The 56,573-nt window shown below is 53.2% G+C and carries 57 protein-coding genes, 6 tRNA genes, 1 rRNA gene and 2 pseudogenes (1 of these 66 running past the window's edge); 16 read left to right on the top strand and 50 right to left on the bottom strand.

The features are described from left to right. Both ACH0WD_RS20835 and ACH0WD_RS20830 read left to right on the top strand, forming a co-directional pair. On the top strand, positions 1-152 hold the end of the coding sequence (locus tag ACH0WD_RS20835) for a membrane protein (RefSeq protein ID WP_001738611.1). The gene continues 307 nt to the left of window position 1, outside the view; 152 of the gene's 459 nt are visible here — the last part of the coding sequence; its start codon lies off the left edge, out of view; the stop codon is at positions 150-152. A gap of 15 nt (positions 153-167) precedes the next feature. Then, positions 168-548 carry a DUF2628 domain-containing protein gene (locus tag ACH0WD_RS20830; protein ID WP_000356594.1) on the top strand — a complete coding sequence of 127 codons (381 nt, stop codon included), beginning with the start codon at positions 168-170 and terminating at the stop codon, positions 546-548. Positions 549-596: 48 nt separating this feature from the next. Here ACH0WD_RS20830 and corA read toward each other — a convergent pair whose 3' ends face one another. The 8 genes from corA to ACH0WD_RS20790 form a co-directional block, all read right to left on the bottom strand. After that, entirely contained in the window at positions 597-1,547 is a 951-nt protein-coding gene (corA, locus tag ACH0WD_RS20825; protein WP_000947139.1) for a magnesium/cobalt transporter CorA, read from the bottom strand. Between the two features lie 155 nt (positions 1,548-1,702). Continuing rightward, positions 1,703-1,759, bottom strand: coding sequence for a YsgD/CorL family protein (gene ysgD / locus ACH0WD_RS20820; RefSeq protein ID WP_212723238.1), 57 nt, complete (start codon positions 1,757-1,759; stop codon positions 1,703-1,705). 259 nt (positions 1,760-2,018) lie between these two features. Next, on the bottom strand, positions 2,019-4,181 hold the full coding sequence (gene uvrD / locus ACH0WD_RS20815) for a DNA helicase II (RefSeq protein WP_000383437.1): 2,163 nt from the start codon (positions 4,179-4,181) through the stop codon (positions 2,019-2,021). Positions 4,182-4,315: 134 nt separating this feature from the next. After that, on the bottom strand, positions 4,316-5,032 hold the full coding sequence (gene yigB, locus ACH0WD_RS20810; RefSeq protein WP_001213560.1) for a 5-amino-6-(5-phospho-D-ribitylamino)uracil phosphatase YigB: 717 nt from the start codon (positions 5,030-5,032) through the stop codon (positions 4,316-4,318). After that, positions 5,032-5,934 carry a tyrosine recombinase XerC gene (gene xerC / locus ACH0WD_RS20805; protein ID WP_000132874.1) on the bottom strand — a complete coding sequence of 301 codons (903 nt, stop codon included), beginning with the start codon at positions 5,932-5,934 and terminating at the stop codon, positions 5,032-5,034. Before xerC ends, yigB begins: the two co-directional genes overlap by 1 nt. Continuing rightward, a complete protein-coding gene (locus ACH0WD_RS20800) occupies positions 5,931-6,638 on the bottom strand; it encodes a DUF484 domain-containing protein (protein ID WP_000812760.1) in 708 nt (235 codons plus the stop codon). Before ACH0WD_RS20800 ends, xerC begins: the two co-directional genes overlap by 4 nt. Then, the gene (dapF, locus tag ACH0WD_RS20795; protein WP_001160671.1) at positions 6,635-7,459 is read right to left on the bottom strand and encodes a diaminopimelate epimerase; all 825 of its coding nucleotides are present in this window, start codon (positions 7,457-7,459) and stop codon (positions 6,635-6,637) included. Before dapF ends, ACH0WD_RS20800 begins: the two co-directional genes overlap by 4 nt. Before the next feature lie 36 nt (positions 7,460-7,495). Continuing rightward, positions 7,496-7,699, bottom strand: coding sequence for a lipoprotein (locus ACH0WD_RS20790; RefSeq protein ID WP_000799903.1), 204 nt, complete (start codon positions 7,697-7,699; stop codon positions 7,496-7,498). Between the two features lie 185 nt (positions 7,700-7,884). Between ACH0WD_RS20790 and ACH0WD_RS20785 the strand changes: the two are divergent. The 4 genes and pseudogenes from ACH0WD_RS20785 to cyaY all read left to right on the top strand — a co-directional run. Continuing rightward, positions 7,885-8,103: pseudogene (locus tag ACH0WD_RS20785) on the top strand (hypothetical protein); the annotation flags it as partial. A 2-nt stretch (positions 8,104-8,105) separates the two neighbouring features. Then, positions 8,106-8,408 (top strand): annotated as a pseudogene (locus ACH0WD_RS20780) (hypothetical protein); the annotation flags it as partial. Then, on the top strand, positions 8,396-8,785 hold the full coding sequence (locus ACH0WD_RS20775; protein ID WP_001125561.1) for a DUF3021 family protein: 390 nt from the start codon (positions 8,396-8,398) through the stop codon (positions 8,783-8,785). The pseudogene ACH0WD_RS20780 and the gene ACH0WD_RS20775, both read left to right, overlap by 13 nt. 69 nt (positions 8,786-8,854) lie before the next feature. Further along, positions 8,855-9,175 carry an iron donor protein CyaY gene (cyaY, locus tag ACH0WD_RS20770; RefSeq protein WP_000999959.1) on the top strand — a complete coding sequence of 107 codons (321 nt, stop codon included), beginning with the start codon at positions 8,855-8,857 and terminating at the stop codon, positions 9,173-9,175. A gap of 70 nt (positions 9,176-9,245) precedes the next feature. Here the strand turns inward: cyaY and ACH0WD_RS20765 are convergent, their stop codons facing one another. The 4 genes from ACH0WD_RS20765 to cyaA all read right to left on the bottom strand — a co-directional run bounded on the left by ACH0WD_RS20765 (position 9,246) and on the right by cyaA (position 13,358). Further along, positions 9,246-9,608, bottom strand: a complete 363-nt coding sequence (locus ACH0WD_RS20765; protein ID WP_010989084.1) for a hypothetical protein — start codon at positions 9,606-9,608, stop codon at positions 9,246-9,248. A gap of 11 nt (positions 9,609-9,619) precedes the next feature. After that, the gene (locus ACH0WD_RS20760) at positions 9,620-10,162 is read right to left on the bottom strand and encodes an STM3941 family protein (RefSeq protein ID WP_001747560.1); all 543 of its coding nucleotides are present in this window, start codon (positions 10,160-10,162) and stop codon (positions 9,620-9,622) included. A gap of 185 nt (positions 10,163-10,347) precedes the next feature. Continuing rightward, positions 10,348-10,704 carry a hypothetical protein gene (locus tag ACH0WD_RS20755; RefSeq protein ID WP_000752577.1) on the bottom strand — a complete coding sequence of 119 codons (357 nt, stop codon included), beginning with the start codon at positions 10,702-10,704 and terminating at the stop codon, positions 10,348-10,350. 107 nt (positions 10,705-10,811) lie between these two features. Continuing rightward, positions 10,812-13,358 carry a class I adenylate cyclase gene (cyaA, locus tag ACH0WD_RS20750; RefSeq protein WP_000281716.1) on the bottom strand — a complete coding sequence of 849 codons (2,547 nt, stop codon included), beginning with the start codon at positions 13,356-13,358 and terminating at the stop codon, positions 10,812-10,814. Between the two features lie 376 nt (positions 13,359-13,734). Here cyaA and hemC point away from each other — a divergent pair, with 376 nt between their 5' ends. Genes hemC through hemY form a run of 4 tightly spaced genes read left to right on the top strand, consistent with a single transcriptional unit; the run spans position 13,735 to position 17,803 of the window. After that, positions 13,735-14,676: a hydroxymethylbilane synthase gene (gene hemC / locus ACH0WD_RS20745; protein WP_001521319.1), complete on the top strand. Its 942-nt coding sequence runs from the start codon at positions 13,735-13,737 to the stop codon at positions 14,674-14,676. Further along, positions 14,673-15,413 (top strand): uroporphyrinogen-III synthase, encoded by a 741-nt coding sequence (gene hemD / locus ACH0WD_RS20740; protein ID WP_000025495.1) that lies wholly within the window; start codon positions 14,673-14,675, stop codon positions 15,411-15,413. The genes hemC and hemD overlap by 4 nt, the downstream gene beginning before the upstream one ends. Before the next feature lie 21 nt (positions 15,414-15,434). Then, positions 15,435-16,604: a uroporphyrinogen-III C-methyltransferase gene (gene hemX, locus ACH0WD_RS20735; protein ID WP_000138962.1), complete on the top strand. Its 1,170-nt coding sequence runs from the start codon at positions 15,435-15,437 to the stop codon at positions 16,602-16,604. A 2-nt stretch (positions 16,605-16,606) separates the two neighbouring features. Next, complete coding sequence (hemY, locus tag ACH0WD_RS20730) at positions 16,607-17,803, top strand: protoheme IX biogenesis protein HemY (RefSeq protein ID WP_031602463.1); 1,197 nt, start codon at positions 16,607-16,609, stop codon at positions 17,801-17,803. Positions 17,804-18,384: 581 nt separating this feature from the next. On the opposite strand, the gene ACH0WD_RS20725 is transcribed toward hemY, so the two are convergent. The 20 genes from ACH0WD_RS20725 to trxA form a co-directional block, all read right to left on the bottom strand. After that, positions 18,385-18,461, bottom strand: a tRNA-Pro gene (locus tag ACH0WD_RS20725). A gap of 42 nt (positions 18,462-18,503) precedes the next feature. Beyond that, positions 18,504-18,590 (bottom strand) — tRNA-Leu (locus ACH0WD_RS20720). A 20-nt stretch (positions 18,591-18,610) separates the two neighbouring features. Continuing rightward, positions 18,611-18,686 (bottom strand) — tRNA-His (locus ACH0WD_RS20715). Between the two features lie 54 nt (positions 18,687-18,740). Continuing rightward, a tRNA-Arg gene (locus ACH0WD_RS20710) sits at positions 18,741-18,817 on the bottom strand. A 102-nt stretch (positions 18,818-18,919) separates the two neighbouring features. Further along, the gene (locus tag ACH0WD_RS20705) at positions 18,920-20,305 is read right to left on the bottom strand and encodes an amino acid permease (RefSeq protein ID WP_000818378.1); all 1,386 of its coding nucleotides are present in this window, start codon (positions 20,303-20,305) and stop codon (positions 18,920-18,922) included. Between the two features lie 205 nt (positions 20,306-20,510). After that, positions 20,511-21,251 (bottom strand): lipopolysaccharide N-acetylmannosaminouronosyltransferase, encoded by a 741-nt coding sequence (gene wecG / locus ACH0WD_RS20700; RefSeq protein ID WP_000183620.1) that lies wholly within the window; start codon positions 21,249-21,251, stop codon positions 20,511-20,513. Continuing rightward, positions 21,248-22,606: an ECA oligosaccharide polymerase gene (gene wzyE, locus ACH0WD_RS20695; protein WP_000055611.1), complete on the bottom strand. Its 1,359-nt coding sequence runs from the start codon at positions 22,604-22,606 to the stop codon at positions 21,248-21,250. The genes wecG and wzyE overlap by 4 nt, the downstream gene beginning before the upstream one ends. Continuing rightward, entirely contained in the window at positions 22,603-23,682 is a 1,080-nt protein-coding gene (locus tag ACH0WD_RS20690; RefSeq protein WP_000217188.1) for a TDP-N-acetylfucosamine:lipid II N-acetylfucosaminyltransferase, read from the bottom strand. The genes wzyE and ACH0WD_RS20690 overlap by 4 nt, the downstream gene beginning before the upstream one ends. After that, positions 23,679-24,929: a lipid III flippase WzxE gene (gene wzxE, locus ACH0WD_RS20685; protein WP_000050290.1), complete on the bottom strand. Its 1,251-nt coding sequence runs from the start codon at positions 24,927-24,929 to the stop codon at positions 23,679-23,681. The genes ACH0WD_RS20690 and wzxE overlap by 4 nt, the downstream gene beginning before the upstream one ends. 1 nt (position 24,930) lies before the next feature. Continuing rightward, positions 24,931-26,061, bottom strand: a complete 1,131-nt coding sequence (gene rffA, locus ACH0WD_RS20680) for a dTDP-4-amino-4,6-dideoxygalactose transaminase (RefSeq protein ID WP_000612080.1) — start codon at positions 26,059-26,061, stop codon at positions 24,931-24,933. Positions 26,062-26,065: 4 nt separating this feature from the next. Then, a complete protein-coding gene (gene rffC, locus ACH0WD_RS20675) occupies positions 26,066-26,743 on the bottom strand; it encodes a dTDP-4-amino-4,6-dideoxy-D-galactose acyltransferase (RefSeq protein ID WP_001145154.1) in 678 nt (225 codons plus the stop codon). Continuing rightward, positions 26,721-27,035, bottom strand: a complete 315-nt coding sequence (locus ACH0WD_RS20670) for a sugar phosphate nucleotidyltransferase (RefSeq protein ID WP_223148968.1) — start codon at positions 27,033-27,035, stop codon at positions 26,721-26,723. Before ACH0WD_RS20670 ends, rffC begins: the two co-directional genes overlap by 23 nt. Then, positions 26,978-28,045: a dTDP-glucose 4,6-dehydratase gene (rffG, locus tag ACH0WD_RS20665; RefSeq protein ID WP_000822143.1), complete on the bottom strand. Its 1,068-nt coding sequence runs from the start codon at positions 28,043-28,045 to the stop codon at positions 26,978-26,980. The genes ACH0WD_RS20670 and rffG overlap by 58 nt, the downstream gene beginning before the upstream one ends. Further along, the gene (wecC, locus tag ACH0WD_RS20660; RefSeq protein ID WP_000011233.1) at positions 28,045-29,307 is read right to left on the bottom strand and encodes a UDP-N-acetyl-D-mannosamine dehydrogenase; all 1,263 of its coding nucleotides are present in this window, start codon (positions 29,305-29,307) and stop codon (positions 28,045-28,047) included. The genes rffG and wecC overlap by 1 nt, the downstream gene beginning before the upstream one ends. After that, entirely contained in the window at positions 29,304-30,434 is a 1,131-nt protein-coding gene (wecB, locus tag ACH0WD_RS20655; protein WP_000866676.1) for a non-hydrolyzing UDP-N-acetylglucosamine 2-epimerase, read from the bottom strand. The genes wecC and wecB overlap by 4 nt, the downstream gene beginning before the upstream one ends. A 55-nt stretch (positions 30,435-30,489) precedes the next feature. Continuing rightward, the gene (gene wzzE, locus ACH0WD_RS20650; protein ID WP_000193420.1) at positions 30,490-31,536 is read right to left on the bottom strand and encodes an ECA polysaccharide chain length modulation protein; all 1,047 of its coding nucleotides are present in this window, start codon (positions 31,534-31,536) and stop codon (positions 30,490-30,492) included. Between the two features lie 11 nt (positions 31,537-31,547). Further along, positions 31,548-32,651, bottom strand: coding sequence for a UDP-N-acetylglucosamine--undecaprenyl-phosphate N-acetylglucosaminephosphotransferase (wecA, locus tag ACH0WD_RS20645; protein ID WP_000771937.1), 1,104 nt, complete (start codon positions 32,649-32,651; stop codon positions 31,548-31,550). A gap of 229 nt (positions 32,652-32,880) precedes the next feature. Then, entirely contained in the window at positions 32,881-34,140 is a 1,260-nt protein-coding gene (rho, locus tag ACH0WD_RS20640; protein ID WP_001054532.1) for a transcription termination factor Rho, read from the bottom strand. An 87-nt stretch (positions 34,141-34,227) separates the two neighbouring features. Continuing rightward, positions 34,228-34,311, bottom strand: a complete 84-nt coding sequence (locus tag ACH0WD_RS20635; RefSeq protein ID WP_134820045.1) for a rho operon leader peptide — start codon at positions 34,309-34,311, stop codon at positions 34,228-34,230. A gap of 247 nt (positions 34,312-34,558) precedes the next feature. Then, a complete protein-coding gene (gene trxA, locus ACH0WD_RS20630) occupies positions 34,559-34,888 on the bottom strand; it encodes a thioredoxin TrxA (RefSeq protein ID WP_001280776.1) in 330 nt (109 codons plus the stop codon). 143 nt (positions 34,889-35,031) lie between these two features. Between trxA and rhlB the strand changes: the two genes are divergently transcribed. After that, entirely contained in the window at positions 35,032-36,297 is a 1,266-nt protein-coding gene (rhlB, locus tag ACH0WD_RS20625; protein WP_000047525.1) for an ATP-dependent RNA helicase RhlB, read from the top strand. Positions 36,298-36,415: 118 nt separating this feature from the next. After that, a complete protein-coding gene (gene gppA, locus ACH0WD_RS20620; RefSeq protein ID WP_001089447.1) occupies positions 36,416-37,897 on the top strand; it encodes a guanosine-5'-triphosphate,3'-diphosphate diphosphatase in 1,482 nt (493 codons plus the stop codon). A 39-nt stretch (positions 37,898-37,936) separates the two neighbouring features. On the opposite strand, the gene rep is transcribed toward gppA, so the two are convergent. From rep to ACH0WD_RS20600, 4 genes are all read right to left on the bottom strand, one after another. After that, positions 37,937-39,961, bottom strand: a complete 2,025-nt coding sequence (rep, locus tag ACH0WD_RS20615; protein WP_001238842.1) for a DNA helicase Rep — start codon at positions 39,959-39,961, stop codon at positions 37,937-37,939. A 99-nt stretch (positions 39,962-40,060) separates the two neighbouring features. Continuing rightward, on the bottom strand, positions 40,061-40,789 hold the full coding sequence (gene pnuC / locus ACH0WD_RS20610) for a nicotinamide riboside transporter PnuC (RefSeq protein ID WP_001747468.1): 729 nt from the start codon (positions 40,787-40,789) through the stop codon (positions 40,061-40,063). Then, positions 40,789-41,532 carry a nucleoside phosphorylase gene (locus ACH0WD_RS20605; protein ID WP_001182428.1) on the bottom strand — a complete coding sequence of 248 codons (744 nt, stop codon included), beginning with the start codon at positions 41,530-41,532 and terminating at the stop codon, positions 40,789-40,791. The genes pnuC and ACH0WD_RS20605 overlap by 1 nt, the downstream gene beginning before the upstream one ends. Positions 41,533-41,560: 28 nt before the next feature. Beyond that, on the bottom strand, positions 41,561-42,262 hold the full coding sequence (locus ACH0WD_RS20600) for a Crp/Fnr family transcriptional regulator (protein WP_001024340.1): 702 nt from the start codon (positions 42,260-42,262) through the stop codon (positions 41,561-41,563). A 193-nt stretch (positions 42,263-42,455) separates the two neighbouring features. Here ACH0WD_RS20600 and ppiC point away from each other — a divergent pair, with 193 nt between their 5' ends. Further along, a complete protein-coding gene (gene ppiC / locus ACH0WD_RS20595) occupies positions 42,456-42,737 on the top strand; it encodes a peptidylprolyl isomerase PpiC (RefSeq protein WP_001062243.1) in 282 nt (93 codons plus the stop codon). A gap of 91 nt (positions 42,738-42,828) precedes the next feature. On the opposite strand, the gene ilvC is transcribed toward ppiC, so the two are convergent. Then, positions 42,829-44,304 carry a ketol-acid reductoisomerase gene (ilvC, locus tag ACH0WD_RS20590; RefSeq protein WP_000024941.1) on the bottom strand — a complete coding sequence of 492 codons (1,476 nt, stop codon included), beginning with the start codon at positions 44,302-44,304 and terminating at the stop codon, positions 42,829-42,831. A gap of 164 nt (positions 44,305-44,468) precedes the next feature. On the opposite strand from ilvC, the gene ilvY reads away from it, so the two are divergent. Further along, positions 44,469-45,356, top strand: a complete 888-nt coding sequence (gene ilvY, locus ACH0WD_RS20585) for an HTH-type transcriptional activator IlvY (protein WP_000365798.1) — start codon at positions 44,469-44,471, stop codon at positions 45,354-45,356. Between the two features lie 2 nt (positions 45,357-45,358). On the opposite strand, the gene ACH0WD_RS20580 is transcribed toward ilvY, so the two are convergent. From ACH0WD_RS20580 to ilvL, 9 genes are all read right to left on the bottom strand, one after another. After that, positions 45,359-45,700: a helix-turn-helix domain-containing protein gene (locus ACH0WD_RS20580; protein ID WP_000560822.1), complete on the bottom strand. Its 342-nt coding sequence runs from the start codon at positions 45,698-45,700 to the stop codon at positions 45,359-45,361. Further along, positions 45,697-46,014, bottom strand: a complete 318-nt coding sequence (locus tag ACH0WD_RS20575) for a type II toxin-antitoxin system RelE/ParE family toxin (RefSeq protein ID WP_000535859.1) — start codon at positions 46,012-46,014, stop codon at positions 45,697-45,699. The genes ACH0WD_RS20580 and ACH0WD_RS20575 overlap by 4 nt, the downstream gene beginning before the upstream one ends. Before the next feature lie 282 nt (positions 46,015-46,296). Further along, positions 46,297-47,841 carry a threonine ammonia-lyase, biosynthetic gene (ilvA, locus tag ACH0WD_RS20570; protein WP_001747466.1) on the bottom strand — a complete coding sequence of 515 codons (1,545 nt, stop codon included), beginning with the start codon at positions 47,839-47,841 and terminating at the stop codon, positions 46,297-46,299. Between the two features lie 2 nt (positions 47,842-47,843). Then, the gene (ilvD, locus tag ACH0WD_RS20565) at positions 47,844-49,694 is read right to left on the bottom strand and encodes a dihydroxy-acid dehydratase (protein WP_001127434.1); all 1,851 of its coding nucleotides are present in this window, start codon (positions 49,692-49,694) and stop codon (positions 47,844-47,846) included. Positions 49,695-49,854: 160 nt separating this feature from the next. Beyond that, a complete protein-coding gene (ilvE, locus tag ACH0WD_RS20560; protein WP_000208532.1) occupies positions 49,855-50,784 on the bottom strand; it encodes a branched-chain-amino-acid transaminase in 930 nt (309 codons plus the stop codon). A gap of 17 nt (positions 50,785-50,801) precedes the next feature. After that, positions 50,802-51,065: an acetolactate synthase 2 small subunit gene (gene ilvM, locus ACH0WD_RS20555; protein WP_000983260.1), complete on the bottom strand. Its 264-nt coding sequence runs from the start codon at positions 51,063-51,065 to the stop codon at positions 50,802-50,804. Further along, positions 51,062-52,708 carry an acetolactate synthase 2 catalytic subunit gene (ilvG, locus tag ACH0WD_RS20550; RefSeq protein WP_001012554.1) on the bottom strand — a complete coding sequence of 549 codons (1,647 nt, stop codon included), beginning with the start codon at positions 52,706-52,708 and terminating at the stop codon, positions 51,062-51,064. Before ilvG ends, ilvM begins: the two co-directional genes overlap by 4 nt. Positions 52,709-52,710: 2 nt before the next feature. Beyond that, positions 52,711-52,761, bottom strand: coding sequence for a peptide IlvX (gene ilvX / locus ACH0WD_RS20545; protein ID WP_192930503.1), 51 nt, complete (start codon positions 52,759-52,761; stop codon positions 52,711-52,713). An 86-nt stretch (positions 52,762-52,847) separates the two neighbouring features. Then, positions 52,848-52,946 carry an ilv operon leader peptide gene (gene ilvL / locus ACH0WD_RS20540; protein ID WP_001311244.1) on the bottom strand — a complete coding sequence of 33 codons (99 nt, stop codon included), beginning with the start codon at positions 52,944-52,946 and terminating at the stop codon, positions 52,848-52,850. 351 nt (positions 52,947-53,297) lie between these two features. On the opposite strand from ilvL, the gene ACH0WD_RS20535 reads away from it, so the two are divergent. Beyond that, positions 53,298-54,818 (top strand): YifB family Mg chelatase-like AAA ATPase, encoded by a 1,521-nt coding sequence (locus ACH0WD_RS20535; protein ID WP_000050222.1) that lies wholly within the window; start codon positions 53,298-53,300, stop codon positions 54,816-54,818. Positions 54,819-54,842: 24 nt separating this feature from the next. Here ACH0WD_RS20535 and maoP read toward each other — a convergent pair whose 3' ends face one another. Then, entirely contained in the window at positions 54,843-55,181 is a 339-nt protein-coding gene (gene maoP, locus ACH0WD_RS20530; protein ID WP_000840996.1) for a macrodomain Ori organization protein MaoP, read from the bottom strand. A 106-nt stretch (positions 55,182-55,287) separates the two neighbouring features. Here maoP and hdfR point away from each other — a divergent pair, with 106 nt between their 5' ends. Further along, positions 55,288-56,136, top strand: a complete 849-nt coding sequence (gene hdfR, locus ACH0WD_RS20525) for an HTH-type transcriptional regulator HdfR (RefSeq protein WP_001541181.1) — start codon at positions 55,288-55,290, stop codon at positions 56,134-56,136. A 101-nt stretch (positions 56,137-56,237) separates the two neighbouring features. Here the strand turns inward: hdfR and ACH0WD_RS20520 are convergent. The 3 genes from ACH0WD_RS20520 to rrf form a co-directional block, all read right to left on the bottom strand. Then, a tRNA-Trp gene (locus ACH0WD_RS20520) sits at positions 56,238-56,313 on the bottom strand. 8 nt (positions 56,314-56,321) lie between these two features. Next, a tRNA-Asp gene (locus ACH0WD_RS20515) sits at positions 56,322-56,398 on the bottom strand. A gap of 54 nt (positions 56,399-56,452) precedes the next feature. After that, positions 56,453-56,568 (bottom strand): 5S ribosomal RNA (gene rrf / locus ACH0WD_RS20510). Between the last annotated feature and the right edge of the window lie 5 nt (positions 56,569-56,573).

Genomic DNA, 56,573 nt, shown 5'->3' with positions numbered 1-56,573 from the left:
CGCTTGTAATCTATATTGCCTCCTTCGTGATAATGGTTGCTGAAGATTTCGCTTGCGATGGCTTTGGTATGCCTCTTTTTCTAATCTGGTATTTTGCAACCTTTTCTCTGCTACTTCTGGCCCCCCCGGATTCGAATTCACTCAACAAGTAATTTAATGGAGTTTACATGGACAAGGATTATATTAATGATGGTTCGCTATCTGAAAAATGGAAATACCGTTTTTCATTTTACGATCAACATGGTTTCCCTGGATTTTGGAAAGTAAGCCCAGAATATAAACAGGCATTTAAAGCATTAAAGCCCCGACAACGGTTGACTATTCAAATAAACTTTATTGCCTTTTTCTTCTCATGGATTTATTTGTTTGTACTGGGTCTGTGGAAAAAAGCAATTATAGTTATTTTATTAGGGATCGTTGCAATATTTATTGGAGCATTAATCGGCGTTAACATACTTGGACTTGTTGTCGCAGCTTATGTCGGCGTCAATACAAATAAGTGGTTCTATGAAAAAGAGGTTAAAGGTATCAATACCTGGAGCCTGTAACTTTTCAGGGTGGTTCAGCCGCAGCTGAATCACCCTGGCCTTAATGTCTTACAGCCAGTTCTTGCGCTTAAAGTACAGATACGGCGCAAGCCCCGCCAGAATCATAAAGATAATCGCGCCTGGATAACCAAAGCTCCACTTCAGTTCCGGCATAAACTCAAAGTTCATCCCATAGCTGGAAGCGACCAGCGTCGGCGGCAGGAACACCACGGAAACCACCGAGAAGATTTTGATAATGCGGTTCTGCTCAATGTTGATGAAACCCATCGCCGCCTGCATCAGGAAGTTCACCTTCTGGAACAGCGATTCATTGTGCGGCAGCAGAGATTCGATATCGCGCAGGATCTCACGCGCCTGCTCCAGCTGTCCGCCCGGTAAGCGCGCCTTGCGCACCAGGAAGTTCAGCGCGCGTTGGGTATCCATCAGACACAGGCGTACCTTCCAGCCGATATCTTCCAGTTCCGCCAGCGTGGAGAGCGCTTCGTCGTATTCATCGCCCTGATGCCCTTCCATAATGACGCGGCTCAGTTTTTCCAGATCGCTGTAAATGTTTTCGATCTCATCCGCTAGCTGTTCAATTTTGGTTTCGAACAGATCGAGCAGTAGTTCGTAAGCATTACCATCGACCATCGCCTGGCTGCGGGCGCGCATACGATACAAACGGAAGGCGGGCAGTTCGCGTTCACGCAGCGTAAACAGACGGCCATCGCGAATAGTGAATGCCACCGTAGAGTTACCGGCATGATCTTCCGCATCTTCGAAGAAGAAGAAGGAGTGGATATGCAGTCCGTCTTCGTCTTCAAAGAAGCGCGCGGATGCTTCGATATCTTCCAGTTCAGGACGCGTCGCCAGACTCTGGCCCAGCTCAGATTGTACGCGCAATCGCTCGTCGTCGTCCGGTTCGACCAAATCGACCCATACGGCATCAATCAGGCTTTGTGACTCCTCGACTTCCAGCCGGGTCAGTCGGTTTTTTTCCAGTTGAAATGCGCTCAGCATGACCGGGACTCCCAATGCGTAAAAATATCGGACAGTTCAGATGGGCACACAGAAACAAATTGGGTTTCAGACCATTAAACAGCCTGACTCAACGCGACGGGAAAAAATGAAAGGTCGCTGACAACCGCTAAGGCTATCAGCAAAAAGGGATAGCCTTAGGAGTTGATCCTGGATGACAGGATAATGAGCCAGTATCTACTGGGTGTGTCCAAGGCGAATGTCCTCTTAGCGTAATCGTGGGCGCATGTTACGCCAGCAAAAATTTGCCGTCAACACGCAACGAAACGCGAAAAAGCAATAATTTCCCCTTATGCAGAAAGGTTAGCAGAGTGAGAGTATTTATCTATGATTTCAGAATATTAACATCAATATATCGCCGGATGGCGGCTTCACCTTATCCGGCCTACAAATCAAAATGTTAGCCAGCGCGTAGGCCGGATAAGAGGTGCCATCCGGCACTATGAGAGCCGGTCAAACCGTTTCCAGCTTCGCATACGCGGCAACCAGCCATTTGATCCCTTGCCCCTGAAAAGCCACCTGCAACCGGCTATGCTCGCCGCTGCCCTCCAGGTTGACAATAGTTCCCTCGCCGAACTTCGCATGGCGCACACGTTGGCCGAGTTTGTAGCCTGTATCGTTTTCCGTCAGCGGCGTTCCCATTCGTTGATGGCTCACCGGACGACTGACGGTGGCGCGCAGACGGACCTCTTCCACGCACTCCTCCGGCAACTCGCCGATGAAACGCGACGGGCGATGGTAGACCTCTTTACCATACAGACGGCGAGTTTCGGCATAGGTTAGCGTCAGTTTCTGCATGGCACGGGTAACGCCGACGTAGGCCAGACGACGCTCCTCTTCCAAACGCCCGCCCTCATCCAGCGACATCTGGCTGGGGAACATGCCCTCTTCCATGCCGACGATAAACACCTGCGGAAACTCCAGCCCTTTGGCCGAGTGCAGCGTCATCAGCTGTACCGCATCCTGCCAGGTATCCGCCTGCCCCTCGCCCGCTTCCAGCGCCGCGTGAGAGAGGAAGGCCTGCAACGGCATCAAATCTTCATCTTCGTCGTTGTAGCTGAACTGCCGCGTCGCCGTCACCAGTTCCTCTAAGTTTTCGATGCGCGTCTGGCCTTTCTCGCCTTTTTCTTGCTCATACATGGTGCGCAGGCCGGAATCTTTGATCACCCGATCAGTCTGCACATGCAGCGGCATGTCGGCGGTTTCCTGCGCCAGAGCGTCAATCAATTCCATAAAGCGTTGTAGCGCGCTGGCCGCACGCCCGGCCAGGGCTTTTTCCTGTAACAATTCACGGCACGCCTGCCACAATGTTAGCTGGCGATCGCGCGAGGTCTGGCGCACCACGTCCAGCGTGCGGTCGCCGATGCCGCGCGTTGGGGTATTCACCACGCGTTCAAAGGCGGCATCATCGTTGCGATTGGCAATCAAACGCAGATAAGAGAGCGCATCTTTGATCTCCTGGCGTTCGAAGAAGCGCATACCGCCGTAAATCCGGTACGGCATACTGGCCTGTAATAACGCTTCTTCCAGCACGCGCGACTGGGCGTTGCTGCGATAAAGGATGGCGCATTGCGCAAGCGCGCCGCCGTTGTCCTGCCAGGTTTTTATACGGTTAACCACAAAGCGCGCTTCATCCAGCTCGTTGAAAGCGCAGTACAGCGATATCGGTTCGCCGTCAACGCCGTCAGTCCACAGTTTTTTACCCAAACGCCCATTGTTGTTTTCAATCAGAGCGTTCGCCGCGCTAAGGATGTTGCTGGTCGAGCGGTAATTCTGCTCCAGACGAATGGTCTGCGCGCCGGGGAAATCATTGAGGAAGCGCTGGATGTTCTCTACCTGGGCCCCGCGCCAGCCGTAGATCGACTGGTCATCGTCGCCAACGATCATTACCTTGCCGGTGTCGCCCGCCAGCAGACGAACCCAGGCGTACTGAATATTGTTGGTATCCTGGAATTCGTCCACCAGAATGTTAGTAAACCGCTCGCGATAGTGTTGCAGGATGTGCGGCTTGTTCAGCCATAGTTCATGAGCGCGCAGCAGTAGCTCGGCAAAATCCACCAGACCAGCGCGATCGCACGCTTCCTGATAGGCCTGATACACCTTCTGCCAGGTCTGCTCCACCGGGTTGCCATAGCTTTGGATATGGTGCGGGCGTAGCCCTTCGTCTTTCTGGCTATTGATGTACCACATCGCCTGACGCGGCGGCCACTGCTTCTCATCAAGATTCATCGCCTTAATCAGGCGTTTAAGCAAACGCATCTGATCTTCGCTGTCGAGAATCTGGAAATCCTGGGGCAAATTAGCGTCCATATGATGCGCGCGCAGCAGGCGGTGCGCCAGACCGTGGAACGTCCCTACCCACATTCCGCCCTGGCTGGTCCCCATCAACTGGCCAATACGATGGCGCATTTCCGCCGCCGCTTTATTGGTAAAGGTCACCGCCATGATGGAATATGGTGAGTTGTTTTCTACGCTCAGTAACCAGGCGATACGGTGCACCAGCACGCGGGTTTTACCACTCCCCGCGCCTGCCAGAACCAGCATGTTGCTGCGTGGCGCGGCCACCGCTTCACGCTGTTTATCATTAAGGCTGTCGAGCAGGTAAGAAACGTCCATTGGCACCGCCGCGTAAAAACATGAAAACTAAAAACGCCCGGGGCGCTTCGCTTACCGGGGCTACTTATCGTAGGGCGGATAAGCATAGCGCCATCCGCCAGAATAACTGGGAATTTATACAGAACTACTGGTGATTATATCAGCGAGGTGAGAGATGCCAACCGCGAAATTTCGATATGCGGCAGTAAACGGCTGTCCTGCGTCCGCATCAGGTCGGCATTTTCAGGTTTAATCCAGCAGGCCTGCATCCCACAGCGAATAGCGCCAGCCACATCGGTAGTCAGATCGTCGCCGACATGCAGGATCTCGCCGATCGGCACATGCAGCTTTTCCGCCGCCAGGAAATACATGTCGCTAAACGGCTTGGAACGCCCATCCGGGCCGGCGCGCAGTACAAACTTAAAGTAATCGCCGAGGCCAAACAGTTCCGGCTGGGCGTTGCCGTTAGTGATCGCCACCAGCGGCCATTTTTTCGCAAGCTGCTGTAACGTCTCATGGGTAGCCTGCGGAACCTCAATCTGGCTGCGCCATTTGGCAAAATGCATCATCGCCGCATTCGCGCCGGCAATGGCCTCCTGCGCCGATAATCCCGCATCCCGCATGGCCTGCTCTATCGCACGATGGCGCCAGCGGGTAACGTCATGATAGATTTCCGGCTCCGCTTCACGCACCGCCTGCCGTATCCGCTGTAAATCGACGTTTTGAAACGAACGTAGCGACGGGTGATAATTTTGCATAAAAGCGAGCGCTTCCTGCTCAGTACGCAAAATCACCGGACGGTTATCATAAAGGGTATCATCCAGGTCAAAGGTGAGCGCGGCAATACGCCCCAAAGGCCGGTAAAAACGCATTATTTCCCCCGTTTAGCGCGCGGATGCGCCGCGTCGTACACTGAAGCAAGGTGTTGAAAATCAAGATGAGTATAAATTTGGGTGGTGGAAAGGTTGGCATGACCCAGCAGCTCTTGCACGCCGCGCAGATCGCCGCTCGATTCCAGCATATGGGTCGCGAACGAATGGCGCAGCTTATGTGGATGCACGTGGCTGTTTAGCCCCTGCTTTATGCCCCATTCGGCGAACCGTTTTTGGACATTGCGCGCGGAGATACGCTTGCCGAGCTTCGACAGGAATAACGCCTCTTCATCGCTGGCGAACAGGCCGCGCAGATCCAGCCAGTGCTCAATCCACGTCACCGCGTTACGGCCAATCGGCAGGCGTCGCTCTTTGCTGCCTTTACCCATTACCCACACTTCTCCGGTATCGAGATCGAGGTGCTTTATATCCAGGCCAACCAGTTCGGATAAACGCAGCCCCGCGCCGTACATGACCTCCAGCATCGCCCGATCACGTACGGCGAGCGGATCGTTAAGATCGATGTCCAGCAGGCGGTTAACGTCGTCGACATCAATATTTTTCGGCAGATGACGCGGCGCTTTCGGTGCGGAGACGCCCTTCGCCGGGTTAGCTTTCAATTCGCCCTGACTGACTAACCAGTCAAAAAAGCTTCGCAATGCCGAGAGACGTAGCGCCAGACTGGCAGGGCCAAGCCCTTTGCGCCGACTGCGCACCGCAAAACTGCGCACAATCGCAGCGTCACATTGTTGCCAGCTTTTCAGCCCGGTTTCTCCGGCTAAAGCGATAATGGCATCAAGCTGACGCTGGTAGTTCAGCAGGGTAATGGGGCTAAGCTGGCGCTCCACGCCTAAATAGCGCAGGAACCGCGAGACATCCTGAGAAAGCGCAACATCCGTCATACGCGTTTAATCCAGCGTTCCAGCAGTTCCGGCAGCATCAGCGCGATCTCCTGTAAAAGCTGCGTCCCCTGCCCCGGCTGATAGTGGTGCGGGTCACGGCTGCTGAAGAGAATCACCCCGAGGTCGCCATCGCTGCCCATCATCGACATGGCTACCGAGCCTACAGCCTTCGCCTCCGGCAAGACCACCAGCAGTTCCGGGCCGTTTAGCGGGCCAAGATAATGCTGCGACTGTCCCAGTCGTTGAATACGCAGCGGCTCGAAGGCCTGACGGTTTAAAGCCAGATGCGTATAGCGCGATGGCGCGCCAAGACGCCACCGATCCGGGAACAAACGCAGCGTCGCGCCGGCAAGCCCCAAATCGCGCGCCCAGCGGTGAAACCGCATCAGCATCTCATCCAGACTATCCGCGGCGACCAGACGGCTTTGCAGATGCAGCAAGCGATAAAACAGGCTTTCATTGGCATGAGCCTGTTCCATCAGCAGCGTCATATTTTCTTCAAGCACATTGATGTGATTACGCGCGCGGGCCATATGCCACTCAACGAGCGAAACCGTTCCCCGCACGGGATGTGGAACACGCATCGCTTCCACGGCATGGGCGTTACGGATAAAAAACTCAGGGTGGTGGCGCAGGTAATCGACGACCGCTCGATCGTCCAGTTCCGTGAGCGTTTCCTGTAGTTCTTCCTCTGGTTGCTTCATAAATGGATAAATCCGTCGTAGATATGTGCCGCCGGACCAGTCATGTATAACGGATGACCCGGACCTTTCCAGGCGATATCCAGCCGACCGCCCGGTAATTCCACGCGTACTTCTTCAGCCAGCAGCCCCTGCTGAATCCCCACGGCAACGGCAGCGCACGCGCCGCTGCCGCACGCGCGGGTCTCCCCTGCGCCGCGTTCATAGACTCGTAGCCGGATATGCTCACGTCTTACAACCTGCATAAAACCAATGTTGGCGCGTTCCGGAAAACGCTCATGGCTTTCCAGAACCGGCCCCAGTGTTTCAACGGCCGCCGTGTCGACGTTATCAACCTGAATGACACAGTGCGGATTGCCCATTGAAACCACGCCGCACAGTATGGTCTGTTCCGCCGCTCGCATAATATACGTCTTTTCCGCTTTGTTGGCGCGAAAAGGCACCTGCGCGGGTTCAAAGTTTGGTTCCCCCATATTCACCCGCACCAGTTCATCTTCCGTGACGCTCAGTACCATCCGGCCATTCGCGGTACTGACCCGAATGTCGCGTTTATTGGTTAGCCCTTTCAGGCGAACAAATCGCGCGAAACAGCGCGCGCCATTGCCGCACTGCGAGACTTCACTGCCGTCGGCGTTGAAGATGCGGTAATGAAAGTCCAACTCAGGATCATAGGGCGGCTCAACCACCAGCAGCTGATCGAACCCTACGCCCAGGTGTCTGTCGGATAGCCGACGAATCAGTTCCGGCGAAAAAAAGACATTCTGCGTTACCGCGTCGACGACCATAAAATCGTTGCCAAGGCCATGCATTTTAGAGAATTGCATCATTCACTCCGTTCACGCGGGGACAGAAAACTATCCTCAGTAATTGACCTGGGACGGGCCATCTCCCGTTGCGCGATCGTTCTTATCGGGCATCGTGGACTGCGTTTGCGAATCGACTTTTTTCGTCGGCGGCGGCGCATTTTTATCGGCTGGCGGGAAATAAAGCGGCCCTTTCAAACCGCAGCCCGTCAGGCTGAACAGAGTCAGAAGTACAGCGAGTGTCTTAAACACGTTTTTCATTATGGATTGCCTGTAAGTTCATGCTTTCTATTTTCTATCATCGCAGGAGAAGGCGTAAAAGCAAGCGTTTAGGGGCTCTTTATAAAATCTGAAAAGCGGCGCGTTGCCATGATTATTGCGCATTTACATCAGGGAACATGCTTTGCTAATCACTTTAGGTTTACGTACCACGTCCGGATGACCTTATGCAATATCGTAATTTGTTTTGCCTTTTTTCGCTTTCACTTCTGCTGCCTCCCGCCTGGGGATGCCGGCTGAGTGAATCTCCGCACAATGTTTATCAACGGCAAGGCAGCGGCGTGGTTTATCTCCAGCCAGAAGAGGAGAACAATCTTTCGTTGCCGGAGGTGAATTTCAAACGCCTGCGTCGGTTACCCAATTCATTGATTAACCCGGCAACTCAGGGCTGAAACTGGATAGCCCAGCCCCCTTCCTGAACCGGGAAATTAACGCCGGAAAAGAGCATGGCTATTTTATGCGTGATAGCCAGCAAGGTCAGGGTATTCATGTCTTTAGCATCAATGGGCCGCTAAAAGTCACCGAGCGTTTTGCGTATGACAACCGCTATGTTTATACGTGGATTGGCAGCCAGCTTTACCGAACAGCATCCCCCTGCCCGGATAAGACGCATACTCTGAATAGGAACGTCATGTACACCAACAATAAAGACATCATCATCATAACGCAGGCACCGGAATGCCAAAAATGACGCCGCTAAACCGTTTTGCGCGTTTGAATAAACATCTGAAAAACGCCCTTCGGGGCGTGGGGATCGGTTCATGCATTTACGTCATTATTGAAAGCATTATGCACGGCACGATAAACGGTGTTGAAGCTGCCGGAGTCCTGACGATAAGCGCGGTACTCGGTCTGCTTAGCGCTCTTTTGGATATCAAAGCAAAGCCGCGCGCCCCCTTAATCCTGTTGCATTTTCTCCTCTGCGGCGGCTGCGTCGCACTGATGGTGGCAATGCTGTCGGCTCTGAACCATTTCCCGGTTAACGCGTCCGTCATACTTATCACCGGTGCGCTATTTATCGTCATTTATCTACCGCTGAGTTTTATCCTTTACCGCTCACAACGGTAATTCGTATCGGTTCCAGAAGCTGACGCTTCCCCTTATACTGGCGCTATCACTCAATAGCGGGATAAAACAATGAACGACAGTGAATTTCATCGCCTTGCCGACACTCTGTGGTTAGCCATTGAAGAACGTCTGGACGACTGGGATGGCGACAGCGATATCGACTGTGAAATCAACGGCGGCGTGTTGACCATCAGCTTTGAAAACGGCAGTAAGATCATTATTAACCGTCAGGAGCCGTTGCACCAGGTGTGGCTGGCGACCAAACAGGGCGGCTATCATTTCGATCTGAAAGGCGACGAGTGGGTTTGCGATCGCAGCGGCGAAACCTTCTGGGATCTGCTGGAGCAGGCGGCAACGCAGCAGGCGGGTGAAAAGGTGAGTTTTCGCTAAGTTTTAATTCCGCAGGAGAGCCAGAAGAATAGCGCTTTCCTGCGTATATTTAACGAGATATGCGGTCGTATTACCAACCCCGAAATGTGAAATACAGCCAGGTTGCCAGAAACAGCGCGGGCCATACACTCAACCAACCAACCCAAAAACCGTAGCGTTGCCAAAAGGTTAGGTTAAATAGTGGCTTCTGCTCGGTAAAAAGTTGACGTAACGCTGGTGACCAACGTTTTTCCTTGATTTCATTGCTGCAATGATTGCATATCGCTAAACCAAACTTATCTCTTTTTCTCGCTTGAGACAGACCACATGTACGGGTCCTTTTTTGGCGAATAATCAACCATACATCCTGATTATTACAATAAGGGCATGTTTCATGTGTGGGTAGGGTTGCCAGAGGCAGCACATCAATATGGTGAGTAATAACAAAAAACATATATCTCTACCCTATTGTTCCAGGTTTCTGGCAACAGCCATTTTAAAAATATCCTGTAACTCATCTGAATCATAATCGAGATCGTTTAGAGAGATATTCATCACGCGATTACTTCCATGCTTATTTAATAATGACAGAAAATTATTACGCATTTTCTCATTAGTAATTCGCTGACAATAAAGCTCAACATCTTTGACAAAAACGGCCAGCACAGGCGTATTATCGCTAACACGCTCACCAACATAGTCGATTTCATGCCAGTAAACTATTGGTAGCCTGGTTGTGTGTAATGTTACTCCCTCCTGGTTCAACGTTAGCTGTGGCTTTCCTGAAAAGGCGGAGTACCAGTAAGCACTTGCGCCTGCTATCATGAGGAGTATTAAAAAAACACACACCATCTTTAGCATAATACTATAATTTAGAAAGAGGCTCATCATAAGAGCTATAGCTACCACTGAATAAAACAGAGCTAATTTTATTTGTCGTTTCTTATTCACGTAAATAAGAATAGGGTTGTTTATTGACATATAATATCCTTTTATAAAAACATCCATAAGAAACCATTAAAGAGCTTTTGTTTCTAATATGGTTTTTCAAAACATATTTACGAAAACAATGAAAGACGCGATAGCGTTTTGAACGGTCTGGATATTACTACATAAATTGTATAAGAAAAAATATTGTCTAAACCTTGTTCCGCTCAATGAGCATTCTTCGAATGTAGGCTGGATAAGGCGTGTTAGCGCCGCCATCCGGCACAGTATCGTTCTAAAGCCATAATCATATTGATAAGAATAATGGCCGCACATGTGAGCATTAACGCGGTAAAGAACAAAAAGGCGATACCGTACAATTCCCATCCCAAGTCATAGAGAAAATGGTAATTGTCGCAGGAGATGATCACATCCTCCAGACCGGGACATACTTTTCCCCATCGCCCCCAGTAAGACGCATCCCAGAGTTGAAAACTGGCCATGCTGGCGCATAGCGAGATCAGGCACCCAGCAGATATAAAACAGAATAACTTATTTATAAGAATGAAGCCGAGGCTGACCATCGCCATGACTATCCCTAACAAAATGAACGCATCTGCCACCTCAAACCTCCTCCTGTAAACCAAATGCGGAGGTCACGGTAACGAAGTTGGGTGAAGTTAATGTGAAGCGGTGAACGCCGGCCGGGCAGCTTTGCCCGGCGCAGCACTTACGAAAAATACTGCTGCAATAGCGGCGCGTCATGATCCTGGTTTGCTGGCGGCACGGTGTTGATAGGCTGCGTACGGAATGGGATCACCTGCGCGCGGCCATCGGTTTTCACTATCTGGTAGAACTGCGGCAGGTTAAAGTTGATAAAACTGGAGCCATACGTGAAGCGATCGTGCGATGACGAATAGAAGCGACTGACGTCGCGCACCAGTTCTTCCTTGCTACCCTCGCAGTGGTGATACACTTCCGCCCGGTTACTTTCATCCAGAATATAAATATTAAAGCCTTTCTCATCGCCCGTTTCTTCAAAGAAGAACTGGATGATCCCTTCGCTGGCGAAGCCATCCACCACTGACGGCAATTCCACCTGGTTGGTTTCCACCTGTACCGACAGCCCGTGCAGCTTGTTATGCGAAATCGCGCCGTAGAATTCGATAGCGTTCTCCAGCTTCTGCACCGAGACATTCAAGCGTTCGAAGAATAGTCCCCACGTCTGCCCGGAAACCCGCAGCGCCTTGAAGCGACCGGTCTCCTGACGGGTGCTGGAAAGACGTAGCTCGATACATTCGGAGACCAGTTGCTGCACACGGGTGCGAATCAGGCCGCGAAGATGCTGACTGTAGCAGAACACTTCGACGCTATCCGGCGGCGCGGCATCCTGGTGCATTTTCCCCAGAATCGTTTTCAGCGCTTCGATCATCGCCTGCTCGCCGTTAAAGTGCAGAGTACGCACTTCGTTCCACGAGTTGCGATATAACAAGTCGATACTGCCTATCAGACAGTTTTGCTCTTCGCCAAAGCTGAAAACGTCCAGCTTACGGAAGTCAAAATGGACCACTTTATTGCGAAACGCCGCCGTCGGGTCATATTCGAGGTTAACGATAATCGCCAGATGGCGAATTTCACAGGGGCTGTAGAGCGCTTTCGGCGTCGGAGCAGGCAAGCGCAGCGGGAAATGGTGCGAAACATCGGCGACCATCTCCTGCAACTTAGGCAGGTCGACAATACCGTTGCCCTTAATAAACAGATGCGTTCGCGACGTCAGCAGGCCGTTGAACCACGCCCACGCGACCAGCTTATTAAGATAACGGTTATATTCCAGCGGCTGATGGCTGATGATGGAATCCATGTTCGGCGCGCGGTTGTAGAGATACCAGCCTGAACGGTTGGCGCGTCCCGGCGGCACATGGATAAAGGTTAAATTCGGCTCGGACAGATCCGGCGATATCTGCGGGTTCACCAGCGTGACTTTACCCGGCAACGCTTCAAAAGCGGCGTACAGCTTACGCGTCAGTACGCCGATATCCTGCGGGCTGGCACTCACGCTGAGGTTGTTGCGCCGCGCAAAGCGAATCAGATTACGATAGCTTTGCATCATGGCGTCGAGCAATTCGTTGTGAGCTTCGCGCACCTGATCGATTTTCCAGTTTGCGCGATTATCGAGCATGGTCAGACGCGCGTCGTCCCATCCCCACTCGCTGACTAACTGGCTTAATACTTCCCGACGCCAGCCTACGCAGGCACGCTCGCGACTTAATTTCTCGCACACTTTCAGGTAAAAGCAGCGGCGGACTAAATCCAGCCGCGTCGGATCTTCAATCGCCGTCAGGTATTCAGTGACCCGTTCCAGCATCATGCAGTAGGGATCGAGTCCAAACGATACGATTTCACCGTCATGCAGACGTTGTTTAATATCTTTCGCCAGCAGACGTGGGTTGGGATATTCCCATGAGTAGGCTTCCAGCAGCAGCGTTTTCAGCACCGCTTTGTACGGCGAGTCAATGCTCTTGTATAGCTGCCACAGGCTGGCGCCAAAGTACTCTTCGGCGGAGAGCGAGCTTAAGCCCCCCAGATCCAGCCATTCGTTTGGCGTTAATACGCCCTGCGCGTAGAGCGTCATGACATAGTCGTCGTAATGCTCTTCTTCGTCGCACGGCACCATACTCCACAGGATACGCTTCCCGGCCAGGCGCACAGCGGTACGATAAAACTCATCAAGCAACAGGATATGCTGCGTAGAACCACAGTCTTCCCCGCCCAGACTGCCGCTTTCGTTATGGCGGAAACGGTTCTCGTCGATCAGGAAGAAGCTCACCTCAACGCCAAGCGAGGCGGCCCAGCTTTCCAGCAGGCTACACTTACGTTGCAGCAACTGACGCTCTTCGCCGTCGAGCCAGGACTGATGGCACACCCAGATATCCAGGTCGGACGAGCAGCTCTGCCCGACCGAGGAGGTGCTGCCCATGGTGTAAACACCGGTAATCGGCAGCTCGCCCTTCGGCGGGTCCTGCGGCGTCATACCGCGGTACAGCTCAAGTTCGTTCAGATAGTGGCGTTGGGTTTCATCAGGCGTGTAGAAGCAAATACCGCTGGGAACGTTACCATCAAGGTAACCCGGCATCAGTGGATGGTGATAGTGCAATAATGTCGGCAGAAGACTGTAAACCTGCTGAAAAGCGGGTCCCATGGCAGCAAGCGCGCGATCCACACGCAGTTGATTTATGGCATCCAGTCTCTGTTTCAGAGTCTCAATATAGAGGTACAAGACGTATCGCCTGATGTTGCTACCCGTCATGGTGCAGGTCAGTACTTGACCGTCGCCATTCGGGATAAACCGTATGTCAAAAATAACCGTTACCCTTTCTCGCCTGCATATTTTTATCTAATACCGACGAAAAAATGGTCTAAAACGTGATCAATTTAACACCTTGCTCATTGACCGTAAAGAAAGATGCGCTACATACAAGTGTAGCACCGTTCGCTGCGTGTAAATTCTTAAATACGGGCTGGCGGTTTCTCGTCATTATTCACTGTCATTGACGACACTGCGCCTTATCCTCTCACTCACGGTGACCGGAAAACTAACATACTCTCTATAAGGATGTTAGGATGGTCAATGATTGATAATGACGGTAACAAGCATGTTAGACAATGTTTTAAGAATTGCCACACGCCAAAGTCCCCTTGCGCTTTGGCAGGCACATTATGTCAAAGACGCATTGATGGCAACCCATCCGGGACTGACGGTAGAACTGGTGCCGATGGTCACACGCGGCGACGTGATCCTTGATACTCCCCTGGCGAAAGTGGGCGGTAAGGGACTGTTTGTTAAAGAGCTTGAAATCGCGCTGCTGGAAAAACGCGCTGATATCGCCGTGCACTCTATGAAAGACGTTCCGGTGGCCTTCCCGGACGGTCTCGGTCTGGTGACCATTTGCGAGCGCGAAGATCCGCGCGACGCGTTTGTCTCGAATAAATATCACAGTCTGGACGATCTGCCCGCGGGTAGTATCGTCGGGACGTCCAGTTTGCGTCGCCAGTGTCAACTGGCGGAACGCCGTCCGGACCTCATTATCCGTTCGTTGCGCGGCAACGTCGGCACACGTCTCGGCAAGCTGGACAACGGCGACTATGACGCCATTATCCTGGCCGTGGCCGGTCTGAAACGCTTAGGTCTGGAGTCGCGCATTCGCACAGCCTTGCCGCCCGACGTTTCGCTTCCTGCCGTAGGCCAGGGCGCCGTCGGGATTGAGTGTCGTCTTGACGACGCGCGAACGCAGGCGCTGCTCGCACCGTTGAATCACTCGCAAACCGCGCTGCGCGTAACGGCGGAACGCGCTATGAACACCCGCCTGGAAGGCGGTTGTCAGGTGCCGATTGGCAGCTATGCAGAAATCATCAACGGTGAAATTTGGTTACGCGCGCTGGTTGGCGCGCCGGACGGTTCGGTGATGGTGCGCGGCGAACGTCGTGGTTCTCCCGAGCAGGCGGAGCAAATGGGCATCTCGCTTGCAGAGGAACTGCTGGAAAACGGCGCGCGCGCGATTCTGACGGAAGTTTATAACGGCGAGACGCCCGCATGAGTATTCTGATCACCCGCCCCTCTCCCGCAGGGGAAGCATTAGTGAGCCGTCTGCGCGCACTGGGGCAGGTGGCCTGGAGTTTTCCACTGATTGAATTTGTCGCCGGCCGGGAGCTACCCACCCTGGCCGACCGCCTGGCGACGCTGACGGAAAACGATCTGGTTTTTGCCCTTTCACAGCACGCCGTCGCCTTTGCTCACGCCCAGCTCCAGCGGGATGGCCGAAACTGGCCTGCGTCGCCGCGCTATTTCGCGATTGGCCGCACCACGGCGCTCGCCCTTCATACCGTTAGCGGGTTCGATATTCGTTATCCATTGGATCGGGAAATCAGCGAAGCCTTGCTACAATTACCTGAATTACAAAATATTGCGGGCAAACGCGCGCTAATTTTGCGTGGCAATGGCGGCCGCGAACTGCTGGGCGAAACCCTGACAGCTCGCGGAGCCGAAGTCAGTTTTTGTGAATGTTATCAACGATGTGCGAAACATTACGATGGCGCGGAAGAAGCGATGCGCTGGCATACTCGCGGCGTAACAACGCTTGTTGTTACCAGCGGCGAGATGTTGCAACGGCTCTGGTCGCTGACTCCCCAGTGGTATCGTGAGCACTGGTTACTACGCTGTCGGCTATTGGTCGTCAGTGAGCGTCTGGCGCACCTCGCCCGGGAACTGGGCTGGCAAGATATTAAGGTCGCTGATAACGCCGACAACGATGCGCTGTTGCGCGCATTACAATAACTCTCATAATGGGATGCCATAATGACGGAACAAGAAAAATCCTCCGCCGTGGTTGATGAGACCAGGGAGAGCGTGGAAACCACGCCACAGCCAGTTAATACCGAGAAAAAAAGTAAGAACGGCGCCGCGCTGGTATTAAGCGCGGTGGCGATTGCGATTGCCCTGGCGGCAGGTATTGGGCTTTATGGCTGGGGGAAACAGCAAGCAACCGCGCAAACGGAAACCAGCGATGCGCTGGCGACGCAACTGACCGCCTTGCAAAAGGCGCAGGAGAGCCAAAAAGCGGAGCTGGAAGGGATTATCAAAAAACAAGCGGCGCAGTTAGATGACGCGAATCGCCAACAGGCGGCGCTGGCGAAACAGCTTGATGAAGTACAACAAAAAGTCGCCACCATTTCCGGCAGCGATGCTAAAACCTGGCTGCTGGCGCAGGCTGATTTCCTGGTGAAACTCGCCGGACGTAAGCTGTGGAGCGATCAGGACGTCACTACCGCCGCTGCGCTGCTCAAAAGCGCTGACGCCAGTCTGGCGGACATGAACGACCCCAGCCTGATTACCGCACGACGCGCGATTACTGACGATATCGCCAGCCTGTCATCCGTTGCGCAGATCGACTACGACGGCATTATTCTCAAACTCAATCAGCTCTCTAACCAAATCGATAACCTGCGTCTGGCGGATAACGATACCGATGGTTCGCCGATGGATTCAGACAGCAGCGAGCTGTCCAGCTCGCTAAGCGAATGGCGCGTTAACCTGCAAAAAAGCTGGCAGAACTTTATGGACAGCTTTATTACCATTCGTCGCCGCGATGATACCGCCGTACCGCTGTTGGCGCCCAACCAGGACGTCTATTTACGCGAAAATATTCGCTCCCGCCTGTTAGTCGCCGCGCAGGCCGTGCCACGCCATCAGGAAGAAACATACCGTCAGGCGCTGGATAACGTTTCGACCTGGGTTCGCGCTTATTACGATACTGACGACGCCGCGACAAAAGCTTTCCTGGAGGAAGTCGATAAATTAAGCCAGCAAAATATCACGATGGATCTGCCGGAAACTCTGGGAAGCCAGGCGATTCTTGAAAAACTGATGCAAACCCGCGTGCGTAATCTGCTGGCGCAACCGACAGTCTCTACGGCAGCGCCTGCCACGCAGACAGACGCTCCGGCAGCCGCGCCGCAAGGAGAATAATGATGCTAAAAGTATTATTGCTCTTTGTGTTGTTGCTCGCGGGTATCGTGGTCGGCCCGATGATAGCCGGTCACCAGGGCTATGTGTTAATCCAGACCGATACCTACAACATTGAAACCAGCGTCACCGGCCTGGCGATCATTCTCATCGTCGCTATGGTGGTGCTATTCGCCATTGAGTGGTTACTACGCCGTCTGTTTCGTACCGGCACGCACACCCGCGGTTGGTTTGCCGGTCGTAAACGCCGTCGCGCTCGCAAGCAGACCGAACAGGCGCTGCTGAAGCTGGCGGAGGGCGACTATCAGCAGGTTGAAAAGCTGATGTCAAAAAATGCCGACCATGCTGAACAACCGGTGGTAAATTATCTGCTGGCGGCAGAAGCGGCGCAGCAGCGCGGCGATGAAGCACGCGCTAATCAGCACCTTGAACGTGCGGCAGAGCTGGCGGGGAACGACACCATCCCGGTCGAGATCACGCGCGTGCGCTTACAGCTGGCGCGCAATGAAAATCACGCAGCGCGTCACGGCGTGGACAAACTGCTGGAGGTCACGCCGCGTCACCCGGAAGTTCTGCGTCTGGCGGAGCAGGCCTATATTCGCACCAGCGCATGGAGTTCTTTACTGGATATCATCCCATCCATGGCGAAAGCGCACGTCGGCGATGAAGCGCATCGCGCCATGCTCGAACAACAGGCGTGGATAGGACTCATGGATCAGGCGCGTGCCGAGCAGGGCAGCGAAGGATTACGCACCTGGTGGAAAAACCAAAGCCGTAAAACCCGCCATCAGGTGGCGCTGCAGGTCGCAATGGCCGAGCATCTGATCGAGTGTGACGATCATGATATGGCGCAGCAGATTATCATCGACGGTCTGAAACGCCAGTATGACGATCGGCTGGTGCTGCCCATTCCTCGCCTCAGAACCAATAATCCGGAACAACTGGAGAAAGTGCTGCGTCAGCAAATCAAGACGGTAGGCGATCGCCCGCTGTTATGGAGCACGCTCGGCCAGTCGCTAATGAAACACGGTGAATGGCAGGAGGCGACTCTGGCTTTCCGCGCCGCGCTGAAACAACGCCCGGACGCGTATGATTATGCCTGGCTTGCCGATGCGCTTGATCGACTGCATCAACCGGAAGAGGCCGCCGCCATGCGGCGCGATGGCTTGATGCTGACATTACAGAACAATCCCCCGCAGTAATTCCCTCTTGCCCGGTGGCGCTTCGCTTACCGGGCTTACCGCCTACGCAAAATCATTCGGAATGCATAAAAAAACGCCTGCCCGGTTAAGAGGCAGGCGTCAAAACAGGTCTGTATGACAACATAAAGGGGTGCTTCACTCAACGTTGTGTCCAGGGTGTTTGATGAGGCGTAAGCGACATCTGTCAGTGGACGATAAGCACCGTAAACGGCTCTGCATCATTCCTGAGTTTATGAGGCCAGAAGGCGAACATAAGAGATGGAATGAGCATCTACCCGTACATTATTGCACATAACGTACCATCTTTGCACCGCTAAAAAACAGGCGCAGGCATTAAAAAAACGTAGAGAATTCACGCGATTGTCATCCCCCCGCCGCTGGCGAGGTTTTAGCATGTCGCCCGGCGGAGACAGAACAGGATGCTTTTTATAAAGTGATTATAAATCAATAGATTATTCGTCACCGAATAGCGACAAATAAAGTCTGGGATATCGCCAATAAACCATAATGGCAACACGTGCGGGATAAGTAGTTGAAAATGAACAGAAAACAAAAAACCCCGCCGAAGCGGGGTTCAAAATTGGTCGGCGAGAGAGGATTCGAACCTCCGACCCACTGGTCCCAAACCAGTTGCGCTACCAAGCTGCGCTACTCGCCGATATACTGCTTTTTTGAATTTTTAGTTCAATTCATTGAGTCGTGGTGCGAGGGGGGGGACTTGAACCCCCACGTCCGTAAGGACACTAACACCTGAAGCTAGCGCGTCTACCAATTCCGCCACCTTCGCGTTTCACAACTCTATATTAATGGGGTGGCTAATGGGATTCGAACCCACGACAACTGGAATCACAATCCAGGGCTCTACCAACTGAGCTATAGCCACCACTGAAACTTTTTACGCGGTATTAAACCACCGCAGCTCAAGCACCTAAATAAATGGTACGCCCGACAGGATTCGAACCTGAGACCTCTGCCTCCGGAGGGCAGCGCTCTATCCAGCTGAGCTACGGGCGCTTAGCGCCGTTGCGGGGGTGGATAATACGGACTTCACACCCCGCTGTCCAGTGCCTTTTTAAATAAAATGCGCATTTGGTTATGCTTTGCGCATTTTGGCGCTTATTCCCCCACCTTGTGGGCGGTTCCGTGACGATTCAGACCGAAAACTTTGTAGACCAGCGTGACGGCCAGCAGGAAGATGACGCCGACAAACAGCGACATGCGCGTATCTTCATTAAAGTACATGCCGATTAAAACGCAAACCAGAAACGCCATCGTCAAATAGTTCGCCCACGGAAACATAATGGAACGAAAAGGATGATCCGCAATCGCTTCTTTATGCGCCCGACGAAAGCGCAGTTGGCTAATCAGAATGACAAACCACGGCACCATCCCCGGCAGTACGCTGGCGCTATAAACGTAAACAAAGACGCGCTGCGGATTGGGGATGATGTAGTTCAGGCAAGAACCTACCAGCAAAATCAAAATAGAGAGCGCCACGCCCGCGACCGGCACGCCGTGGCGAGAGACTTTCGCGACTGCCGCCGGCAGTTGACGGTTTTTCGCCAGCGCGTAAAGCATACGCCCACAGCTATACATTCCGCTGTTACAGCCGGAGAGCGCCGCCGTCAGCACGACAAAGTTGATAATGCCTGCCGCGGCGGTGATGCCGATTTTCGCGAAGGTGAGCACAAAGGGGCTGCCGTTGCTGCCAATCTCATTCCACGGGAAAATGGTGACGATCACGAAAATCGCGCCAACATAAAAAATCAGGATACGCCACAGCACTTTACCCACCGCGCTACGCAACGTCACCTGCGGATTCTTCGCTTCACCGGCGGTAATACCGATCAACTCAACCCCTTGATAAGAGGCCACCACGATACATAATGCGGTCAGAAAGCCTTTCCAGCCGCCGGCAAAAAAGCCGCCATGCTCGGTCAGATTACCAAAGCCAATCGCCTGGCCGCCGTTACCAAAGCCGAAGAAAATCACCCCCAGACCGATGATGATCATCACAATAATCGTGGTGACTTTGATCATCGCAAACCAGAACTCGATTTCACCATACAGGCGCACCGCAGCCAGATTCGCCAACGCGACCAGTCCGACGGCAATCAGCGCCGGTATCCACTGCGCCATCTCCGGAAACCAGAACTGGACGTAGACCCCAATGGCGGTAATTTCCGAGATCCCGACCGCCATCCACATAAACCAGTATGACCAGGCGGTAAGATAGCCAAAAAAAGGACTCATATACCGGTGGGCGTACACGGCAAAGGAGCCGGTAACAGGTTCCAGAAAGAGCATCTCCCCCATCGAACGCATGATGAAAAAGACGAACAATCCGGCGATGATATACGCCAGCAGCACTGACGGGCCCGCCCATTTCAGCGTACTGGCGGCGCCCATAAAGAGTCCGACGCCGATGGTGCCCCCGAGGGCAATCAATTCAATATGACGAGCTTCCAGCCCACGCTGTAGCTCCGGTTTTTTCTCTGCCATAAATCCTCATGTCGTGTTTGCAACGGTTCCGGTAGTACCGGTTATTGTTATGGGTACATCGATTGTTGCGAATATTTTCTTAAATTTGGACAAATGGCAAATGGAGCATTAAAAAATGCACTTATTGTGTAAGAAATCATCGATTATGTTGTAAATGAGCAGCGCCATAAGCACAATCCGCTGCTCAAGTCATCAGAAGGGAGAATTAGAGATCGCCAGTATAGTGCCAGCGAAGGTAGCGCAGCAGACGCACCTGGCGGGTAATACGCTTCGGTTGAGAAAGCAGACGATACAACCACTCCAGCCCCAGGTTCTGCCATATTTTTGGGGCGCGTTTGACGTGACCGGTAAACACATCATAGGTACCGCCCACCCCCATATATAGCGCATGGGGATGCACTTCCCGACAATCGCGCATTAGCAATTCCTGTTTTGGCGATCCCATCGCGACGGTGACAATTTTCGCGCCGCTGGCATGGATACGCGCAAATAGCGCCTGACGCTGCTCCGGCGTAAAGTAACCGTCCTGGCTACCCACAATATTGACGTTCCACTGCGTCCGCAGTTTTGCTTCCGTCTGCGCCAGCACCTCAGGCTTGCCGCCGACAAGAAATACCGGTGTGCCTTCTTTCCCCGCGCGCGCCATTAACGCTTCCCAAAGGTCGGCGCCAGCCACACGAGAAACCTGCGCCTGCGGAAATTTTTTACGTATTGAACGCACCACGCTGATGCCATCGGCATATTTAAATTCCGCCGCCGCTATCAACGCGCGGACTTCCGGATTATCTTCCGCCGTCAGCAGCTTTTCGGCGTTGATCGCCACCAACGTGCCTTGCTTCAGTTGACCATCGGCAAACAGATAATTCAGCGCATGTGACATGTCGCGCCAGCCAATCAGAGGTAACCCGCGCAGCGAGTAAAGGGGCGCAGCGGCATTATTGGTCATAGTTTTCCTTCCACCTGTGCCTGAGGGAGCGAAGTTGTACGTTTATGAATCAGTCCGGCGCTATCAAATAACCAGAACAGAAGCTTAGCGACCAGCAGGCTGGCGCCAAAAACCACCAGGAAGAAAACCACGCGCGAAACAAACGAATCCAGCCCTTCTCGCGCCAGCACAATCATATTAAAGATGGCGCCAAAGCAGAAACTGTGCAGAATCGCCGCCTTATAGCGATTGGGCTCCCGGTTACCCAGTTCATACAGCCAGTCGAACCATTTGATAATCAGCCCGACGACGATCGCGCCGAGCGGAATAAACAGCGCCCCGCCCATGACCACCAGCGATCCGATAAGCGTTGGCGATATCGCCAGGCCAGAATGGTTGTTCAGGACTTCCCAGGTGAAGTAATTCGCAGAATTCAGCACGATACTGGGTCGTCCCGGCCATAACCAGGTGGGAATAAAGACGTAGAAATCACGCACGATAGGGGCCAGCCCCTGAAAATCGATATTGTGGTAATTTTGCAACAGCAGCGCCAGATTCTCCCACGGCGAAAAGGTATCGCGCGTCAGATAAAGAAACGTATAGAACGCCTCATCGCCGCTCACATTTAATCCGTAGCGTTTGAGCGCCAGCCAGAACATACCGACAATCCCCAGCACGCCCGCCGCCACCAGCATCCACAGGCTGATCCAGCCCCGAATAATGCCGATAAACAGGAAGATAGCAAACGCAATAATGATGTTAGCGCGCGTGCCGCCGACAATCATGTAGGTCAACAGGCCAAACGCGACGGTGCTCACCAGAAAGAACAGCCACGCTTTGCTGTCCTGGCGCAGGAAATAGACCACCAGCATCGCCGGAATGAAGAAATAGAAGAACCGTTTTAACGCCACGCCGGAGACTTCGCTGGAAAAGATCTGGCTGTAGGAGTGCAGCCGGAACAGCAAAAAGCCGTTATGCATAAAGAAAATCGCCACGCTCACCAGCGCGATGCCCATCAGGATCACCCAGGTAAGGTGGGTTTCCACCCGGTTCATGGTAAATAGCGGCTTGCGTGGTACATCCACAACGCGTTTGCGTAAACGCGTTTTATAGGTCACGTAATACACGCCGTAGAAACAGGCGGCGGATAATAGAGCCTGCAATAAGATTTCCGGCGGCGCGACGCCAACGTCGAAACGAAATACCAGCACGCTGGTTAGCGGAAAACCAAAAAAGAAGGTCAACAAAAACAGCAACGAAAAGAAAACGTTGAAGTTAAAACGCACGCGGCGGAATTCAAACCAGGTCAGCGTGGCGATAAACAGCGTAGAGAGCAGCCAGACCACCAGCAGCCCGCTGAATTGCATTAAACTCATTCGGCTTCTCCTGCGGCGATTCTCAACGCATTATGCCACGGTTGCAGGTAGTTGGGGCTAAAGAAGGTGATGCCGCTTTTATCTACCGATGCGAGCTGACGCTGCGCCTCGCGCACGACCTGCTCATTAAGATCGTCCGTGGTAAACAGGACGGGCAGATGCTGTTCCGCCATATCCTGCCAGAAAGGATTGTCGCGGTTCAGTACGCACGGGATATCGGCCTGAATTAGCAGACATAACGTCCCGATCCCCTGTTGGCGGGCAAAAATAAAATAACCGAGGTCGCACTGGCGCAACAGCGCAAGATAGGTATCAAATTCCATTTTTTCGCTAAGAATTTGTAGATTTTCGGCGCTAAATAGCGCCAGACCGGCCTGACGAACCTCATCAATATAGGCCTGGTTATTGGCCGGATAGCCCATCGGCACCACCACGTTTACCGTGTCGCCAAACTGCTGATACACCGCCCGTAACGCCGCAATATGTTGGTTACTGCGATCGCCGGAGTTCCCTACCAAAATGGTCAATTTCCCCGCACGTTGGCGCTCTTTTGCCATAGCATTCAGGGAAGGGTCCATGCGCGTCGGGAAATAGAGCAACTCGCCGCGTACGCCCGGGTGCTGGCGCGCAAAATAGCTGAGATCGCCGCGCGTCGCGAATACGCCCCCTACTCGCCCCTGCGCGATACGACGAAGCGGGTAGAAAAGGCGGAATTTCAGCCCGTGGGACACTTCGTAGAGATCCGCGCCCCAGATATGCCAGTAAAACTGAGCTGGCTTAATACCGCCGCTTAACAGCGCCAGCCACAGGCTGGTGTTGAACTGACCGTGAAAGAAGAATCTTTGTCGACGATTTGCTTTCGCTTTGGCGATGACCGCCTGCGCCAGCGCTTTCTTACTGCCATAAAAACGAAGCGAGAGCGCCGGACAGCTTTCCGTGAAGCCGTTATCCTCGCCGGCAACCATAAATTCGCGCGCGTGCTCGCTTGTGGCGGCCAGCGTATCATTGAAAAACCGCAGCACGGTGTGGTTATGGTGAGGGATATCCGATCCCAGGACGTGAATCAGTACAGTCATGCTCGCCTACGCCAGAGTAAAAATACGCCGCAACAAAGTGAAAAATAGACAATATAGGTGGCCATATAAGCCTGTGCCGCACCCAGCGCGCCGTGAGCGGGAATCAGCCAGTGAGCGAACACCGTTAACAGAATGAACTGGCTAATTTCAGCCAGAATGTAAAATCGCAACGACGCTTTGGCAATCACCAGATAACCGAAAACATAGGCGCCGACTTTCAGCACGTCGCCCACTAACTGCCAGGCGAACAGATCGCGCATCGCGGTGAATTTGGCGGAAAAAAGCAGCCAGATAGCAAAATCGCGCAGTAGCCAGACGGTAAAACTCGCCGCCGCAACCGCTGGTAAAACAAATTTCAGCGCTTTTACCACTTCACGCGTAATGTCCTGTTTTTCCGTCAGGCGTGAGAGCGTGGGTAACAGGTAAACGCTGAAGGAGGCGGTGATAAATTGCAGATAGGCGTCAGAAATACTGCTTACGCCCTGCCAGATCCCGACATCGCTCCAGCTATAGTGCGCGGCCAGTTGGTTTCGCATCATCACATAGGCGACCGGCATCGTAACGGAGGTAATCAGCGCCATCAGGGTAAATTTACTGAGCTGCCCTGCCAGACCATTGTCCCAGGAGGGCTTGAGATAGCGTAGCGGGACGGTGCCGCGCTTAATCAGTATCATACCGGCTGGTACTACTACCAGCGCCGGCACCAGCGCCAGACCAAGCAGAGCGCCTTCATAACCGCCGACACGGTAGCAGAGATACCAGGCGGCGACGCCCAAAAAGCTGCCGACAATTAACGATAAGGCATTACCCGACGCGTCACGAAAGCCCTTCATTAGCGCCAGCAGCAGGTTCGCCCAGGCGATCCCCATTTGTACCAGCGCAACCAGACGCACCAGCCCTTGATAGTCCGTGTGACCGAACAATCCCTGGCTAATCGGCGCCGCCGCCAGCAGGAAGACCAGCGCCAGCAGCGTAGAGAACCCCAATACCATCGCGGAGGAGGTTCCCACCACGGTACGTAACTGCGCCGGGTCATCATGATGTTGTGCGACGAGTTTGGTAACGCCGTTAAATATCCCGGCACCAGCCAATACGCCCAGCACGGTGATCATCTGGCGGAAGTTACCCGCTTGTCCCACGCCCGCCGGGCCAAAAGAGACGGCCAGTAGTTTCACCACCAGCAGTCCGGCGCCAATTTTTACCAGCGTACTGACCGCCGTCCACAGGGAGGCTTTAGCAAGCGACATATCAGGAGAAATAATTTAGCAAGGTAGTAATCACCGTTCGTTGATCGACGGGCGCAAGGTTATAAAACAGCGGCAGACGCAGCAAACGTTCGCTCTCTTTTGTGGTGTAGACATCGTCCCCGATAAACTCGCCGAATTTATCGCCCGCCGGACAATCATGCAGCGGAATGTAATGGAATACCGCCATGATTTCCGCCTCTTTCAGGAAATTAATCAGCGCGCTGCGATCGGCGATATCCCGCAGTTTGATGTAAAACATATGGGCATTATGCCCGCAGTTTTCCGGAATAGAAGGCAGCTCGATACGCCCGGCGCGCGCCAGCGGCGTTAACGCATCGTAGTAAGTCTGCCACAGCGACAGACGCTGTTGATTGATACGATCGGCGGCCTCCAGTTGCGCCCACAGATAGGCAGCCTGCAGATCGGACATCAAATAACTGGAGCCGATATCCCGCCAGGTGTATTTATCCACCTGACCACGGAAGAACTGGCTACGGTTGGTGCCTTTTTCGCGGATGATCTCCGCGCGTTCAATCAGCGTACGATCGTTGATCAGCGTCGCGCCGCCTTCGCCGCCAGCGGTGTAATTTTTGGTTTCATGGAAGCTAAAACAGCCGATGTGACCGATCGTCCCTAACGCGCGTCCTTTGTACGTGGACATCACACCCTGGGCGGCATCCTCGACAACGAACAGATTATACTTATCCGCCAGCGCCATGATGACATCCATTTCACAAGCGACGCCAGCGTAGTGTACCGGCACGATAGCGCGGGTTTTATCAGTAATCGCCGCCTCAATCAGCGTTTCGTCAATATTCATCGTATCCGGACGAATATCGACAAATACAATTTTCGCGCCGCGCAGGACAAAAGCGTTAGCGGTGGAGACAAACGTAAAGCTCGGCATGATCACTTCATCGCCGGGCTGAATATCCAACAACAGAGCCGCCATCTCCAGCGATGCGGTACAGGAAGGCGTTAGCAACACCTTCGCGCTGCCGAAATGTTGCTCCAGCCACTGCTGGCAACGACGCGTAAAGCCGCCGTCGCCGCACAGTTTGCCGCTGCTCATTGCAGACTGCATGTATTCGAGTTCGGTTCCCACCACCGGCGGCGCATTAAAAGGAATCATGTTGTCACCTGTATAACCAGTACGCAGTGCTTTCGATGTTGGCACCGCTTTGTATGTAACGTTTAAGCGCGGCGGTGTTGCCCAACTGGGTCGCCACCCGCAATGTTGCTTTGCCGCGACTCTGCGCCCAACAGATCGCCGCCTGCATAAGTTCCGCTCCCGCGCCGCGTCCGGCCAACAGACCGATGCGCGCGTCGGTATCATTCAATTCCCGCAGCGAGACGTAACCGCGGATAGCGCCTGTCTCCGTGCGAAGCACCAGGCATTGGTGATCAAACGTGCCGCGTACCGCATTCTCAATCCACTGGGCGTAAAAACGGGCGCTGGCGTCGGGCGCATACCACGGCGCGCGAAAACGACTCTGCGTAAACGCCTCTCCGGCCAACTGACGCAAAGCAGGAATGTCTTTAAGATGTGCAATTTCCGCGCCATGCTGGTCGCGATGCCCTTTTACCGGCAACGCAAAATCCACCTCGCCTTCAACCAAAGAGAATCCCAGCGATTGCAACGCCGACAGCCAGGCGATGTTTTCAGCCGGCACTTTTACCTGCACGCGTTGCCACGCCTGCAGCGCTTCTGGCGTTAATTCGGGCGCTGAGGCATCGATACGCACAATGCCGCTATTCACGCCAAAAAACGTATTTTCCCAGAGTAACGGTTCAATACTGGCGCGGACGGGCACGGAGCAACTCCAGTAAATATTGGCCATAGCCGGTTTTTTCAAGCTGACTGGCGGCGCGTTTCAAACCATCATCATCCAGCCAGCCGTTGCGCCAGGCAATCTCCTCCAGACAGGCAATTTTGAAGCCCTGGCGCTTTGATACGCCGCGCGTAATGGGATGCAACCGGGTACCGGAACCTCCCGCCAGAATGATGCCTTTCATTCGTTTCTCCTCCAGGAGTAAGAACCTGCCGTTTAGCGTTTCAGACCTAAGCGTTCGCCCTGATAACTGCCATCCTGCACGGGTTTCCACCAGGCCTCATTGGCGAGATACCACTGAACGGTTTTTCGCATCCCGCTTTCGAAGGTTTCCTGCGGCGTCCAGCCCAGCTCGCGGGCGATTTTCGACGCGTCGATGGCATAACGTAAGTCATGGCCGGGTCGATCGTCGACGAAGGTAATCAGATCGTGATAATTCGCTACACCCTGCGGTTTTTGCGGGGCCAGTTCTTCCAGCAGAGCGCAGATCGTCCTGACCACATCCAGATTTTTACGTTCGTTATGACCACCGATATTATACGTTTCGCCCACCGCACCGTTCGTCACCACGTGATACAACGCACGGGCATGATCCTCTACATACAGCCAGTCGCGAATTTGCTGACCGTTGCCATAGACCGGCAATGGTTTACCCGCCAGCGCGTTCAGAATCATCAGCGGGATCAGTTTTTCCGGGAAATGGTAGGGCCCGTAGTTATTAGAGCAGTTGGTGACAAGCGTAGGCAGACCGTAGGTACGTAACCAGGCGCGTACCAGATGGTCGCTGCTGGCTTTGGAGGCGGAATAAGGACTGCTTGGCGCATATGGCGTGGTTTCGGTGAAGAAATCGTCTGCAGTATGCAGATCGCCATACACTTCATCGGTGGAGATATGGTGGAAGCGGAACGCCGCTTTAGCGTCCGCGTCAAGCGCGGACCAGTAAGCGCGAGCGGCTTCCAGCAAGGTGTAAGTACCAACGATATTCGTTTCAATAAACGCCGCCGGGCCGTCGATGGAACGGTCTACATGGCTTTCCGCCGCCAGGTGCATCACGCTATCGGGCTGATACTGCTGGAAAACTCGCTCCAGTGATGCCCGATCGCAGATATCCACCTTCTCAAAGGCGAAACGGTCGCTTTGCGCCACCGACGCCAGAGACATCAGGTTGCCCGCATAGGTGAGTTTATCCACCACCACCACCGCGTCTGCCGTTTCATGGATGATATGCCGCACCACCGCAGATCCGATAAAGCCTGCGCCGCCGGTCACCAGAATGCGTTTCATCAGCGCCAGACTCCTTTGGTATCAACCACATAACGTTGATGAACCGCATCGCCGGGAATCGCTTTAAATTCGTCGTGATCGACCAGCATCACCAGCACATCGGCGGCGGCCAGCGCCGCGTCCAGTTTCGCCAGCGTGCAAAGTCCGTCCAATTTTTTCGGCAACTGATGGATATTCGGTTCGACGACCAGGGTTTCGCCGCTGTGCCAGCGGGCGATACTTTGCGCGATCCCCATCGCCGGGCTTTCGCGCAGATCGTCGATATTCGGCTTAAAGGCCAGCCCAAAACAGGCGATTTTCACTTCGCTGGCGCGTTTATCGGTGGCCGCCAGGCAATCTGCGACCGCGGCTTTTACCTGATCGACCACCCAGTGCGGTTTGCCGTCGTTCACTTCACGCGCGGTGCGAATCAGTCTCGCCTGCTGCGGATTTTGCGCCACAATAAACCACGGATCGACCGCAATGCAGTGCCCGCCAACGCCTGGACCCGGCTGCAGAATATTGACGCGCGGATGGCGGTTCGCCAGACGGATCAATTCCCAGACGTTAATCCCCTGTTCGGCGCAAATCAGCGACAATTCATTCGCAAAAGCGATATTCACATCACGGAAGCTATTTTCCGTCAGCTTGCACATCTCTGCGGTGCGCGAATTGGTGACAACGCATTCGCCCTCAAGGAAAATTTTGTACAGCGCGCTGGCGCGAGCCGAACATACTGGCGTCATACCGCCAATCACGCGGTCATTTTTAATGAGTTCCACCATCACCTGACCCGGCAGCACGCGCTCCGGACAATAGGCGATATTCACGTCGGCCTGCTCGCCCGCCTGCTGGGGAAAGGTCAGATCCGGGCGCATCCCGGCCAGCCAGCCGGCCATTTGCTCCGTTGCGCCGACCGGCGATGTTGATTCCAGAATCACCAGTGCCCCTTTTTTTAATACCGGCGCAATGGATTTCGCCGCGGCTTCCACATAGGCCATGTCAGGGTCGTGATCGCCTTTGAATGGCGTCGGCACGGCAATCAGGTACGCATCGGCCTCGACAGGTGTCGTCGTCGCACGCAGAAAGCCGCCCTCCACCGCCATCTTCACCACATTGCCCAACGCCGGCTCCACGATGTGAATTTCACCGCGATTTATGGTGTCTACCGCATGTTGGTTGATATCCACGCCGATAACCTGCTTCTGGCGGGAAGCAAAAGCGGCCGCAGTCGGTAATCCGATATACCCCAGCCCAATAACAGAAATGGTCGTAAAACTCATAACGATACCCGATAACTTTTTAACGCCTGTAAAATGCGCGCGCATGATTGCCCGTCACCATAAGGATTATGGGCGCGGCTCATGGTTTGATATTCATTTTCGTCGTGCAGCAGACGCATAACTTCCGCCACAATGCGCCGGGAGTCCGTGCCGATCAGTCTTACCGTACCTGCGGTAATGGCTTCCGGACGCTCTGTGGTTTCACGCATGACCAATACCGGCTTACCTAATGACGGCGCTTCTTCCTGAATACCGCCGGAATCGGTCAGAATGAGCCAGGCGTGATTCATCAGCCAGACAAAAGGTAAGTAGTCCTGCGGCTCAATCAGTACCACGTTTTCAACATGGCCGAGGATACGGTTGACAGGTTCGCTGACGTTGGGATTGAGATGCACCGGATAGACAATTTGCACATTCTGGTTCGCGGCGGCGATTTCCGCCAGCGCCTGGCAGATATGCTCAAAGCCCTGACCAAAGCTTTCACGCCGATGACCGGTCACCAAAATCATCTTCTTATTCGCGTTGAGGAAAGGATACTGCTCGGCCAGTTCAGCCTGTAATGTATCGCTCGTCAGAACGCGATCGCGTACCCAGATCAGCGCGTCGATAACGGTATTGCCAGTGACAAAAATGCGCTCATCCGGAATGTTCTCCCGCAACAGATTCTGCCGCGAGTTTTCCGTCGGCGCAAAGTGGTACATCGCCAGATGTCCGGTCAGCGTGCGGTTTGCCTCTTCCGGCCAGGGGGAATAGAGATCGCCGGTTCGCAACCCAGCTTCTACGTGCCCTACCGGAATTCGTTGATAGAAAGCCGCCAGGCTGGTAGCAATCGTAGTGGTGGTATCTCCATGAACCAGCACCACATCAGGTTTAAAATCTGCCAGGATCGGCTTTAATCCCTCCAGAATTCGGCAGGTAATTTCCGTCAACCCCTGTCCCGGCTGCATAATGTTGAGATCGAAATCAGGCACAATAGAAAAAAGAGTTAATACCTGATCAAGCATCTCCCGATGCTGCGCAGTAACGCATACTTTGGCCTCGAAATGAGGATCTTTTTCCAGCGCATGGACCAGAGGCGCCATCTTAATGGCCTCCGGTCGTGTACCAAATACAGTCAGTACTTTCACATCGATTCTCTTCGAATAGACAGTAGGGGCCCAGCCCCCTACTGCAGAGGTGTTGCTAAATCGTGCGGCGACGGGTTAAGGCAACGCCCGCACCGATTAGCGCCCCAACGATACCCCACATAATCATCAGGAAGGCTCGGCGTGGGCTATCACGTTTTACCGGTTCTTCCGGCGTACGCAAATAACGATAGGTCTGAAAACGAGGGTCCAGGGTCGGCCCCACATTAAGCGTATTCAACATTGCCCGATTTTGAAAGTAGTCCAAATCGAACGCAGGGCCAACCGCTTGCAGATTTTCAAGACGCGCCTGCAACATAGGGCGACCGAGTAAAAAAAGCTCTGAGTCCGGTAATTCATCCGCCGGGACATCCGTCGCGCTACGAGAAATATTATGTTGTTCCGCAATTTTGAGCGCCTGCTCAATACTGTTTACACGACGCGAATAGATCGCTTTCGCAACCTCTTCCTGCCGTTTGACCTGGGCTTTCATCTGCACGGTACGCGCAGCCCAGGCACCTTTTAATTCATCATTCAGATGGCTCGCCGCCCGCTGGCTGGCGAATGCGACATACTGACGCAGCAGATTATTGGCGTCCGGCGCAGTTTCAGCAATCAGCTTCACATTGTCGTTGATGGCGCGTGTAAAATCGCCGGGCGTAAACTGTATGTTATTGATTAGTTCATCAAGCATCGCCGCATCAGCTTTGCTATTCCCGACCATTCGCTGCTTGTAATAGTCCGTCTGTAACCAGAAATCGCGACGCGTATCCCAGGAGGCAAGTTGCATGATGAACTCTTTATACGCTTCATCCATCACCGAGGGCTTATCGGAAGAAGAGGGATCGGTCTTAATATCCAGGTTGCGCAGAAACTGCTGCTGGGAGTAATAACCGCCCAACATATTTACGGTTGGGCGATCGGTGATCGCCGTCGCACTCCACTCCTGACGAGCAAAAAAGGTATAGGCTAACGCGATAAGGGCAAATAGCAGGCCAATGCCGATAATCCAGTATTTGCCAGCCCATAAAGTACGAAACAACCCGCGAATATCCAGTTCATTTTCAGCGCTCACCGCGCGTGCCCCCGGTAATGGTTGTGTCATCGTATCCTCATTTACTTGGTTAAGTTTGGCCGGTTCTCACGTTGCCTGCGCAGGCGACGCTTCACACGCTTAATAAATCTCGCCACCTTCCAGGCCCGCTTAATGCAGTAGCCATAGAGGAAGAATGCTAGCAAAAAGAGCACCAACATAACCCATTCAGGAACAAAATGAGAGTATTCTGCCGTTACGCCTACTCCCGCCAGAATCGCCGCTGCGAGCGTAATAAGAACAAATGCCTGGCGGGAAGTAAACCCTGCTCGCATAACCAAATGATGAATATGTTGGCGATCAGGGGAAAAGGGGCTCATCCCTTTACGCAGACGGCGATACATAATCGCCACCATATCCATCAATGGAATAGCGATAATCCATAGCGCGGTAACCGGGCTGATAGAGTGAGTTTTCCCCTGCGTCGTTTCCAGTAAGAGCCAGATGACGGTAAAGCCAATCAGTGTACTACCGGCATCGCCCATAAAGACTTTATAACGCCGCCCCAAAATACCGAGATTAAGCATAATGTAAGGCAGAATCGCGGCGATCATGGCAAAGCACCACATTGCCAGACTAGTCTGACCATCAAACCATAAAATCAGCCCCATCGCCGCAAATGAGACGCTGGATAACCCACCTAGCAGGCCGTCAATACCGTCAACCATATTGAAAGCGTTGATCGCCGCCCATACCGCAAACAGCGTAAGGAAATAGCCAAAGGGGCCAAGCACTAACTCCCAAGGCCCAAAGATGTAACCAAGGCTACCTAAGTGAAGTTTTGCGATAACCATCATTACAACCGCAATAACAGCCTGAACCACAGCACGGATTTTTACACTGATATCAAAACGGTCATCCATCGCACCAACAAAAACCAATACACCAGCGCAAATAAGATATAGCGATAAGTGCGGTATGTAGTAATCCGAGAGGCCAAACATAAAGCAGATTCCTGCAAACACAGAAATCCCGCCGACTAATGGGATAACACCCTGATGTCGTTTACGAAAGTTTGGTTTATCCACTAAACCAATTTTTATGGCTACTTTTCGCGCAAGAAAAATAAAAATGGTTGTGAATAAAAAAATACTGATTAGCTCAGATAAAGCGGTGAGTAACTTCACAGTGTATGTGCTCTCAGCATATATCATTTCCTTAAAGTATAATGCGTTACGCCAGCTCCTAGAAGAGACCTGTTAGAACATTACACTTTTTACCGCAAACAATGTGTATTGTGCATGGTGTTACTCTGTAGCGCATATCCCGATGACCAGTTTATATGACATGACGCTAAGATGAATCGCAAAACAAAAACGCCACGTAAAAACGTGGCGTTTTCAGGTAAAGACCAGGTTATGAGCGCTTCATCATCTCGAAAAAGTCGTCATTAGTTTTGGTCATCGCCAGTTTGTTAATGAGGAATTCCATCGCGTCAATTTCACCCATCGGATGGATGATTTTACGCAGGATCCACATTTTCTGCAGCTCTTCCTGAGTGGTGAGCAGCTCTTCTTTACGGGTACCGGAACGGTTGTAGTCGATAGCCGGGAAGACACGTTTTTCAGCGATCTTACGCGAGAGATGCAGCTCCATGTTACCGGTGCCTTTAAACTCTTCGTAGATAACTTCGTCCATCTTGGAACCGGTATCGATCAGCGCCGTCGCGATGATAGTCAGGCTACCGCCCTCTTCCACGTTACGCGCCGCGCCGAAGAAACGCTTCGGACGATGCAGGGCGTTAGCGTCCACACCACCGGTCAATACTTTACCGGAAGCCGGCACCACGGTGTTGTAGGCACGCGCCAGACGGGTGATGGAGTCGAGCAGGATGATGACGTCTTTCTTGTGTTCAACCAGACGTTTCGCCTTCTCGATAACCATTTCGGCAACCTGAACGTGGCGGGATGCCGGTTCGTCAAAGGTAGAGGCAACAACTTCGCCTTTCACCAGACGCTGCATCTCGGTTACTTCTTCCGGACGTTCGTCAATCAGCAGCACCATCAGCACGCAGTCTGGGTGGTTATACGCGATGCTCTGCGCGATGTTCTGCAGCAGCATGGTTTTACCCGCCTTCGGCGGCGCGACAATCAGACCGCGCTGGCCGCGACCGATCGGCGAAGCCAGATCCAAAACGCGCGCCGTTAAGTCTTCGGTAGAACCGTTACCACGCTCCATACGCAGACGAGAGTTTGCGTGCAGCGGGGTTAAGTTCTCAAAGAGGATTTTGTTACGGGCGTTTTCCGGTTTGTCGTAGTTAACTTCGTTAACTTTCAACAGCGCAAAATAGCGTTCACCTTCTTTCGGCGGGCGAATCTTACCAGAAATGGTATCACCAGTGCGGAGGTTGAAACGGCGGATTTGGCTGGGGGAAACGTAGATATCATCAGGACCGGCGAGGTAGGAGCTGTCTGCAGAACGGAGGAAACCAAATCCATCCTGCAATATCTCCAGCACACCGTCGCCAAAGATATCTTCGCCACTCTTTGCGTGCTGCTTCAGGATGGCAAAAATAATGTCCTGCTTGCGCATACGGGCCAGGTTTTCCAGCCCCATACTTTCGCCGAGAGTGATCAGCTCAGAAACCGGCGTATTCTTTAATTCGGTAAGATTCATAATGGTGTGAGTTCTTAAACTTGGGGTAAATCTCGAACTTAATGTTGTGAATGGTATGGCAGGGTCATCCATGCCTGTTTACGGCTATCAACTCATGTCTGTTCGCTGTCTGGTCACAGGAAAGTACGCAGAACTGAAACGACAAGACGGAATGAGCGAAGAGCCAGGAATCTTTCCACTTCTCGTGCGAGAAAAAACGGGAAGTGACGGATAAAACCAGATTCAAACTTAATAAGGTATGTTTAATTCGAAGTCAATACTAACTTAGCACGACTCAGACCGGGCGTCCAGAGATCCTGACAATTTAAGAATAACGTAAGGACAACAGACGCCACGAAACTGCCTGATACCTTAATCATTCGTCGAATGACAGACGCCTGACCATACAGCGCCTTTGTCATTCGACGTATAAAAGGTATTACGCCAGATTGGCGTCGAGAAACTCTTTCAACTGACCTTTAGACAGTGCGCCTACTTTGGTTGCCGCCACTTCGCCGTTTTTAAACAGCAGCAGAGTCGGAATACCGCGGATGCCATATTTAGGCGCAGTACCAGGGTTCTGGTCAATGTTCAGTTTGGCAACGGTCAATTTGCCCTGATATTCGTCAGCGATTTCATCCAGAATCGGAGCGATCATTTTACACGGCCCGCACCACTCTGCCCAGAAATCAACGAGGATAGCCCCGTCCGCTTTGAGTACATCCGTGTCAAAACTGTCGTCAGTCAGGTGAATAATTTTATCGCTCATATATAACTCCACAGGAATAAGCCTGGCGTGTTGGTGTAGCATTAACCAACGAGGTGCTGATGTTAACTTCGCCAACAAAGGTTGACTTTATTTCACCGGATACGCTTTCGTAAAGCAATAGTAAGCTGATATTCTACCACACTATGAGCAAAACACATTTAACAGAACAGAAGTTTTCCGACTTCGCCCTGCACCCACAGGTGGTTGAAGCCCTTGAAAAAAAAGGGTTTTATAATTGTACGCCCATTCAGGCACTGGCCCTTCCGCTAACGCTGGCGGGTCGTGACGTTGCAGGGCAGGCGCAAACCGGTACCGGGAAAACGATGGCGTTTCTGACGTCAACGTTTCATTATTTACTTTCTCATCCCGCGATCGACGATCGCAAGGTGAACCAGCCGCGCGCGCTGATCATGGCGCCGACGCGTGAATTAGCCGTACAAATTCACGCAGACGCGGAGCCGTTGGCGCAAGCGACAGGCTTAAAATTAGGCCTGGCTTACGGCGGCGATGGTTACGACAAGCAGCTTAAAGTGCTGGAAAGCGGCGTTGATATTCTTATTGGTACGACGGGCCGACTGATCGACTACGCCAAACAAAACCACATTAACCTCGGCGCCATTCAGGTCGTCGTACTCGATGAAGCCGATCGCATGTACGATTTGGGCTTTATTAAAGATATCCGCTGGCTGTTCCGTCGTATGCCGCCGGCTGCGCAGCGTCTGAACATGTTGTTCTCCGCCACCCTGTCTTATCGGGTTCGCGAGCTGGCGTTTGAACAGATGAACAACGCCGAATATGTTGAAGTGGAACCGGAGCAAAAGACCGGCCACCGCATTAAAGAAGAGCTTTTCTACCCCTCTAATGAAGAGAAAATGCGTTTACTGCAAACGCTGATCGAAGAAGAGTGGCCGGATCGCGCCATTATTTTCGCCAACACCAAGCATCGTTGCGAAGATATCTGGGGACATCTGGCGGCAGATGGCCATCGTGTTGGTCTGCTGACCGGCGACGTCGCGCAGAAAAAGCGCCTGCGGATTCTGGATGAGTTCACCCGCGGCGATCTGGATATTCTTGTGGCGACCGATGTCGCGGCGCGCGGGTTGCATATCCCCGCCGTAACGCACGTCTTTAACTACGATCTGCCAGACGATTGTGAAGACTATGTTCACCGTATCGGTCGTACCGGTCGCGCTGGCGCCAGCGGACATTCCATCAGCCTGGCTTGCGAAGAGTATGCGCTGAATCTGCCCGCCATTGAGAGCTATATCGGCCACTCGATTCCGGTCAGCAAATACAATCCGGAAGCGCTCATGAACGATCTGCCCAAGCCGTTGCGTCTGACGCGTTCGCGTCCTGGCAATGGTCCGCGCCGCGCTGGCGCTCCGCGTAATCGTCGTCGTTCAGGTTAAGAAAAGTTATGCCATACACAAAATCATTTAGCCTGTATCAAGGCGGCAAGAAAACAAATCCCGATGAGCTTAGGAAGAGTACGCAGCCAACATGGATACAGGTTGAAGGATGAAGTGTATGAATTCCACCTCTTTGTATGCCGCCATTGATCTCGGTTCCAATAGTTTTCATATGCTGGTCGTGCGCGAGGCGGCGGGAAGCATCCAGACGCTGACCCGAATAAAACGCAAGGTGCGTCTGGCCGCGGGTCTGAACAACGACAACCACCTTTCGGCCGAAGCGATGGAACGCGGCTGGCAATGCCTGCGTCTGTTTGCTGAACGTTTGCAGGATATCCCGCAGCCACAAATCCGCGTGGTTGCCACCGCAACATTGCGTCTCGCCGTCAATGCGGGCGAATTTATCGCGAAAGCGCAGACTATCCTTGGTTGTCCGGTGCAGGTTATCAGCGGCGAAGAAGAGGCGCGGCTGATTTATCAGGGAGTCGCTCATACCACCGGCGGCGCAGATCAGCGACTGGTGGTGGATATCGGCGGCGCCAGCACTGAACTGGTTACCGGCACTGGCGCGCAAACCACGTCGCTGTTTAGCCTGTCGATGGGCTGCGTAACGTGGCTTGAACGCTATTTTAGCGATCGTAATCTGGCGCAAGAAAATTTTGATGACGCGGAGAAAGCCGCGCGCGATGTACTGCGTCCGGTCGCCGATGAACTGCGTTTTCATGGCTGGAAGGTCTGCGTGGGTGCCTCCGGCACCGTACAGGCATTGCAGGAAATCATGATGGCGCAGGGGATGGACGAGCGTATTACGCTCGCCAAACTGCAGCAGCTAAAACAACGCGCGATACAGTGCGGACGTCTGGAAGAGCTGGAAATCGAAGGCCTGACGCTGGAGCGCGCGCTGGTTTTCCCAAGCGGGCTGGCTATTCTGATCGCGATATTTACCGAGCTGAACATCCAGAGCATGACGCTGGCAGGCGGCGCGTTACGCGAAGGGCTGGTGTATGGGATGTTGCATCTGGCGGTAGATCAGGATATCCGCAGCCGCACGCTGCGGAACATTCAGCGTCGGTTTATCGTCGATACCGATCAGGCAAATCGCGTGGCGAAGCTGGCAGATAACTTCCTCAAACAGGTAGAAAATGCCTGGCATATTGAGCCTATCAGTCGTGAACTGTTGCTTAGCGCTTGCCAGTTACATGAGATCGGTCTGAGCGTTGATTTTAAACAGGCGCCCTATCATGCCGCCTATTTAGTACGCCATTTGGATCTGCCTGGCTATACGCCCGCGCAGAAAAAATTGCTCGCCACCCTCTTACTGAATCAGACCAATCCGGTCGATCTCTCTTCGCTTCATCAGCAAAACGCGGTACCGCCCCGTGTTGCGGAACAGCTATGCCGTTTGCTGCGACTGGCGATTCTTTTTGCCGGTCGCCGTCGTGACGATCTGGTACCAGAAATTACGCTACAGGCGCTAAATGAAAATCTGACGTTAACCTTGCCTGGCGACTGGCTGGCGCATCACCCGCTGGGTAAAGAGTTGATTGATCAGGAAAGCCAGTGGCAAAGCTATGTACACTGGCCGCTGGACGTTCGCTAACCGTAGTTTGATTGCCGGATGACGCTTCGCTTATCCGGCCTACGATTTCGCTCGCTTTGCCGCCATCATGGCTTTCAGATTAGCCAGATGACTTTGCCCTTTTTGCATTCGCTCCTCAGCGCTTACCACTTTGCGCTCCTGCTCCCAGATTAAATCATCCTGCGGCAGTTCTAACAAGAAGCGACTGGGTTCCGGGCGCACCAACTCCCCATACTGACGGCGCTCTTTACATAATGTAAAGGTGAGCTCTTTCTGCGCGCGAGTGATCCCGACATAGGCCAGCCGACGCTCTTCCTCAATATTATCCTCGTCAATGCTGCTTTGATGCGGCAAAAATCCTTCTTCCATTCCCACCATATAGACATACGGGAATTCCAGTCCTTTCGACGCATGAAGCGTCATCAACTGTACCTGATCCAGCTCTTCTTCGCTCTCGCCGCGCTCCATCATATCGCGCAGCGTAAAGCGTGTAACCACCTGGGTGAGTGTCATCGGCTCATCAAGTTCGTTGCCTTCCAGCATCTCAGTCATCCAGCTAAAGAGCTGGTTAACGTTTTTCATACGCATTTCCGCCGCTTTGGGGCTCGGCGAGGTTTCGTACAACCAGGATTCATAGTCAATACCGTGGATGAGATCGCGCACGGCGGCGACAGGCTCGCGTTCGGCCAGACGCTGGATTTCCCCCAGCCAGTGGGTAAAACGCGTCAATGAATCGTAACCACGTCCGGTCAGCTTCTGGCTAAGCCCCATATCAAAGCTGGCGGTAAACAGGCTTTTATTACGCGTCATTGCCCATTCACCCAGCTTTTGCAGAGTGGCCGGACCGATTTCGCGTTTTGGCGTATTCACGATGCGCAGGAAAGCGCTGTCATCATCCGGGTTGGTCAACACCCGCAGATAGGCCAGCAAGTCTTTAATCTCCGGACGGGAGAAAAATGAGGTGCCGCCGGAAATTTTGTACGGAATGCGGTTCTGCATGAGGAATTTTTCAAATACCCGCGACTGATGATTCCCGCGATACAGAATGGCGTAATCCTTGTACTGGGTCTTGTTCACAAAGTGATGGGCAATCAGTTCGCCGGTAACGCGCTCAGCTTCATGCTCTTCATTGTTTGCGCTTAACACTTTGAGTTCCGCGCCGTAACCGAGCTCGGAAAAGAGGCGCTTTTCAAAGACGTGCGGATTATTGGCGATGAGAATATTCGCCGCTTTCAGGATGCGGCCCGAAGAACGATAGTTTTGCTCCAGTTTAATCACCTGCAGCGCCGGAAAGTCCTGGCTCAGTAACACCAGGTTTTGCGGACGCGCCCCGCGCCAGGAGTAGATAGACTGATCGTCATCGCCTACGACCGTAAAGCGCGCGCGTTGCCCAACCAGCAGCTTAACCAACTCATACTGGCTGGTGTTAGTATCCTGATATTCATCCACCAGTAGATAACGAATTTTATTCTGCCAGCGCTCGCGCACCTCGTCATTGCGTTGCAGCAGCAGCGTCGGCAGCAAAATCAAATCATCAAAATCGAGAACGTTGCATGCCTTCATATGGGCGTCGTAAAGCCCGTAGCAGTGGGCAAAAATACGATCGCGTTCACCTTTCGCCCCCGCCGCTGCCTGTGCAGGCGTTTTGAGATCGTTTTTCCAGTTGGAGATCGTGGAGATCAGCTGTTGCAACAGAACCTTGTCGTCTTCGATCAGGCCTTCGGTCAGCTCTTTGAGCAAGGCGACCTGGTCGGTATCGTCAAACAATGAAAAGTTCGATTTCATCCCCAGCGCAGCGTACTCGCGCTTAATAATATCCAGCCCTAGCGTATGAAAGGTGGAGATCATCAAACCGCGCGCTTCCTTACGGCCGAGCGTCTGCCCGACGCGTTCTTTCATCTCACGCGCTGCCTTGTTGGTAAACGTCACCGCCGCAATATGCCGGGCCTGATAGCCGCATCCGCGGATCAGGTGGGCGATTTTATTGGTAATTACGCGAGTTTTACCAGAACCCGCTCCTGCCAGCACCAGGCAGGGTCCGGTGACGAATTCGACAGCGTGTTGTTGGCCGGGATTTAAACGCATGGGAATAGTGCTCAATCTTCGAACGGGGGAGGGATTGTAGCAGAAAGCGAGGCCCAGAGAAGACCAGGCTGCTTTTTCAGGCAGCCTGGAAAAGGTCAATCAGCAGGCTCTGGCGGCAAGCGGCGTATAGCCATTACGCTGTGCGCTCTTGATCCAACTGTAAGAACCCATTAGCGCGATCGCCGTCAGCAGAACATACTCAAGCGACATCGCATAAACGCCCTGTACTGCATAGATCACGACGCTAATTACATCAATAATCACCCACAGCAGCCAGTTTTCCACGTACTTGCGGGTCATCAGCACCATCGCCGCAATCGACAACACCAGCATGGTGGAATCCCAGAACGGGAACGCATCCGGCTGGAGTTCAGGCATCGCCACCTGCATACCTACCGTTTGCAGCAGAGCGAGCATAACGCGGGTCAACATAGCGAAGACCGGATCGATAAACCACGTCATCAGCAGAATGGCGATAATACATATGCCCCCCAACCTCCATGTTTGTTGACGAGAAAGCCAGCGTACTTTCAGAGCGGCTTCCCGGGCGTCATTCTGCCGGCTCCATGCGTACCAGCCGTAAATATTCGCCGCAAAGAAAAACACCTGAAGTAGCAAGCTGGCATACAGTTGAATCTGAAAAAAGATGGCGGCAAACAGAGTGACGTTAATCAAACCAAACAGGTAATTAACGATTTTTTCCCGGCTGGCGCACCAGATGCACAATAAGCCAAAGACGGTGCCGATAGCCTCAATCCACGACAGCGCATACCCACCCTCGCCGAGAGGAATGTTGACCATTACATTGTTAATGCTGAAAAAGTCCATCATTGCTCTCCTTGCAAACTATCGAAATAAATGGCCTGAAGCGCCAGAGAAATCTGGCGCTCTTCACCTTGCTGGCACAAGGTTTCCTGCTGAACATAATGGTTAATGCTGCTCTCCAGACAGCCACTATGCGCGACGACCACGTTTAGCAACGACGCGGTACGCAGCCCTCGTAACGCCCCCACCACCATCAGCGCGGCGGTTTCCATATCCGCGCCGAGAACTCCCCTGGCCGACCATTCGGCATCCAGTTCAGCTTCGCGATCGGTATAAAAACTGTCATGGCTGCGCACCAGCCCGCAAACGGCAGAGATGTTCATCTGTTTCGCCTGCTGTATCAGCGTGGCGGTAAGATACGGGTCCGCACAGGCCGGATAACTGGCGGGCGCATAGGTTTTGCTGGCGCCGTCGTCAGCCACCGCGCCGTGGGCGATGATCACATCGCCCAACGCCAGCGAGTCCTGCAACGCGCCGCAACTACCGATACGGATTAGCGTGTTGACGCCAACCTGGCGTAACTCCTCAATGGCGATAGCGGTTGACGGCCCGCCGATTCCCGTGGAAAGCACGACTATTTCAACCCCCTGGTACCAACCGCGCGCCGCGCGAAACTCCCGGTTTTGCCCCAGAATCTCAGCCTTATCAAGAAAACGGGCGATTCTATCCACCCGCCCGGGGTCGCCGGGCAAAAGCGCATATTTCGCGCGGGTCATGCTTGTGTTAAGCCGAATATGGGGTTGCATCTCCCGTCTCCTTATTGTTCTGAGAGGTTCAGATTTCCGCCTCCTGTTTGAGTTTTTCAGGAGCCAGTAAAATGATCCGCTCACCGTCGGTATCGATAATGTTCAGCGATTTCAGATCGTGCAGTATCCGGTTGATACTGCGCGTCGTCGCCGCAAATTCCTGACCAAGATTCTGCTTATCAAGCAAAATAGTGGTTGATTCATATTGTTGATAACGCAGCCATAATGCCTGGCATACGCGCTGATGCAGCGAGTACAAATTGTCGCTACTGGCCTTTTTCGACAACTGGTAATACTGTTGGCTGAAAAACCGCAGCATTCGCTGGTTAAAGTGGTTATCCAGCGTCAGCCAGCGGCAAAAATGCGCTTGCGGCAGGCTGAGTAGCTGTACATTACCGACGGCTACGACAGAACAGATGTAATGCCGCGACTCAAATATCTCTAGCTCGCCCAGCATGTCTCCTTTGCCATAACGCGCCTGCCGGTAACGGCGTCCATCTTCAGCTTCGTAAAAAACATCCACTTCACCGGCCACGATGAGTGAAAATTGCTGGCATATTTCCCCCTGGCGGCAGATAAGCGCGCCGCGGGAAATGTCGTCAAATCGCCAGCACTGCATGATTTCCAACGGGCAGTATTTGAGTAATTCATAGAGCACTGGGTCGCGTACGACCTGGCGTAGCCCTAAAAGCCAGTCGTCTGGAAATTCTGCGTTTTTCATTATGTTCATGGTATCTCGCCCCTTGTCAGAAAGGACAGGACCGCCGTCCCGCACATCCGAAATACGCCTGCTAAAAATGCCGCTTATCTCCCGGTTCATTAAATCAGGCGGGACATCTGTCCTGTAATGGCGAAGAGTATATGTCTGACGGCCTAAGGAGTGATAAAGTGACGGCCAATCTTTGCGACGTGAGAACACAATAATGGCAAAAATAGCAGCAGCACTGCATATTCTTGTAAAAGAAGAGAAACTGGCTTTAGATCTTCTGGAGCAAATTAAAAACGGCGGCGATTTTGAGAAGCTGGCGAAGAAGCATTCTATCTGCCCATCCGGTAAAAAAGGCGGTCATTTAGGCGAATTTCGTCAGGGCCAGATGGTTCCGGCATTCGATAAAGTAGTCTTTTCCTGCCCGGTACTGGAGCCAACCGGCCCGCTGCATACTCAGTTCGGTTACCACATCATTAAAGTATTGTATCGCAAATAAAAAGCCGGGTGGCGGCTACGCCTTACCCGGCCTACATCGTCTGCTTGATTTTGTAGGTCGGGTAAGCGCTAGCGCCCCCCGACAAGGTATATCAACCCGCTACCGCAATACGCTTCATATCCGTCATATAGCCGCGCAGTTTCTTACCTACCTGCTCAATCGCATGACTACGAATCGCGTCGTTCACGTCGCGAAGCTGTGCGTTGTCTACCGCGCCTTCCGGGATAGCACTACCCAGATCGCCCGGTTGCAATTCCGCAATAAACGGTTTCAGCAGCGGTACGCAAGCGTAAGAGAACAGATAGTTACCGTATTCTGCGGTATCGGAGATAACCACGTTCATTTCGTACAGACGCTTACGGGCGATGGTGTTCGCGATCAGCGGCAGCTCGTGCAGTGATTCGTAGTAAGCGGATTCTTCGATGATGCCGGAATCGACCATGGTTTCGAACGCCAGCTCAACGCCCGCTTTCACCATCGCGATCATCAGCACGCCTTTATCGAAGTACTCCTGCTCGCCGATCTTACCTTCAAACTGCGGCGCGGTTTCGAACGCAGTTTTACCGGTCTCTTCACGCCAGGTCAGCAGTTTCTTATCGTCGTTAGCCCAGTCAGCCATCATGCCGGAAGAGAACTCGCCGGAGATGATGTCATCCATGTGTTTCTGGAACAGCGGCGCCATGATCTCTTTCAGCTGTTCGGACAGCGCGTAAGCACGCAGTTTCGCCGGGTTAGACAGACGGTCCATCATCAGGGTGATGCCGCCCTGCTTCAGCGCTTCGGTGATGGTTTCCCAGCCGAACTGAATCAGTTTTTCGGCGTATGCCGGGTCGGTGCCTTCTGCCACCAGCTTGTCGAAGCACAGCAGAGAACCAGCCTGCAGCATACCGCACAGGATAGTCTGCTCGCCCATCAGGTCGGATTTCACTTCCGCCACGAAAGAAGATTCCAGTACGCCCGCACGGTGACCGCCAGTTGCTGCTGCCCAGGCTTTAGCAATCGCCATGCCTTCGCCTTTCGGATCGTTTTCCGGGTGAACGGCGATCAGCGTCGGCACGCCGAAACCACGTTTGTACTCTTCGCGCACTTCGGTGCCCGGACACTTCGGCGCTACCATCACCACGGTGATGTCTTTACGGATCTGCTCGCCCACCTCCACGATATTGAAGCCGTGGGAGTAGCCCAGCGCCGCGCCGTCTTTCATCAGCGGCTGTACGGAGCGCACCACGTCGGAGTGCTGTTTGTCCGGCGTCAGGTTAACCACCAGGTCAGCCTGCGGAATCAGCTCTTCGTAGGTACCCACTTTGAAGCCGTTTTCGGTCGCTTTACGCCAGGAGGCACGCTTCTCAGCAATGGCTTCTTTACGCAGGGCATAGGAAATATCCAGACCGGAGTCACGCATGTTCAGGCCCTGGTTCAGCCCCTGAGCGCCACAGCCGACGATGACCACTTTTTTACCCTGAAGGTAGCTCGCGCCGTCGGCGAATTCGTCGCGGCCCATAAAGCGGCATTTACCCAGCTGCGCCAGCTGCTGGCGCAGATTCAGTGTATTAAAGTAGTTAGCCATGATGGTGTACTCCGTGATGTTGTGTTGTCGCGCTTATTGTTCGATTTACAGATTGCTATCTGTGCGAATGAACCCACATTACAACAGGAAATTTATTGCGGAAATTGATATATTCACAACGTTATGTTGCGGTTTATGCAACGTCAAAAACCGGAGGTCTGTCTGTGGATTTACGCGATCTAAAAACCTTCCTGCATCTGGCGGAAAGCCGCCACTTTGGCCGCAGCGCGCGCGCGATGCACGTCAGCCCCTCCACGCTCTCCCGGCAGATCCAGCGGCTGGAAGAAGATCTCGGCCAGCCGCTGTTTGTGCGCGACAACCGCACCGTCACGCTGACCGAAGCCGGTGAAGAGCTGCGAGTGTTTGCCCAACAGACGCTTTTGCAATATCAGCAGTTGCGCCATACCCTCGATCAGCAGGGGCCGTCCCTTTCCGGCGAACTCCATATCTTCTGTTCAGTGACCGCGGCATACAGTCATCTGCCGCCGATCCTCGACCGTTTTCGCGCCGAACACCCTTCTGTTGAAATCAAATTGACGACCGGAGATGCTGCCGATGCGATGGAAAAGGTGGTAACGGGAGAAGCGGACCTGGCAATCGCCGGCAAACCAGAAACGCTGCCCGGCGCGGTGGCGTTTTCGATGCTGGAAAATCTGGCGGTGGTGCTGATCGCCCCGGCGCTGCCCTGCCCGGTGCGTAATCAGGTTTCGGTTGATAAGCCCGACTGGTCGACGGTGCCGTTTATCATGGCCGATCAGGGGCCGGTACGCCGCCGCATTGAGCTATGGTTCCGCCGGCATAAAATCAGCAATCCGCAGATTTACGCCACCGTCGGCGGTCACGAAGCGATGGTCTCAATGGTGGCGCTGGGCTGCGGCGTGGCGCTGCTGCCGGAAGTGGTGCTGGAAAACAGCCCGGAGCCGGTACGTAATCGCGTAATGATTTTAGAGCGCAGCGATGAAAAAACGCCGTTTGAGCTTGGCGTCTGCGCGCAAAAAAAGCGGCTGCATGAGCCGCTAATTGATGCGTTCTGGAAGATTTTACCGAATTAGTTTTACGGCCCTACCATTACCCGAACAGGCTTCCCAATACGGCTAAGCATATTCACCAGAGCATCAATGGTGAATTTGCTGCATTTCTTGTTGACGACATCCGAAACGCGCGGTCGGGATATATGCAAAACTGTAGCAACCTCGGCTTGCTTCATCTGGTTTCGCGTAATCCAGAGGGTAATTTCTTCCATGAGCTGTTCTTTAATGGCTAACGTGTTTTCGATTTCACTCAGGGAATCAGCGTAAAACTTTTCTGCGTCCTGCTTATCAAACCCCAAATCAGCAAAAACATTACCGCCAGATGGCGTCACATGGCGAATATCACTATCAGTTTTGGCAATCACAAGCTGTTTCTCCGTTGTTGCACCACCCGGTTATAACGCGTTCTGGCGATGTTTTTATCGTGCTGACTGGTTTGTTGCGTCTGTTTTTGGAAACTATGCAAAACGTAGAGTGCTTCTTCAAACTTAGCGACATACATAACGCGATAGATACCATTGTTGTCACGAATCCGAATTTCATTTACCCCAGCCCCAATTTCTGAAAACGGTTTCCAGTCATCGGGTTCAATTCCATACTGAATTTTGTGAAGCTGATAACCGACTGCTTTACGTACCGTTATGGGAAAAGCCAGGAGATCCTTCAGAGAAGATCCCACTCATCGAATTTCTTTTTCATTGGAGAGAGCTCGGGTGAGTAACATAAGATCCTTGTGTATAAAATTTTATACATTGTTTTTAACAGGTGCAAGTGATGGCGATGCTAACGATATGGTGAGCCGAGTTTCACCACAAGCAGATTGGGCGCCTTCTGGAAAACGTCTCGCAAAATTAAATGAGTGGATGCTCCGGACTGGCAGAAAAGCCCAATAACTGAGGGAAGATCATATCTGGATATCAGGCCCACTTTACTTTGTGGGCCTGAAAAACTAAACGCTGAATTAACCCGCCAGAAAGAACCGGAACGCCGGGTTATTGCTCTCATCATGGCATTCATAGCCCAGCTCATGCAGCCGGGTTTCGAAATCCGGCTCATGATCGCCTAACTCGAACGCCGCCAGCACGCGGCCATAATCGGTACCGTGGCTACGGTAATGGAATAGCGAAATATTCCAGTGCGTGCCAAGCGTATGCAGGAATTTGAGCAACGCGCCGGGTGACTCCGGAAATTCAAAGCTGTAGAGGCGTTCCTGTAGCGGATGGGATGGACGCCCACCGACCATATAGCGCACATGCAGCTTCGCCATTTCATCGTCGGAGAGATCCACTACGCTATAACCGCCGTCGCACAGTTGGGTGATAATCTCTTTTCGCTCCTCCAGCCCCTGACTGACGCGTACGCCGACAAAAATACAGGCATTTTTCGCGTCGGCAAAACGGTAGTTAAATTCGGTGACCATACGCCCGCCAAGCAACTGGCAGAATTTGAGGAAGCTCCCCTTTTCTTCCGGAATGGTCACCGCCAGTAGCGCTTCGCGCTGTTCCCCCAGCTCGCAACGTTCAGACACATAGCGCAAGCCGTGGAAGTTGACGTTGGCGCCGGAAAGGACGTGCGCCATGCGTTCGCCGCGAATATTGTGCTGGGCGATATATTTTTTCATCCCCGCCAGCGCCAGCGCGCCGGACGGTTCCGCCACCGCACGCACATCTTCAAACAGATCTTTCATCGCCGCGCAGATAGCGTCGCTATCCACGGTGACAATATCATCAAGGTATTCCTGACACAGCCGGAACGTTTCGTCGCCGATGCGTTTTACCGCTACGCCTTCAGCAAACAACCCAACGCGCGGGAGATCCACTGGATGACCGGCTTCCAACGCCGCTTTCAGGCAGGCGGAATCTTCCGCTTCGACGGCAATCACTTTGATTTGCGGCATCAATTGTTTGATCAGTACCGCTACGCCCGCCGCCAGGCCGCCGCCGCCAACCGGCACAAAGACACGATCGAGATGCGAATCCTGCTGAAGCAGTTCCAGCGCCAGCGTGCCCTGCCCGGCGATCACCATTGGGTGATCAAACGGCGGCACCCAGGTAAAACCCTGCTGCTGCGCCAGTTCAATAGCTTTCGCTTTCGCTTCATCAAAATTAGCGCCGTGCAACAGCACTTCTCCGCCAAAACCGCGTACCGCATCGACTTTAATATCCGCCGTTGCTTTTGGCATGACAATCAGCGACTTCACGCCAAGCCGCGCGGAGGAGAACGCCACGCCCTGTGCATGGTTCCCCGCCGACGCGGTAATCACGCCGTGGGCTTTTTGTTCTTCGGTCAATCCGGCCATCATCGCGTAAGCGCCGCGCAGCTTAAAGCTATGTACCGGCTGCCGGTCTTCGCGTTTGACGAGAATAACGTTATCCAGACGTGACGAGAGCTTTTCCATTTTTTGCAGCGGCGTCACCTGCGCCGCCTCGTATACTGGCGCGCGTAGCACCGCGCGCAGATACTCCGCCCCTTCCGGCGCGACTGACAGAGGTTGAGATTCCGCCATCATCAACCTCCCAGTTTCGATTTATCGCGCACCGCGCCTTTATCGGCGCTGGTCGCCAGGCTGGCGTAGGCACGCAGGGCAAACGAAACCTGACGCTGACGATTTTTCGGCGTCCAGGCTTTGTCGCCACGAGCCTCCTGCGCCTCGCGGCGTGCGGCGATTTCAGCCTCACTCAACTGCAACTGAATGCTGCGGTTCGGGATATCAATCGCAATGGTGTCGCCATCTTCAATCAGCGCAATAGTGCCGCCGCTGGCCGCTTCCGGCGAGACGTGGCCGATGGAAAGACCCGAAGTACCGCCGGAGAAACGCCCATCGGTGATGAGCGCGCAGGCTTTGCCCAGCCCCATCGACTTCAGGAAACTGGTCGGATAGAGCATTTCCTGCATTCCCGGCCCGCCTTTCGGCCCTTCGTAGCGGATCACGACTACATCGCCTTCCACTACTTTGCCGCCGAGAATCGCCTCTACCGCGTCGTCCTGGCTTTCATACACTTTAGCCGGGCCGGTAAATTTAAGGATGCTGTCATCCACGCCTGCGGTTTTCACAATGCAGCCGTTTTCGGCGAAGTTGCCATACAGCACCGCCAGACCGCCGTCTTTGCTATAGGCATATTCCAGCGAGCGGATGCAACCCGCTGCGCGGTCGTCATCCAGCGAATCCCAGCGACAATCCTGCGAGAACGCCTGGGTAGTACGGATACCGGCAGGGCCAGCACGGAACATTTTTTTAACCGCTTCGTCCTGCGTAACCGTGATGTCGTACTGTTCCAGCGTTTGCGGCAGCGTCAGGCCTAATACGTTTTTCACGTTGCGGTTCAGCAGCCCGGCGCGATCCAGCTCGCCTAAAATACCCAGCACGCCGCCGGCACGGTGAACGTCTTCCATATGGTATTTCTGGGTACTTGGCGCCACTTTACACAACTGCGGCACCTTGCGGGACAGCTTGTCGATATCACTCATGGTGAAGTCGATTTCCGCTTCCTGCGCCGCCGCCAGTAGATGCAGAACGGTATTGGTCGAACCGCCCATCGCAATATCCAGCGTCATCGCGTTTTCAAACGCGGCTTTGCTGGCGATGTTACGCGGCAGTGCACTTTCGTCATTCTGCTCGTAATAGCGTTTAGTCAGTTCAACAATCCGCTTACCGGCATTGAGGAACAACTGCTTACGGTCAGCGTGAGTTGCCAGCAGCGAGCCGTTGCCCGGCTGCGACAGGCCCAGCGCTTCGGTCAGGCAATTCATGGAGTTAGCGGTAAACATGCCGGAGCAGGAGCCGCAGGTTGGACAGGCGGAACGCTCCACCTGGTTACTTTGATCGTCAGAGACTTTCGGGTCCGCGCCCTGAATCATGGCATCAACCAGATCCAGCTTGATAATTTTGTCTGAAAGCTTGGTTTTCCCGGCTTCCATCGGTCCGCCGGAGACAAAGATCACCGGAATATTCAGGCGCAGCGAGGCCATGAGCATCCCTGGGGTGATTTTGTCGCAGTTGGAGATACACACCATCGCGTCAGCGCAGTGAGCGTTCACCATGTACTCCACGGAGTCGGCGATCAGCTCGCGCGACGGCAGTGAATAGAGCATACCCCCGTGCCCCATGGCGATCCCGTCATCCACGGCAATAGTGTTGAACTCTTTCGCCACACCGCCGGAAGCTTCAATCTGTTCGGCGACCAGCTTACCGAGATCGCGCAGATGAACGTGACCCGGCACAAACTGAGTGAATGAGTTCACCACGGCGATAATCGGTTTGCCAAAATCACTGTCGGTCATTCCGGTGGCGCGCCACAGCGCGCGGGCACCCGCCATATTACGACCATGGGTGGTGGTGGCGGAACGGTACTTAGGCATGCTTTATTTACTCCCCATCTTTTCCCTTCATACTTCACGCCACAGGTGCGTTGGCTGCCTCACTCACCCCAGTCACTTACTACAGTAAGCTCCTGGGGATTCGCTGCGTTGCCGCCTTCCTGTGACGCAAATTATTTTGGGAAAATATTAATTTTATTTATTATGAATTTACCGGATCCAACCAGCCCCATTTATCCTCGGTTTCTCCAGTGAAGAGACCAAAGAAGGCTTGTTGGATACGCTTGGTGACAGGACCGCAGCGGCCTTCGCCTACCTGGATACCATCAACGCTGCGTACCGGAGTAATTTCTGCCGCGGTTCCGGACATAAACACTTCGTCGGCCAGATACAGCGATTCACGGGACAGCACCTGCTCACGCACTTCAATACCCAGCTCTTTCGCCAGTTTGATGATCGCGTCGCGAGTAATGCCTGGCAGCGCGGAAGAGGTAAACGGCGGAGTAAACAGCACGCCATCTTTTACCTCAAACAGGTTTTCGCCTGCGCCTTCGGAGATATAGCCGTTTACATCCAGGGCGATGCCTTCCTGATAGCCGTGGCGGCGCGCTTCGCTACCCACCAGCAGTGAGGAAAGATAGTTCCCGCCCGCTTTCGCGGCGGTCGGAATGGTGTTCGGCGCAGCGCGGTTCCAGGAAGAAACCATCGCATCGATCCCCTGATCCAGCGCTTCGGCGCCCAGGTATGCCCCCCACGGGAACGCGGCGATGATGACGTCAGTGGTGTATCCCGGGGGCGGGTTAACGCCCATACCGACATCGCCGACAAATACCAACGGACGGATATAGGCGCTGGTCAGGTTGTTCTTGCGGATCACTTCGCGGCAGGCTTCCATCAGCTCATCAATACTCTGGGAAACCGGAAAACGATAAATTTTTGCTGAGTCGCGCAGACGCTGCATATGTTCACGATGACGAAACACTACCGGGCCTTTGTGAGAGTCGTAGCACCGAATCCCTTCAAATACCGACGTACCGTAGTGCAGCGCGTGGGACATTACGTGAACCTTCGCGTCTTCCCAGCGCACCATCTCGCCATTGAACCAAATGTAATCAGCTTTTTTCGTCGTCATTTTTCTTCCTTTTGCGCTCAGGCGCGGATTTGTTGTGATGTGGCAGCGCTCTGGCAGATTGCGACATGCGCAACATCTACCAGTTTACTTAACTGACTAAACAGTAAGTCGACCGACCGGGGACTGGCAACGGTCAATTCAATATTTATATTCTGCGCATCGGTCGCGGCTTCCATATTCATGGAGCACACCTGAAAACCACGATGGCGCACCACGCGTAAAACACGTTCTAAAGTTTCTGGATTAAAGCGTGCCGATACATTGACCTGATGTTGCATCATGATAATTTCTCCAGCATTTCAGAGTTACTGGCGCCAGGCGGCACCAACGGCCAGACATTTTCAAGTTCGTCGATTGAGACGTGAAGCAGGTACGGCCCTTCGCTTGCCAACATCGTGTCGAGTGCCGCTTCAACCTGGTCTTTACGAGTAATGTGCTGGCCTGGAATGCCGAAGGCGCTGGCCAGCATGAGGAAATCGGGGTTATCGGTCAGGGTGGTTTCGCTATATCGCTCCTGGAAAAACAGTTGCTGCCATTGTCGAACCATCCCTAACCGCTGGTTGTCGAGTAAGACTATTTTCAACGGTAACTGCTTGCGTTTTACGGTGCCCAACTCCTGAACATTCATCATGAAGGAGCCGTCACCGGAGATACAGATAACGGTATCATTCGGTCGCGCTACCTGCGCGCCAACGGCCGCCGGTAAGCCGAATCCCATCGTCCCCAGACCGCTGGAAGTGATGAAGTTCTCCGGGCGGGTGTAAGTCATATGCTGGGCTGACCACATCTGATGCTGCCCAACATCCGTCGTCACCACGCTGTCTGCGGGTTTGCGTTCTGACAATTGCTTCAACAACAACGGCGCATAGATAGTCTCGCCAGGATGGTCATAGCGCCAGGCGTGTTCTGCGCGCAGCTCTGCACAGGACTGACGCCATGCGTCGATCTTCAGCGGTTGCTGTAATGCCGGCAACAGCGAATTTAAATCGCCCTGCAACGCGACGTGTGCCTGACGCAGTTTGTTCATTTCCGCCGGGTCGATATCCATATGGATTACGCTGGCGTTCGGCGCAAACGTATTCAGCTTACCGGTCACCCGGTCATCAAAACGCGCACCCACTGCGATCAGTAAATCACACTCTTGCACCGCGAAATTAGCCGCTTTAGTACCGTGCATTCCCAGCATGCCCAGATAGTACGGATAATCAGCTTCAACAGCCCCCAGCCCTTTCAGCGTGCAGGTAACTGGCATTTGCGTTACCGCGATAAATTTACGCAGCGCCGGAACCGCCTGCGCCATACCAACACCACCGCCGACGTACAGCATGGGTTTTTTCGCCTGTTCCAGCATCTGGCGCGCCTGTTCCACATCAGCCTGCGGGAAGGTCGCTTCGTTAGCAACGGTAGTAAACCAGGGTTCCAGCTCACCGCTGGCCAACTGGATATCTTTCGGGATATCCACCAGAACCGGGCCAGGACGGCCAGCGTTGGCGACTTCAAAAGCCTCTGCCATGATACGAGGCAGCTCTGCCAGCGACTGCACCAGGAAGCTGTGTTTGGTACAGGCCAGCGACAGGCCTAACACATCCACCTCCTGGAACGCATCAGTGCCGATGAACGGGGCGGAAACCTGACCCGTGATCGCGACGACGGGGACCGAATCTAATAACGCATCCGCCAGGCCAGTGATCAGGTTAGTGGCGCCAGGGCCGGAAGTGGCGATACAAACACCGGTTTTGCCGGTAGAACGGGCATAACCGATTGCCGCCATTGCGGCACCCTGCTCGTGTCGGCACAACAAATGCTCCACACCACCGTCATACAACGCGTCGTAAACCGGCATAATTGCGCCGCCAGGATAACCAAATACGGTTTTCACCCCCTGTGCTCGCAAAGCATGTACCACCCACTGTGCCCCGTTCATAGTTACATCCCCGTCGTAAATCTTGAGAAACAGAATTTTATGCTGTTATTCACGCTCTGCTCCTCGCTTAAGTTTTTCAGGCCAAAAAAAACCCCCGGACCTTTCGGTGCGGGGGTCTTAGTTCGTTAAGGCTTGATTTCTAAGCCTTTCCTCGTCCAAGTGCAGCCCCGCACGGTGGGATAATAATCACCACCACGCTAATCACGACCAGGCTAATCACTCGTAGAAGGGCTGTCATTTTTGTCTATTCTTGCATCTTGTTCGAAGGAATACCTAAAGAGTTACCATAGGTTTTGCCAATAGCACAAGATATTTTTTTAACCACGTTTCAGATAATGCAGGTGAATGCCTAAAAGTGCTTTGTTTTTTATAAGAAAAATTAGCAACTGAAAAATTTTCACGTTTTCCTCCCCCTTTTGGCGCACTCTACACCCTGTTTTCCTTCTTTTCGCTTCTGCGAGCGTTCTTCCAGTTTGATGTTTCTTGCCTGAAAATGACGCCAAAATTCAGGAAGCAGCCGCTAAAAAACAAAAAGTCAGTAATTCGATTTTCTCTTCTATTCCGCATAATCCACGTAACAGGAGGGATTATGTCACTGGCGATTGTTCATACCCGCGCCGCACTTGGCGTCAATGCGCCGCCTATCACTATAGAGGTGCATATCAGTAATGGATTACCGGGATTAACCATGGTTGGCCTACCGGAAACCACGGTAAAAGAGGCGCGTGACCGGGTACGTAGTGCGATTATTAATAGCGGATATGAATTTCCGGCTAAAAAAATAACCATTAACCTTGCTCCAGCCGATCTACCGAAAGAGGGCGGAAGGTATGACCTGCCTATTGCTGTTGCGCTTCTGGCCGCGTCTGAGCAGCTTACAGCGTCGAATCTTGAGGCATATGAGCTGGTGGGTGAGTTAGCGCTTACAGGCGCATTACGCGGCGTTCCTGGCGCAATATCAAGTGCAACGGAAGCCATCAGGGCCGGCAGAAATATTATCGTCGCAACAGAGAACGCGGCGGAGGTTGGGCTTATCAGCAAAGAAGGATGTTTTATCGCCGATCATCTACAAACCGTCTGCGCCTTTCTGGAAGGGAAACACGCCCTGGAAAGACCTTTAGCTCAGAATATGGCATCGTCTACCGCAACTGCCGATCTTCGCGATGTGATCGGTCAGGAGCAGGGTAAACGCGGCCTGGAGATTACAGCGGCAGGGGGACATAATCTGCTATTGATCGGCCCGCCGGGTACGGGTAAAACCATGCTGGCCAGTCGACTAAGCGGGATTCTTCCACCATTAAGCAATGAAGAGGCGTTGGAAAGCGCCGCGATCCTCAGTCTGGTTAATGCCGATACGGTACAAAAACGATGGCAGCAACGTCCCTTTCGCTCACCTCATCATAGCGCCTCACTTACTGCTATGGTCGGCGGCGGCGCAATACCCGCCCCGGGAGAGATATCGCTGGCGCACAACGGAATTTTGTTCCTTGATGAATTGCCTGAATTTGAACGACGCACACTGGATGCGCTACGTGAACCTATAGAATCCGGTCAAATTCATTTATCCCGTACCAGAGCGAAAATAACATACCCTGCCAGGTTCCAGTTAATCGCCGCAATGAATCCCAGCCCGACCGGACATTATCAGGGAAACCATAATCGCTGCACGCCAGAACAGACACTACGTTACCTTAATCGGTTGTCAGGCCCGTTTCTTGATCGTTTTGACCTTTCGCTTGAGATACCGCTTCCACCGCCCGGGATTCTTAGCCAACACGCCTCAAAGGGTGAGAGCAGCGCTACGGTAAAAAAGCGGGTCATCGCCGCCCATGAACGGCAGTACCGACGGCAGAAGAAGTTAAACGCGCGTCTGGAGGGTCGCGAAATCCAAAAATATTGTATTTTGCATCACGATGACGCCCGCTGGCTTGAAGACACGCTGGTGCATCTTGGATTATCCATTCGCGCCTGGCAGCGTTTACTAAAAGTGGCCAGAACCATTGCCGACATAGAACTGGCTGACCAGATCTCGCGTCAGCATTTGCAGGAGGCGGTAAGCTATCGGGCGATAGACAGATTGTTAATTCATTTGCAAAAGCTGTTGGCGTAAAAAAAGGGCATTACGCCCTTTTTATTAATCATCAGCTTCGGTGTAGTCTTCTGCGCCTTCAACTTGCGGCTTGCCGCCAGACAAGGTGTGGAAGCGTTTTGGACGCTTGATACGCGTCATATACTTGGACCAGACGCGTTCTGCATCCGTTACCGGCTCGCGTTCGCCGCGACATACCGCTACAAACAGCTTCTCTTCTTCAGTCACAGGCTCACGCTTGCCAAGATCCAGATCATTAAAGGCATGACCATGACGCTCAAGCAGTTGTGCCTCTTTAATCGTGAAATCACCGTGACGAGAGAATCCACGTGGATAATGTTTATTGTCAAAATATCGATTAGTCGTCGTAAAGCTTTCCGCCATCCTGCACGCTCCTAATTCTTTGTCTGAGCTATTTATGGCGCGGAGTATTAGTTACGCTTGACAGAGTGTAAAACAAAACATTTAAATCATAACGACAAATAATTTTGTGGAGAGCACAGTGGATACGGAATTGTTAAAAACTTTCCTGGAAGTTAGCCGGACACGCCATTTCGGGCGGGCCGCAGAAGCACTTTACCTGACGCAATCCGCGGTGAGCTTTCGTATCAGGCAACTGGAGAATCAACTGGGCGTAAACCTTTTTACGCGGCACAGAAACAATATCCGTTTAACCACGGCTGGCGAAAAACTTTTACCGTATGCGGAAACGCTGATGAATACGTGGCAGGCGGCACGTAAAGAGGTGGCGCATACCTCACGCCATAACGAGTTTTCCATCGGCGCCAGCGCGTCTTTATGGGAGTGTATGCTTAACGCCTGGCTGGGTCGACTGTACCAACTACAGGAGCCACAAAGCGGCCTGCAATTCGAAGCCAGAATCGCTCAACGGCAATCGCTTGTGAAGCAACTTCATGAACGCCAGCTTGATCTCCTCATTACTACCGAAGCGCCCAAAATGGATGAGTTCAGCAGTCAGCTGTTAGGGCACTTCACTTTGGCGTTATATTGCAGCAGCCCTGCCCGTAAGAAATCAGAACTCAATTATCTGCGGCTGGAGTGGGGACCAGACTTCCAACAGCATGAAACAGGGCTGATCGCAGCAGATGAAGTGCCGGTATTAACAACCAGCTCAGCCGAACTCGCCCGACAGCAGCTTAGCGCATTAAATGGCTGTAGCTGGCTTCCTGTAAACTGGGCAAATGAAAAGGGCGGATTACATACCGTTGCCGACAGCGCAACGCTTTCACGGCCGCTATACGCCATTTGGCTGCAAAACAGCGATAAATACTCGCTGATCTGCGATCTGTTAAAAACGGATGTGCTGGATGAACAATGAAAATGATGAAAAGAAAAGGAAGGGAACTCACGATTACCTGATCAGATAATCAGGTAATTTTAGGCAAAAAAAAATCCTTAGCAGATGCTAAGGATTATTTCTGGCAGGGGCGGAGAGACTCGAACTCCCAACACCCGGTTTTGGAGACCGGTGCTCTACCAATTGAACTACGCCCCTAATTAGGGTGGCGGAACGGACGGGACTCGAACCCGCGACCCCCTGCGTGACAGGCAGGTATTCTAACCAACTGAACTACCGCTCCACCGAATTCTTTTACAACCACTGATTTTTACATCAGTTTACTGCTTAATTTGATGCCTGGCAGTTCCCTACTCTCGCATGGGGAGACCCCACACTACCATCGGCGCTACGGCGTTTCACTTCTGAGTTCGGCATGGGGTCAGGTGGGACCACCGCGCTAGTGCCGCCAGGCAAAT

Source organism: Salmonella sp. 2020_1395 (assembly GCF_043848115.1).
Classification (GTDB): domain Bacteria; phylum Pseudomonadota; class Gammaproteobacteria; order Enterobacterales; family Enterobacteriaceae; genus Salmonella; species Salmonella enterica.
The sequence above is the reverse complement of the archived record's forward strand: the minus strand, read 5'-3'. Positions and strand labels throughout refer to the sequence as shown.

Bases quoted from the DNA above. Each gene is read 5' to 3' on its own strand.
- wzyE (WP_000055611.1), bottom strand. From the start codon at position 22,606: ATGAGTTTAATGCAATTCAGCGGGCTGCTGGTGGTCTGGCTGCTCTCT.
- ACH0WD_RS20600 (WP_001024340.1), bottom strand. From the start codon at position 42,262: ATGAACATAATGAAAAACGCAGAATTTCCAGACGACTGGCTTTTAGGG.
- ACH0WD_RS20790 (WP_000799903.1), bottom strand. From the start codon at position 7,699: ATGAAAAACGTGTTTAAGACACTCGCTGTACTTCTGACTCTGTTCAGC.
- maoP (WP_000840996.1), bottom strand. From the start codon at position 55,181: ATGGCGGAAAGCTTTACGACGACTAATCGATATTTTGACAATAAACAT.
- ACH0WD_RS20705 (WP_000818378.1), bottom strand. From the start codon at position 20,305: ATGGCAGAGAAAAAACCGGAGCTACAGCGTGGGCTGGAAGCTCGTCAT.
- ACH0WD_RS20830 (WP_000356594.1), top strand. From the start codon at position 168: ATGGACAAGGATTATATTAATGATGGTTCGCTATCTGAAAAATGGAAA.
- ilvC (WP_000024941.1), bottom strand. From the start codon at position 44,304: ATGGCTAACTACTTTAATACACTGAATCTGCGCCAGCAGCTGGCGCAG.
- ppiC (WP_001062243.1), top strand. From the start codon at position 42,456: ATGGCAAAAATAGCAGCAGCACTGCATATTCTTGTAAAAGAAGAGAAA.
- ACH0WD_RS20690 (WP_000217188.1), bottom strand. From the start codon at position 23,682: ATGACTGTACTGATTCACGTCCTGGGATCGGATATCCCTCACCATAAC.
- hemX (WP_000138962.1), top strand. From the start codon at position 15,435: ATGACGGAACAAGAAAAATCCTCCGCCGTGGTTGATGAGACCAGGGAG.
- yigB (WP_001213560.1), bottom strand. From the start codon at position 5,032: ATGCGTTTTTACCGGCCTTTGGGGCGTATTGCCGCGCTCACCTTTGAC.
- dapF (WP_001160671.1), bottom strand. From the start codon at position 7,459: ATGCAATTCTCTAAAATGCATGGCCTTGGCAACGATTTTATGGTCGTC.
- hemY (WP_031602463.1), top strand. From the start codon at position 16,607: ATGCTAAAAGTATTATTGCTCTTTGTGTTGTTGCTCGCGGGTATCGTG.
- wecG (WP_000183620.1), bottom strand. From the start codon at position 21,251: ATGACCAATAATGCCGCTGCGCCCCTTTACTCGCTGCGCGGGTTACCT.
- corA (WP_000947139.1), bottom strand. From the start codon at position 1,547: ATGCTGAGCGCATTTCAACTGGAAAAAAACCGACTGACCCGGCTGGAA.
- ACH0WD_RS20605 (WP_001182428.1), bottom strand. From the start codon at position 41,532: ATGCAACCCCATATTCGGCTTAACACAAGCATGACCCGCGCGAAATAT.
- rho (WP_001054532.1), bottom strand. From the start codon at position 34,140: ATGAATCTTACCGAATTAAAGAATACGCCGGTTTCTGAGCTGATCACT.
- ilvE (WP_000208532.1), bottom strand. From the start codon at position 50,784: ATGACGACGAAAAAAGCTGATTACATTTGGTTCAATGGCGAGATGGTG.
- xerC (WP_000132874.1), bottom strand. From the start codon at position 5,934: ATGACGGATGTTGCGCTTTCTCAGGATGTCTCGCGGTTCCTGCGCTAT.
- ACH0WD_RS20760 (WP_001747560.1), bottom strand. From the start codon at position 10,162: ATGGATGTTTTTATAAAAGGATATTATATGTCAATAAACAACCCTATT.
- trxA (WP_001280776.1), bottom strand. From the start codon at position 34,888: ATGAGCGATAAAATTATTCACCTGACTGACGACAGTTTTGACACGGAT.
- ilvG (WP_001012554.1), bottom strand. From the start codon at position 52,708: ATGAACGGGGCACAGTGGGTGGTACATGCTTTGCGAGCACAGGGGGTG.
- cyaY (WP_000999959.1), top strand. From the start codon at position 8,855: ATGAACGACAGTGAATTTCATCGCCTTGCCGACACTCTGTGGTTAGCC.
- wzxE (WP_000050290.1), bottom strand. From the start codon at position 24,929: ATGTCGCTTGCTAAAGCCTCCCTGTGGACGGCGGTCAGTACGCTGGTA.
- pnuC (WP_001747468.1), bottom strand. From the start codon at position 40,789: ATGGACTTTTTCAGCATTAACAATGTAATGGTCAACATTCCTCTCGGC.
- hemD (WP_000025495.1), top strand. From the start codon at position 14,673: ATGAGTATTCTGATCACCCGCCCCTCTCCCGCAGGGGAAGCATTAGTG.
- ilvL (WP_001311244.1), bottom strand. From the start codon at position 52,946: ATGACAGCCCTTCTACGAGTGATTAGCCTGGTCGTGATTAGCGTGGTG.
- rhlB (WP_000047525.1), top strand. From the start codon at position 35,032: ATGAGCAAAACACATTTAACAGAACAGAAGTTTTCCGACTTCGCCCTG.
- ilvA (WP_001747466.1), bottom strand. From the start codon at position 47,841: ATGGCGGAATCTCAACCTCTGTCAGTCGCGCCGGAAGGGGCGGAGTAT.
- ACH0WD_RS20775 (WP_001125561.1), top strand. From the start codon at position 8,396: ATGCCAAAAATGACGCCGCTAAACCGTTTTGCGCGTTTGAATAAACAT.
- rffG (WP_000822143.1), bottom strand. From the start codon at position 28,045: ATGAAACGCATTCTGGTGACCGGCGGCGCAGGCTTTATCGGATCTGCG.
- ilvD (WP_001127434.1), bottom strand. From the start codon at position 49,694: ATGCCTAAGTACCGTTCCGCCACCACCACCCATGGTCGTAATATGGCG.
- ACH0WD_RS20535 (WP_000050222.1), top strand. From the start codon at position 53,298: ATGTCACTGGCGATTGTTCATACCCGCGCCGCACTTGGCGTCAATGCG.
- gppA (WP_001089447.1), top strand. From the start codon at position 36,416: ATGAATTCCACCTCTTTGTATGCCGCCATTGATCTCGGTTCCAATAGT.
- hemC (WP_001521319.1), top strand. From the start codon at position 13,735: ATGTTAGACAATGTTTTAAGAATTGCCACACGCCAAAGTCCCCTTGCG.
- uvrD (WP_000383437.1), bottom strand. From the start codon at position 4,181: ATGGACGTTTCTTACCTGCTCGACAGCCTTAATGATAAACAGCGTGAA.
- rep (WP_001238842.1), bottom strand. From the start codon at position 39,961: ATGCGTTTAAATCCCGGCCAACAACACGCTGTCGAATTCGTCACCGGA.
- ilvM (WP_000983260.1), bottom strand. From the start codon at position 51,065: ATGATGCAACATCAGGTCAATGTATCGGCACGCTTTAATCCAGAAACT.
- ACH0WD_RS20800 (WP_000812760.1), bottom strand. From the start codon at position 6,638: ATGAAGCAACCAGAGGAAGAACTACAGGAAACGCTCACGGAACTGGAC.
- rffA (WP_000612080.1), bottom strand. From the start codon at position 26,061: ATGATTCCTTTTAATGCGCCGCCGGTGGTGGGAACCGAACTCGAATAC.
- wecC (WP_000011233.1), bottom strand. From the start codon at position 29,307: ATGAGTTTTACGACCATTTCTGTTATTGGGCTGGGGTATATCGGATTA.
- ACH0WD_RS20765 (WP_010989084.1), bottom strand. From the start codon at position 9,608: ATGTTTTTTGTTATTACTCACCATATTGATGTGCTGCCTCTGGCAACC.
- wzzE (WP_000193420.1), bottom strand. From the start codon at position 31,536: ATGACACAACCATTACCGGGGGCACGCGCGGTGAGCGCTGAAAATGAA.